This is a genomic window from Streptomyces sp. NPDC014870 (genome assembly GCF_043081505.1).
GTDB lineage: Bacteria > Actinomycetota > Actinomycetes > Streptomycetales > Streptomycetaceae > Streptomyces.
In genome coordinates this window covers 293693-348110 of sequence record NZ_JBIBWQ010000009.1, presented here as the reverse complement: position 1 = coordinate 348110, position 54418 = coordinate 293693, and the positions used below count along the sequence as shown (strand labels likewise).

Genomic DNA, 54418 nt, shown 5'->3' with positions numbered 1-54418 from the left:
CTCCGAGGTCCTGCCCGCCCTCGGCGAGACCGGGATCCGGCAGTCGACCCTCGACGAGGAGATCGCCCGGCACGAGGTGCGGGCCGTCGACGGCGAGGCGGCGGCCCGGGTCAAGCACGACGTGCGGATGGCGGAGGTGCTGCGGCGGGCGCTGTACGCGCGCGTGGCCCTGCCCGACGGGGAGCTGGCCCTCGCCGACGGCCCGCTGCGGCTACGGCTCCCGACCGAGGTGCTCGCCGGGATCGTCGCGGCCGTACGGGAGGAGGCGCCGCCCTACGCCACCGGCCGCGAACGCGTCCGGGCCAGGGTCGTCCGCGAGCTCCAGATCCGCGCCGAACGGCGGGCAGGACCCCTGGGCGGCGCCTGGGCGCGCCGGGTCGAACGGGCCCGCCCGGTCTCGGCGTTCGTGGACGCGTGCTGGCCGCGCACGACCCCCGAGGAGGTGCTCGCCGGCGTCCTGACCGACCCGCGCGACCCGCTGCTCACGGCCGGGGAGAGCGCGGCGGTCCGGTGGGCGAAGCCGCCCCGCTCCTTCCGCTCGGCCCGCTGGAGCGCGGCCGACCTCGTGCTGCTCGACGAGGTGGCCGGGCTGATCGAACGCCCCGAGTCCTACGGCCATGTCGTCGTGGACGAGGCCCAGGACCTGTCGCCCATGCAGTGCCGGGCCATCTCCCGCCGCGCGGACTTCGGCGCCCTGACCGTGCTCGGCGACCTGGCGCAGGGCACCACCCCGTGGGCGGCGCGGGACTGGCGCGAGCACCTGGCCCACCTGGGAAAGCCGGACGCGGAGATCGTGCCGCTGACCACCGGCTACCGGGTCCCGGCGGCGATCGTCGACCTCGCCAACCGGCTGCTGCCGGAACTGGGCCTGGGCCCGGACGTGCCGGCGGGGGTCTCGCTGCGCCGGGACGGGGAGGTGCGGCTCCGCCGGGTCGCGGACGTGGTGACCGGGGTCGTGGAGGCGGTCGAGGGGGCGCTGGCGCGGGAGGGTTCGGTGGGGGTGATCGCGGTGGACGAGCACGTCGGACCGCTGAGGGCGGCGCTGGAAGCGGGCGGGTTCGTCGGCGCAGAGGGCGCGGACGAGGGTGCCGGGGGCGGCGCAGGAGAGCGGCTGGCCGTGCTGCCCGCGCGGATGGCCAAGGGCCTGGAGTACGACCATGTCGTCGTCGCCGAGCCCGCCGCGATCGTGGCGGCCGAACCGCGCGGCCTGCACCGGCTGTACGTCGTCCTGACCCGGGCCGTCTCGCGCCTCGACGTCGTCCACGGCGAGCCGCTGCCGGACTGCCTGGCGTCCTGACGGCACTTCAGGCACAGCCGTGGGCGGTGCTTTTGGGTCGATGGGACCCCGCGCGAACCGCAAGATCATCAAGGTGCAGAATGACCCGTATGTCGATAACGAACACCCCACGAACGGCAACGATCGACGACGCACCGCTGATCGGTCGCACCCTCACCCGCGCCTTCGACGACGACCCGATGATGCGCTGGTTCTTCCCCGACGACGCCTCCCGCGAGGCCTCGCTCGGCCGCTACTTCACCACGCTCTTCACCCGGCAGTACGTCCGTCACGCGGTGTGCGAGCGCACCGGCGCGGCGGCCTCCTTCTGGGTGCCGCCGGAGGCGGCGGCCAAGGCCGTCCCTGACGCGGAGACCATCCAGGAACTCACCGGCATCCTGGGCGACCGGGCGCCGGTCTTCGGCGCCGCCGTCGAGGAGGCCGGGAAGCACACGCCCCAGGAGCCGCACTGGTACCTCGCGCTGATCGGCGCCGACCCGGCCGCCCAGGGCCAGGGGCACGGAGCCGCCCTGCTCCGCTCGGGCCTGGCCAAGGCCGACGCGGCGGGGATGCCCGCCTACCTGGAGTCCTCCAAGCCCGACAACCTGTCCTTCTACCGGCACTTCGGCTTCACCGTGCGCCAGGAGCTGCGGCTTCCCGGGGGCGGTCCTACGCTGTGGGCGATGTGGCGCGAGCCGAGCCAGGACGCTTCGTAGCGCCCGCTCCTCCTCCCCAGGCCTTCTGAAGCGCCGTCAGGAGGCCCCGTACGGCGGGCAGGGCGCGCGAGGACTCCCGTACCGCCGCGTGGATCGAGCGGACCGGCTCCGGGCCCCGGAGCCGGCGGACCACCACATGCGGATGGCGACTGCCCAGGCCCATCAGCGGCACCAGGCTGATCCCGAGCCCGGCCGCGACGAAGCCCTGGGCGGTCGCGTACTCCTCGCACTCCACCGCGATGTCCGGAGTGAACCCGGCCGCCGCGCACGCCTCCAGGACGGCGTCGAGGCAGGGTCCCGGGCGTTCGCTGCCCACCCACGGCTCGTCGGCGAGGTCGGCCAGGTCGATCACGCGGCGGTCGGCGAACCGGTGACCCTTGGGGAGCACGGCGCGGTACGGGTCGTCGGCGAGATGGACCAGGCGGAGCCCGTCCTCGGTGCCCGCGCCCCGGGGCCGTACGACCAGGGTGACGTCCGCCTCCGGGTCGGTCCTGGCGCCTTCGGCGATCCTCAGGTCGACCCGTACGCCCGGGTGTTCGCGGCGGAACCGGGCGAGGGCGGGGGCGACGAGTTCGGCGCCCGCCGTGGGGAAGTACCGCACCGCCACCTGGCCGGTGCGCCCGGCCCGCAGATCGGCGAGGGCGGTCTCGGCCTCGGCGACCTGGCGGCCGATCAGGTCCGCGTGCTCGGTGAGCAGCACCCCGGCGGCGGTGGGCCGGACGCCCCGGCCGTGGCGTTCGAGCAGCGCGATGCCGGCCTCCTTCTCCAGGGCGCCGATCTGCTGGCTCACGGCGGAGGGGGTGTAGCCGAGGTTCGCGGCGGCGGCGGTGACGGAGCCGCTGGTGACGACGGCCCGGAGCACCTGCATGCGTCTCACATCGAGCATGTAGCACAGCTTAACGTTGGATACACGATTCTTCGCTTGTCCTGTCGAGTCATGGCGGGGACCGTGGAGCCCATGACATCGGCGACGCGTACGGGCGAACGGATGGGCGTACGTATGGGCGTACGTATGGGTGTGCTGGCCCTGCTCTGGGGCTCGGCCTTCCTCTGGATCGAGCTGGCTCTCGCCCACGGCCTCACCCCGGGGTGGATCACCTTCGTCCGGTGCCTGCTCGGGGCGGGCGTACTGCTCGCGCTCGCGTACGCGGCCGGGCAGCGGCTGCCGCGGGACCGGCGCACCTGGGGGCGGTTGGCCGTCGCGGCCTTCTTCTGCAACGCCCTGCCGTTCCTGCTCTTCGGCATCGGGCAGCAGACCGTCGACAGCGGTGTGGCGGGCGTCCTGAACGCCACCACCCCGCTCTGGTCTCTGCTCATCGGCGTGGCGCTCGGCACGGAGCGGCCGATGTCCGCCGCCCGGCTCGCCGGTCTGGTCCTCGGCTTCGCGGGCATCCTGCTGATCTTCGCCCCATGGAGCGGGGACTCGGGGCTGCTGAGCGGGGGAGCGCTCGCGCTGCTCGGCGCCTCCGCCAGTTACGCGGTGGCCTTCGCGTACATGGCCCGCAAGCTGGCCTGCGGGGGCACCGCACCGATGGCGCTGTCGGCGGCGCAGCTGCTCGTGGCGACGGCCCTGAGCGTGCCGGCGCCCCTGGCCGGGGGCGCGGTGGAGGTCTCGTGGGCGGGGGTCGGGGCGGTCGTCGTCCTCGGGGTCTTCGCGACCGGGCTGACCTTCCACCTCAACTACCGGATGATCGCCGAGGAGGGCCCGACGAGCGCCGCGACGGTCGGCTATCTGCTGCCGGTGGTGTCGGTGGCGCTCGGGGCCCTCGTGCTCGACGAGCCGTTGACGGTACGGGTGGTGGCGGGGATGGCGGTCGTGCTCGCGGGGGTGGCCCTTACACGACGGGGGCCGCGACCCGGCCCTCGGACGCCTGCCGGACGCCCTTCGGCTGCCGCAGGACGGTGAGGGCGACGGCGAAGGCGGCGACGAGGAGACCGGCGCCGACGCCGAAGGCCAGGTGGTAGCCGCCGGTCAGGGCCTCGGCGGCGGGTCGGCCCGTCGCGGTGAGGGTCTCGGTGCGGGCGGCGGCCAGCGTGGAGAGGACCGCGATGCCGAGGGCCATGCCGATCTGCTGGGTGGTGTTGAAGAGCCCCGACGCGAGGCCGGCGTCCTCCTCCTTCGCGCCGGACATGCCCAGCGAGGTGAGGGCGGGCAGCGCCAGGCCGAACCCCGCGGCCAGCAGCATCACGGGCAGCAGATCGGTGACGTACGAGGCGTTCACCGGCACCCGGGTGAGCAGGCCGAGCATGACCACGAGCAGCCCGAGCCCGGTCAGCAGCACGGCACGTTCGCCGAAGCGCGCGTTCAGGCGGGCCGAGACGCCCAGGGACACCGCGCCGATGATCGCGGCGGCCGGCAGCATCGCGAGACCGGTCTCGGCGGCGCCGTATCCGAGGACCTTCTGCAGGTGGAGGGCGACGAGCACCTGGAAGGAGAAGAGCGCGGCGACCATCAGCATCTGGACGAGGTTGGCGCCCGAGACGCGGCGCGAGCGGAGGATCCGCAGCGGCATGAGCGGGTCGGCCGCCCGGGCCTGGCGCAGGACGAAGCCGGCGAGGAGGGCGAGCGAGAGGGCGCCGAGGCCGAGGGTGTGGGCGGAACCGGCGCCGTACTCCTCGATCGTGACGACCGCGTAGATGCCGGTCATCAGGCCGGCCGTGATGAGAGGCGCGCCGAGCAGGTCGACGCCGCCGCGTCCCCGGCTGTCGCGCGGCAGGGCGCGGAGGGCGACGAGGAGCGTCGCCGCGCCGATGGGGAGGTTGATGAAGAAGATCCAGTTCCAGGCGAGCGCGTCGGTCAGGATCCCGCCGAGGACCTGGCCGATGGAGGCGCCGGCGGCCCCGGTGAAGCTGAACACGGCGATGGCGCGGGCGCGTTCGCGGGGTTCGGTGAAGAGCGTGACGAGGATGCCGAGGCTCACGGCGGACGCCATCGCGCTGCCGACGCCCTGGAGGAAGCGGGCGGCGATCAGGACCGCGGGGGAGGCGGCGACACCGGCGAGCAGGGAGGCCGCGGTGAACACCCCCGTACCCGCGAGGAACATCCGTCTCCTGCCGATGAGGTCGCCGACGCGTCCGGAGAGCAGGAGCAGCGCGCCGAAGGCGATGAGGTAGGCGTTCACCACCCAGCTGAGGCCCGCCGGGGTGAAGCCGAGGTCGCTCTGGATCGCGGGCATGGCGACGGTGACGATGCTCCCGTCGAGGACGGTCATCAGCATCCCGGTGGCGAGGACACCGAGGGCGAGGGAGCGGGCGCGGGAGCCGGGGCGGGTGGTGGGGGCAGCGGTGTTCATGGGGTCTCTCCTGTGCGAAAGAGGCAACAGAAAAGACCGTAGCAGATAGTTCCGTTGCAGACTATCCTTTACGGATCGAGGACGCCGGCGGGTGGGGAGCCAGGGGTCGGGGTGGTCCGTGATCAGCCCTTCTGGCGGGCCCGCCGGGCCGGTCGCGCGCTCTCCACCGGGGTCTCCAGATGGCCCGTGACCAGGCGGTTCAGTGCGCTCAGCAGCACCTCGCGCTCCTTGTCGGGCAGCGAGGCGAGGGCGCTCTCGTGCACCCCGTCGACGATCTTCTGGCTCTTCGTCGCGACCTTCGCCCCCTCCTCGGTGACCGCGATGATCCGGGCCCGTCGGTCGGTGCTCGACGGCCGCCGCTCGGCCAGCCCGGCCGCCTCCAGCGCGTCGACGGTGACCACCATCGTGGTCTTGTCCATGTCCCCGATCTCGGCCAGCTGCGCCTGGGTGCGCTCCTGTTCCAGGGCGTGGACGAGGACGCAGTGCATGCGGGGGGTGAGCCCGATCTCCCCGAGCGCGGCGCTCATCCGCGTCCGGAGGACGTGGCTGGTGTGGTCCAGGAGGAAGGAGAGGTCCGGTTCCGTGCGGGCGGGTGCCATGGCTGTCATGTCAGCCAGGGTAGGTGAAGTCGATCCGTCGTGGATTATCAGGAAGCGGACGGGATGGCGTGCGATCCACGGGCCCGAGCACGTGGCGGGCTGGCGCCGGGTGACCGAGGCGGTCGCGGGCGCGGGCGGGCGGATGTTCCTGCAACTCCAGCACGGCGGCCGGATCGGGCACCCGGACAACAGCGGGCTCACCCCGATCGCTCCCTCGCCGGTCCCGCTCCCCGACCCCATCCACACCCCGAGCGGCTTCCAGGACCCGGTCGTGCCACGTGAGATGACCCTCGACGAGATCCGCTCCACCGTCGCCGACTTCGCCGCCGCCGCCCGCAACGCCGTCGCGGCCGGTTTCGCGGGCGTCGAGGTCCACTCGGCCAACGGATACCTCCTGCACCAGTTCCTGGCGAAGGGCACCAATCACCGTACGGACGCGTACGGCGGTGCGGTGACCGGACGGATCCGGTTCACCCTGGAGGTGGTCCGGGCGGTCGTCGCGGCGATCGCCCGGAGCGGGTCGGGGTGCGGATCTCCCCCGGGCTGACCGTCAACGGCATCGAGGAGGGCGACACCGACGCGCTCTACCCGGCGCTCGTCGGAGAGTTGGCGGAACTCGGCCTCGCCTACCTGCACATCGTGCACGCCGACCCCGACAGCCCGCTCTTCCGGAGGATCCGCGCCGACTGGCCCGGCACGCTCCTCGCCAACCCGGTCCTCTCCCGCGAGGCGGTCGCCGAGGGCGGCCGCGCGGAGGCCGAGGCGCTGCTCGCGGCCGGTGCCGACCTGATCGCCCTCGGGCGGCCGTTCCTCGCCAACCCGGACCTGGTCGCCAGGCTCCGTACGGGCGCCGCGCTGAATCCCGTACGGGACCGGTACCTGATGTACGCGGGTGGCGAGACCGGCTACACGGACTACCCCGCGCTCACGCTCGCCGGACGGTAGCCGCGGACTGCGCGCCGAGCGGCGGCGCCTACCGCCCCGTAGCCGCGGACCCCGGCCCGAGTCCCGAGTCCCGAGCCCCCGCCCCGGCCTCAGCCCCGGCCCCGGCCTCCGCCCCCGCCCCGGCCCAGGAGTTCGGTGATCCGGAGGAACCCGTCGCCGCCGTGGCCCTCCGCGATGGCGCGCCGGGCGAGACCCTCGGCCGCGCGCATCACACCCGCGTCGATGCCGTGCGCCTCGGAGGCGTGGACGATGTGGGTCATGGACGAGGCCGAGGAGGTGAGCGGGTTGTCGGCGCCCGAATAGATCTCGTCGTCCACGTCCGCGCCGCCGCTTTCGAAGATCGGCGGCAGGATCGCGCCGATGCCCCGCGCGAACGGCGCCAGCTCCCGCGCGGTGATCCCCTCCGCCTTGGCGACCGCGAGGGCGTGGGCGTACCCCGCCATGGCGGTCCAGAAGATGTCGAGCAGCGCGATGTCGTACGCGGCCGCCCGGCCGGGCTCCTCGCCGAGATGGGTGTGGGTGCCACCGAGGGCGTCCAGTACGGGACGGTGCTCGTCGTACAGCTCCACCGGACCGCTGTGGAGGAACACCGCGTCAGGGGTGCCGATGGTGGTGGTCGGGGTCATGATCGCGCCGTCCAGGTATCCGATGCCGTGCTCGGCCGCCCATGCGGCGGTGGAGCGGGCCCGGTCCGGGGTGTCGGCGGTCAGGTTGACGACCGTCCGCCCCTTGAGCGCGCCGGTGACCGCCTCGCGGCGCAGCACGGCGTCCACCGCGTCGTAGTTCACGACGCAGACGACGGTCAGCGCGCTCGCCGCGACCGCCTCCTCCGCCGAGCCGGCGCCGATCGCGCCCCGCGCGACCAACTCCCCGTCCCGGCCCGGCGTCCGGTTCCAGACGGTGGTGCGCACTCCGGCGTCGAGGAACGCGCCCGCGAGGGCCCGGCCCATCGGCCCGAGGCCGAGTACGGTGACGGTGGACTGTTCGGTGGATGAGGGCATGGTTCAACTCCCGTACGTACAGTGATGATCAGTGAACAAAGGGGGGCGAGGGTGACGCGCGGTCGGGCCCAGGACACGGAGGTCTGCGGGGTGACCGCGGCGATCGCGGTCATCGACGGCAAGTGGAAGACGACACTGCTCTGGCAGCTGGAGTCGGGCCCGCGCCGCCCGGGCGAGCTGCGCCGCCTCCTGCCCGGCCTCAGCGAGAAGGTGCTGACTCAGGCGCTCCGTGAGATGGAGACCGACGGGCTGGTGGACCGGCGGGTGTACGACACGCTGCCGCTGAAGACCGAGTACTCGCTGACGGAATTCGGAGCGCAGCTGGCGACGGCCCTCGCGCCCCTCTCCGAGTGGGGACACCGCCGGTTGGAGATGCTGGAGGAACAGCTCGGGGAGTCCTCCCGGTCCGCCGAGATCCGCTCGGCCGCCGCCTCCTGAGGTATGCGCACCGCTGCCTCCTCCCTCTCGTCCCTCTCGCCGGCTCCTCCAGCTTGGCCGCCGCGCGGATCGCCGCCAAGTACCCACAAAAAAGTGGCTACATGGGGAGTGGAGGGAGGGTCTGCGCACGCTCAGGCTCCAGCTCAGGACCCCGGAAACGACAAAAGGCAAGGGGTACGAACCCCTTGCCACTCTCAAGATATAGCGCACCGGGGGCCTTGCGGCAAGGCCCCGGGTGTGGTGCAGAATCGTCGACCTGAGCCGGAAGCTTCCGAATTGCCCGCTTTGTCGATGTTCTCTGGGGGACCCATGCCCGACGTTACCCATGCCCACGACGTTCATGACGTGATCGTGGTCGGTGGTGGACCGACCGGACTGATGCTCGCCGCCGAGCTGCGGCTTCAGGGCGTGCGCGTGGTCGTCCTCGAGCGGGACGCGGAGCCGACCAAGGTGGTCCGCGCGCTCGGTCTGCACGCGCGCAGTGTCGAGGTGATGGACCAGCGCGGGCTGCTGGAAAGGTTCCTCCCGCTCGGCAAGCAGTACCCGGTCGGTGGCGGGTTCTTCGCCGGCATCACCAAGCCCGCGCCGCGCCTGGACACCGCCCACCCGTACGTCCTCGGCATTCCGCAGCCCGTCGTCGACCGGCTCCTGGCCGAGCGCGCCGTCGAACTGGGCGCGGACATCCGGCGCGGTGCCCTGCTGGTGGCGCTGAGCCAGGACGAGGACGGGGTGACCGCCGAACTGGCCGACGGCACCCGGGTGCGCGCGCGTTACCTCGTAGGCTGCGACGGGGGCCGGAGTGCCGTACGCAAGTTGATCGGCGTCGCGTTCCCGGGCGAGCCCAGCCAGATCGAGACGCTGCTCGGCGAGATGGAGCTGACCGCCGACCCGGACGAGGTGGCGGCCGTGATGGCCGAGGTCCGCCAGACCCAGAAGCGGTTCGGCGTCGGGCCTCTGGGGGAGGGCCTCTACCGCGTCATCGTGCCGGCCGAGGGGGTGCGGGAGGACCGTACGGTCCCGCCGACCTTCGAGGAGTTCAAGGAGCGGCTGCGGGCGGTGGCCGGCACCGACTTCGGGGTGCACTCGCCGCGCTGGCTCTCCCGCTTCGGCGACGCGACCCGGCAGGCCGAGCGGTACCGGGTCGGCCGCGTCTTCCTCGCGGGCGACGCGGCGCACATCCACCCGCCGACCGGCGGTCAGGGCCTCAACCTCGGGGTCCAGGACGCGTTCAACCTCGGCTGGAAGCTGGCGGCCGCGATCAACGGCTGGGCGCCGGAGGGCCTTCTCGACAGCTACGAGGCCGAACGGCACCCGGTCGCCGCCGACGTGCTGGACAACACCCGCGCGCAGATGGAGCTGATGCGCGTGGAGCCGGGCCCGCAGTCGGTGCGCCGGCTGCTCGCGGAGCTGATGGACATCGAGGAGGTCAACCGGCGCCTGATCGAGAAGATCACCGCCCTCGGCGTCCGCTACGACTTCGGCGAGGGCCACGAACTGCTCGGCAGCCGCCTGCGCGACCTGCGGCTGAAGCACGGCCGCCTCTACGAACTCACCCGCACCGGCCGAGGCCTCCTGCTCGACCAGACCGGCACCCTCACGGCGACGGGCTGGACGGACCGCGTCGACCACGTCGTCGACATCAGCGAGGAACTGACCGCCCCCGCGGTCCTCCTCCGCCCGGACGGCCACATCGCCTGGGCAGGCACCGACCAGACGGACCTCCGAACGGCCCTGACCCGCTGGTTCGGCCCCGAAGCGGCCTGAGCGCGCATCCGCTGTCGGCGGCATGGGGTGTGCAGGGGATGCGCAGGGGGGTGCGAACGGAGTGCGTATGGGCTGCGACACTATTGCAAGCGCCTGCTTGCAATAGTTAGCGCGGGGTGGCATCTTCGCAGCATGGCATCGCTCAACGTCGGCAATCTTGGCGAGTATCTCCGTGAGCAGCGGCGCACCGCGCAGCTGTCGCTGCGGCAGCTCGCGGAGGCCGCCGGGGTGTCCAATCCCTATCTCAGCCAGATCGAACGCGGGCTGCGCAAGCCGAGCGCCGAGGTGCTGCAGCAGGTCGCCAAGGCGCTGCGGATCTCGGCCGAGACGCTCTACGTGCGGGCCGGGATCCTCGACGAGAAGGAGCGGGAGGAGCTGGAGACGCGCGCCGTCATCCTGGCCGATCCCTCGATCAACGAGCGGCAGAAGCAGGTGCTGCTCCAGATCTACGACTCCTTCCGCAAGGAGAACGCCGCCGAGCAGGCGGTCGCCGACCAGGCGGCTCCAGGGGACGACGCCGCTTTCGATGCCGAACCGACCGCGAGCTAGTACGTGACATTCCGGAGGACCACCACCATGGCCATCATCGAAGAACTGCGTACCCCCCTCTACTTCGCCGCCGGCACCGCCGACCTCGCCGTCCAGCAGGCCAAGAAGGTTCCCGGCCTGATCGAGCAGATCGCCGCCGAGGCGCCCGCGCGGATCGACGCCGTGCGCAACACCGACCCCAAGGCCGTGCAGGAGAAGGTGACCGACCGGGCCAAGGAGGCCCAGGCCACCGTCCAGTCGAAGCTCGCCGAGGTCGTCGGCAACCTCGACACCGACCTGAAGAAGCTCGGCGAGAGCGCCCAGGACCTGGCCCTGCGGGGTGTCGGCGTGGCCGCCGAGTACGCGGTCAAGGCGCGCGAGAAGTACGAGGAGGTCGCCGCGCACGGCGAGGAGGCCGTGAAGGCGTGGCGCGGTGAGGTGGCCGAGGAGATCACCGAGATCGCCGTCGTGGTCGAGCCCGAGCCGGAGACCAAGGCCGAGGTTCCGGCCCAGGACGCCCCCGCGGCCGAGGAGCCCGCCGCTAAGAAGGCCCCCGCGCGGAAGACCTCCGTCCGCAAGCCGGCCGCCAAGAAGACCGCCGGCGCCACGGAGAAGTGACCCGGGGCACCGAACAGGGTGCCCGGAGCGTTGTAACGGGTACCTTGACCGTGCAAGGGCCCATCCACTGACGAGGCGGTTCAGACATGTTGCGCGAAGGATTCGACCTGGGGATCACGCTGGTGGTCGGGCTGTTCTTCCTCGTCTTCGCCGTTGTCGCCTTCGTCTTCGCCGCCATGGCGCGCGAGGACGCGTACCGCGCGGCGGACAAGCAGACCAAGAAGTTCTGGCTGATCATCCTCGGGATCAACCTGGTCCTGAACCTGGTCCTGGACATGCTCTTCCTGCAGATCGCCGGCGTCATCGCCGCGATCGTCTTCATGGTCGACGTCCGGCCCGCCCTCAAGCAGGTCTCCGGCGGAGGCGGCGGGCGCCGCGGCGGGTCCAGCAGCGACGGGCCGTACGGGCCGTACAACGGCGGCCGGTAGGACCGACTGAGCCAAGAGGAAGGGCCCGGGGCCACAGCCCCGGGCCCTTTCCCGTGCCGGGGCGCGGGCCCCTCTTCTTCCGTGCCAGGACCGCCGCGTCAGCCCCGGGCCCTTTCCAGCGCCAGGACCGCCACGTCGTCCGTCAGCTCGCCGCCGTTCAGCGACCGCACCTCCGTGACGGCCGCTTCGAGCAGGTCCTCGCCCCGCAGGCCCTCCGACAGCTGCCGGTTGATCATCTCGACCATCCCGTCCTGCCCGAGCCGAGGCGAGCCCGGGCCCGCCGAGCGGCCCTCGATCAGGCCGTCCGTGTACATCAGCAGGCTCCACGCCGCGCCCAGCTCCACCTGGCGGCGCGGCCAGCGGGCGCGCGGCAGCAGGCCGAGCGCCGGGCCGCCGTCCTCGTACGGCAGCAGCCGTGCCGGGCGGCCCTTGCGGGCGATCAGCGGCGCGGGGTGGCCGGCCAGGCAGAGGCCCGCCCGGCGGCCGTCCGGCGCGATGTCGACCGTGCAGAGCGTCGCGAAGATCTCCTCGCTCTCCCGCTCGTGCTCCAGGACCCGCTGGAGCGTCGAGAGCAGCTCGTCCCCGCACAGTCCCGCGAAGGTCAGCGCCCGCCAGGCGATGCGCAGCTCCACGCCGAGCGCGGCCTCGTCCGGGCCGTGCCCGCAGACGTCGCCGATCATCGCGTGGACCGTGCCGTCGGGGGTGCGGACGGTGTCGTAGAAGTCCCCGCCGAGCAGGGCGCGGGAGCGGCCGGGCCGGTAGCGGGCGGCGAAGCGCAGGTCGGAGCCCTCCAGGAGCGGGGTGGGCAGCAGCCCGCGCTCCAGGCGGGCGTTCTCCTGGGCCCGCAGCCGCGACTCGGTCAGCTTCACCTGCACCGCGTCGGCGCGCTTGCGCTCGACCGCGTACCGGATCGCCCGGCTCAGCAGCCGGCCGTCGAGCTCCTCGCGGAAGAGGTGGTCCTGGGCCCCGACCCGTACCGCCTCCGCCGCCAGCTCCGCGTCGGCCGAGGCCGCGAGGGCGAGGACGGCGTGGCGCGGGGCGAGCCGCAGGATGTGGCGCAGCGGCGCGAGCGGGTCGTCACCGGCCGCGCGGGGGCCGGGCAGGGCCAGGTCCACCAGGACGCAGTGCACGTCGTCGGTGAGCAGCCGCTCGGCCTCGGTCAGGTTGCGGGCGGTACGGATCCGGACGCGGGTCCCGTCCCGGTCGTCGAGCATCTCGGGCACGGCGAGGGCACCCGCCGGGTCGTCCTCGACGACCAGCAGGGTGAGGTCGGCGCCGGTGCCTGTGGCAGCGGTGACAAGAGCGCCGGGCGCCGCTGCAGAGACGATTCTCTGGCGCGGTACGGGTACGGGCATCGGTCGCGGTTTCCTTCCCTCCCCCCGAGGGCGCGGCGGGGCGACGAACGACGTCCCGCCAGACGGGGACCATAGCGGTAGCGCGCGGGGGAGCGGAATGCCGATCAGAGTATGAGCACCGAAGAGCCATTGGCATATGCCGCGCATGGGGAGGTTGTTGCCCTCGGAGCCATGACGAACATCACGCCGGGGTGGTGTGCGGAAGTGAACGGGGTCACTCCGGGCGGACCACGCCCAGGATCTCCATCGAGCCCGCGCCCGCGAGCGTGACGTCCCGGCCCGGGCGCGGCGCGTGCACGATCGCGCCGTTCCCGACGTACATGCCGATGTGGCTGGCGTCCTTGTAGTAGACGATCAGGTCGCCGGGCCGCATGTCCTTGATGTCCACCTTGGGCAGCAGCCGCCACTGCTCCTGCGAGGTGCGCGGAATGTTCCGGCCCGCCGAACCCCAGGCCCGCTGGGTGAGCCCCGAGCAGTCGTACGAGTCAGGGCCCTCGGCTCCCCAGATGTACGGCTTGCCGATCTGCGCCGTCGCGAACTCCACCGCCCGCTTGCCCTGCGGCGTCGCCGTGGCGGTCAGGCCCTTGAGGACGCCGGTGTTCACCCAGGCGGTCTGCTGGCGGTACTGCTCCTGCTCCTCCAGGCGCCGCAGCCGCTCCAGCTCCTCGGCCGCCAGCTGGGACTCCAGCTTCTTCGCCGCGGCTATCTTGTCGTTGATGTCCTTCTTGGCCGTCGCCTGCTTGACGCGGTTGGCCTCCAGCTTGGTCCAGTTGGTGCCCGCGTCCTTGGCGTAGACGGTCAACTGGGCCTGGGTCCTGGTCATTTCCGCGAGCAGGTCCTTCGTGGCCTTCTGGCCCGCCTTGAACCGTCCCGCGTTGTCCAGGAAGAGCTGCGGGTCGTCGGTGAGGACGAACTGCGCGCCGTCCGGCAGACCGCCGTTGCGGTACTGCGCGCGGGCCGCGGCGCCCGCCTGGGCCTTGAGCGCGTCGATCTTCTCGTTGCCGGCCACGATCATCTGGGCCAGCCGCACGATCTCGGCGGACTGCTCCTTGGTCTGCTCCTCCGCGAGGTTGTACGCGTCGGTCGCGGCGGCGGCCTGCCGGTAGAGGCCCTCGATCTCCTTGCGTACCTCTTCGAGGGTCTTCTTCGGCGCGGCGGGCGCCCCGGGCGGCAGCGGGTCGGCCGAGGCCTGGAGCGTCAGCGCGGGTGAGGCGAGCATCGTCAGGGCGCAGACCACGGTGATCGCGGCGCTGACGCGGCGGCGTCGGTTCACAAGCTCCCCCTCAGTGCGGCCCGCACCCGTGTCCGGCAGCCGGTATCTGATTTACCGTCAGTAACTTGGTGGCGACCTTGGCGATAGTGCCATGCGTGACGTCAAAGCAACAGGGGATACCGGCCCCTGTCGGGTCACTCTCCCTCAGACGGGACGGGTGGGGAGGGAGTTGCGTTCCCGATCGAGCCGGAATTCACCGGCAATTGGCGCATCGGCAAGCGGGCGCGCCCGCCGGATCCCCGCTACCCGCTACCCGCTACCCGCGCGGCGCCAGCGCCTCCCAGCGGACCGTCACCTCGCCCTGCCGCCACCGCTGGTACCCGTCCGTCAGGGGCCAGTCCGCCGCCAGCGTCCGTACGGCCCGGATCCAGCGCTGCCGCGCGCCCAGCGAGGCGTACGGGGCGGCCGCCGCCCACGCCCGGTCGAAGCCGCGCAGGAACGCGTGGACCGGCTCGCCCGGCACGTTGCGGTGGATCAGCGCCTTGGGCAGCCGTTCCGCGAGGTCGGAGGGCCGGTCGAGCGAGCCGAGCCGGGTCGCGAAGGTGACCGTCCGCGGTCCTGACCGGTCGAGGGCCACCCACACATGACGGCGCCCGATCTCGTCGCAGGTCCCCTCGACGAGCAGTCCGCCCGGGCCGAGCCGCGCGCACAGCCGCGCCCACACGGCGGCGACCTCGTTCTCGTCGTACTGGCGCAGCACGTTCGCGGCCCGGATCAGCGCGACCTCGCCCGGCACCGGGACCTCGAAGCCGCCGTGCAGGAAGGTGAGGCCCGCGCGCTCGTACGGCTTGGCGGCGGCGACCCGGGCCGGCTCGATCTCGATGCCGACGACCTCGGTGCGCGGGTCCGCTGTCCGCAGCCGGGCCAAGAGCTCCACGGCGGTCCAGGGGGCGGCGCCGTACCCCAGGTCGACGGCGACGGGCGGCTCGGCGGAGCGGCGCAGGGCGGGGCCGTGCGTGGCGGCGATCCAGCGGTCCATACGGCGCAGCCGGTTCGGGTTGGTGGTCCCGCGGGTGGCCGTGCCGACGGGTCGGGACACGGCGGGGAGGTTGGTGCGCGGGGCCATGGAACGAGGGTACGGGCCGGTGCCGGACGGTGGTGCCACGCCGTCCGGGACGGCAATGAATTGGCAAAGAGGAAATGGATGGGGCGATTCCGGCGTTGTCGCCCGTGGAAGGTGCCGCGCGCGCCACCTTCGCCGTGCCCGCAACGCCCGACCCGCGCAATCCCGACCCGCGCGAATGCACCACCCGCGCAGTGCCCGACCAGCGCAATGCACCACCCGCGCAACGCCCGCAAGCCCCCGACCCAGCGGAAGGACCGTCGACGTGAGCCAGTACGTGTCCCGGCTCGCCGGCTCCCTGGCGACGCCGCCCCGGCTCCGGCTCCCCGGACGCCACCGGAGCCCCCGCCGGGTGGCCATGCTCAGCGTCCACACCTCGCCCCTCCACCAACCGGGCACCGGCGACGCCGGCGGTATGAACGTGTACATCGTGGAGCTGGCCAAGCGGCTCGCCGCGATCAACATCGAGGTCGAGATCTTCACCCGGGCCACCACCGGCGGCCTCGCCCCGGTCGTCGAACTCGCGCCGGGCGTTCTCGTACGGCATGTGGACGCGGGCCCGTACGAGGGGCTCGCCAAGGAGGAGCTGCCGGCCCAGCTGTGCGCCTTCACGCACGGCGTGATGCAGGCCTGGGCGGGGCACCGGCCCGGCCACTACGACCTGGTCCACTCCCACTACTGGCTCTCCGGCCACGTCGGCTGGCTCGCCGCCGAGCGCTGGGGCGTCCCGCTGGTGCACGCCATGCACACCATGGCGAAGGTCAAGAACGCGGCGCTCGCCGAGGGCGACACGCCCGAGCCCGCGGCCCGGGTGATCGGTGAGACGCAGATCGTCGACGCCGCCGACCGGCTGATCGCCAACACCTCCGAGGAGGCCGACGAACTGGTCCGCTTCTACGACGCGGACCCCGGGAAGGTCGCCGTCGTCCACCCCGGCGTGAACCTGGACCACTTCCGCCCGGCGGACGGCCGGGTCGCCGCCCGGGCCCGCCTCGGGCTGCCCGCCGACGCCTTCATCCCGGTCTTCGCGGGCCGGATCCAGCCGCTGAAGGCCCCCGACATCCTGCTGCGGGCCGCGGCCAGGCTCCTGGAGCGCGACCCGTCGCTGCGCTCGCGCATGGTCGTGCCGATCGTCGGCGGGCCGAGCGGCAGCGGCCTCGCCAAGCCCGAAGGGCTGCAGAAGCTCGCCGCCCGGCTCGGCATCTCCGACGTCGTGCGCTTCCACCCGCCGGTCGGCCAGGACCGCCTCGCGGACTGGTTCCGCGCTGCGTCGGTGCTGGTCATGCCCTCGTACAGCGAGTCCTTCGGCCTGGTCGCCATCGAGGCGCAGGCGGCCGGCACCCCGGTCGTCGCGGCGGCCGTGGGCGGCCTCCCGGTGGCCGTACGGGACGACGTCACCGGCTTCCTGGTCCAGGGCCACGACCCGGCCGACTACGCCCGCGCGCTCGGCCGCTTCGTCGACGACCCGGCGCTGACCGGGCGGATGGGCGCCGCGGCGGCCCGGCACGCGGAGTCCTTCGGCTGGGACACGGCCGCCTCGGGCACGGCGGACGTGTACACGGCGGCGATGCACGATCACCGCCGTCGCGTACGCTCGCTGCATGGCTGAGCGAGCTGAGCGGGCTGAGGGCGTACGGCGGGTCGTCGAGGACACCTTCAAGGACGCCGAACTGGAGTGGGAGTCGCCCGAGCCGGGCTCGTACGTCGTCAAACTCCCCGGCACGCGCAAGCTCTTCACGACGCTCTCCCTCCGCGTGGGCCGGCACTCCCTCTCGCTGAACGCCTTCGTCATCCGCCACCCCGACGAGAACGAGCCGGCCGTCCACCGCTGGCTCCTGGAGCGCAACCTCAAGCTGTACGGCGTGAGCTACGCGGTCGACGGCCTCGGCGACATCTATCTCACCGGCAAGCTGCCGCTGGCCGCCGTCACCCCGGAGGAGCTGGACCGGCTGCTGGGCTCGGTCCTCGAAGCGGCGGACGGCTCCTTCAACACGCTTCTGGAGCTGGGTTTCGCGAGCGCGATCCGGCGTGAGTACGAGTGGCGGGTCTCGCGCGGCGAGTCGACCCGGAATCTCGACGCGTTCACCCACCTGACCCAGAAGCCCGCGAACCGGCCTTCTTGAGAAGACTGCCGGTCGATACGTGCGCGATCGGTCACTCGTTCGTGGGAGTGTGAGGAATCCGAACAGAGTAGCGAGACATGCGGCGCTACGCTCGCATCATGACGACAACGACGGCCGCTGACGGTGCCGGGCACGCCCGGTTCACGTACCGGCTTCGTGTGTCGTCCACCGCTCTTGCCGTTCTGTTGGGCGAGTGGGACCGGTGCCGCTGGATCTGGAACGAGTGCGTTGCACGGTCGAGGAAGGCTCACCGGGAAGGTGAGACGTGCGGCCCCGCTCGTCTCGACAAGATGCTGACCGAAGCCCGTGCCCGGTTCGCGTGGCTTCGCGAGGGCAGCAGCGTGCCGCAGCAACAGGTGGTCCGCGATTTCGCCAGGGCCCGTACGAAAGCGCTCAAGGACGTGAAGGACCAGCTACCGGGCAAGCGCCGGGCCGGTATGCCGAGGCACAAGAAGAAGGCTCTGGCCGGCCTGACGCTCAACTACACCCGGCGCGGCTTTCGTCTCAAGGACGGGAAGCTGCATCTCGTGGGTGGGGTCGCCCTGACGGTAGTCTGGTCGCGGGATCTTCCGGCCGAACCGACGAGCGTGCGCCTCTACCGTGACAGCCTCGGTCACTGGTACGCCTCGTTCGTCGTCGCGATCGAAGCCCAACCGCTCCCGGCGACTGACACCGTGCTCGGTGTCGACTGGGGCGTGAAGGAGACGGCGACTACCACCAGCGACGCCCACGACCTCCCCCACGCCGAACACGGCAAGAAGGCCGCTGCCAAACTCGCCGGGTACCAGCGGATGATGGCCCGCAAGGCCGCCGACGCGGCGATCTCCGCTACCAAGCACGAACTGATCAACATGGCGCGCAAGCACGGTCGTGACCTGCGGCTCGTGCACCCCGCGCACACCACCATGGACTGCGGACTTTGCGGAGCAAGAACCAAGCACGCACTCCCGCTGTCGGAACGCACCTACACCTGCACCGCATGCGGAGCCGTCTCCCCCAGAGACAAGAACTCCGCACGCGTAATGCTCGTCCGGGCTGGTCTCAACCCGGCTACCGTTGATTGCGGAAGACCTGACGGACCGTCGGTCCGCCTGGCTGCATGAGGTAGGAATCCCCCTCAGCCACGAGGGGGAGGAGTCAACTTCCAGTGCGCGTACGGCGGGCGGCCGGCGGCGGTCGGCGCCGGCGGGGACGCAGCTCCACGGCATCAACGTGGAGGGGCTCTCCAGCTACAACGTCTGGTCGCGCGGGGTGATGGAGATGGGCACCTTCGACACGCACCGGGGCATGCCGTTCGCCAACGTACGGACGGAGATCACGGTCGACAACAACGGCCGGCACGGCGGCGACGCCTCGGCGGGCCCGCTGTACGGCGCCCGGTTCACGCACTGGAACGTGACGGTGACCAACGGCCGGGCGGGCCTGGTCAAGATCGACACGATCGCGCCGTACAGCGCGACGGTGGGGATCAGCGAGGTCACGGAGTTCGACCAGATCGACGTACCGGACTTCGCGGGCGAGCTCCACGCGCGCGTGGAGGCGTACGGGACTCCGGGGACCGTCCGCCCCCGGAACCTGTACGAGGCGCAGCGGGACCTCAGGCGCTGACGGAGGGGGAGACGGTACTGGTCTTCACTTCGGCCAGAGCGTCGACCGGACTGCCGGCGGTGTTGCCGGCCGGACCGTCGGCAGTGTGGTCGGCCGGACTGTCTGCCGGACTGTCGGCCGCGACCGGTGCGTCATCCTCGTCGAGGACCTTGCGGAGCCGGGTCATGTACCCGATCGCGGCGAGGGTTCCGATGACGCCCGTACCCATCCAGAGGAAGTCCGGTCCCGGCCCGTCGACGACCCATCCGGCGAGGATCGGGGCGAGGAAGCCGGACAGCGCCCAGGACATGCCCATGACGCCCTGGTAGCGGCCGCGGGCGTGTTCGGGGGCGAGCTTGGCGGTGGCGGCGGCGTTCGTCGGGACGTGGACCATCTCGCCGATGGTCCACACGACGACGGTCACGGCGAAGACGAGCGGGGTGCCGGCCAGGGCGGTGGCGCCCGTACCGACGGCGAAGAGCAGCGAGGAGACGGTGAGCAGCATCGCCGGGGAGCGCTTGTCGGTCACCTTGTTGACGAGGAGCTGGAAGCCGACGATCACGACGCCGTTGACGGCGATGACGGCGCCGTACGCCGAGGGTTCGAGCCCGTTGGCCGCCATGGAGAGCGGCAGGCCGACCCAGGGGGCGGTGAAGACGAGACAGATGAGGAGGTTGAGGAGGACGAGGGTGCGGAACGGGGCGTCGCGCAGGACGTCGAGGACGCTGACGCGGTCCTTCTCGACGATCTCGCCGGCCGGGTTCCGGCGGGCCTCGGGGCGGGTCTCCGGGAGGCGCAGGAAGACGATCAGGGCGCACAGGGTGACCGCGACGGCCTCGACGACGAAGAGGGTGCGGTAGCCGAGGAACATCGCGGCGCCACCGCCGAAGGCGGCGACGGCGAAACCGAGGTTGAGGGCCCAGTAGTTGAGGGCGAAGGCCCGGCGGCGGTCGGGCTCGGGGACCATGTCGGTGATGGTCGCCTGGATGGACGGCCGGACGGCCTGCATGGAGACGCCCATGAGCAGGACGACGGCAGCGACGCCCCAGGCGGTGGTGACCAGGGCGAGGCCGGCGGCGCAGGTGGCCGTCACCAGGTGCATGGTGACCATCGTGGGCCGGCGGCCCCACTTGTCGGTGAGGGTGCCGCCGAGCGGGGAACCGGCGACGCCGCCGAGGCCGTGCAGGGCGACGACGAGCCCGGCGAACCAGGCGGAGTGGCCGAGCTCCTGCGTCAGGTACAGCGACAGGAAGGTCAGGACGAAGGCGCCGGTCCGGTTGACGAGGGTGGAGAGCCAGAGCCACCAGAAGCCCTGGGGGAGACCCGAGACGGTGGCACGGGCTGATCGTCTGAGCGAGTCGAAGGACATGTGTGGCGGGCTCCCCGTGCCTGTAAGTGTCGCTGTGCAGACACGTAACTTACGAGCCGGGCCTTCCCGGACGCCACTGAATTGACGGCGATCGTCAACCGTCCACGGACTGTGCACCGTGCGCGAGGCGCCCCCGCCGTCGTTTAGGCTCGGACGCATGGCCGACGCACCGTACAAGCTGATCCTCCTCCGCCACGGCGAGAGCGAGTGGAACGCGAAGAACCTGTTCACCGGCTGGGTGGACGTCAACCTCACCGAGAAGGGCGAGAAGGAGGCGGTCCGCGGCGGTGAGCTGCTCAAGGACGCCGGCCTGCTGCCCGACGTACTGCACACCTCCCTCCAGAAGCGCGCCATCCGCACGGCGCAGCTGGCGCTGGAGTCCGCCGACCGCCACTGGATCCCGGTCCACCGCTCCTGGCGTCTGAACGAGCGCCACTACGGTGCGCTCCAGGGCAAGGACAAGGCGCAGACGCTCGCGGAGTTCGGCGAGGAGCAGTTCATGCTCTGGCGCCGCTCGTACGACACCCCGCCGCCGGCGCTCGAGGACGGCACCGAGTTCTCCCAGTCGGACGACGCGCGCTACGCGACGATCCCGCCGGAGCTCCGCCCCCGCACGGAGTGCCTGAAGGACGTCGTCGACCGCATGCTCCCGTACTGGTACGACGGCATCGTCCCGGACCTCCTGGACGGCCACACCGTCCTGGTCGCGGCCCACGGCAACAGCCTCCGCGCCCTGGTCAAGCACCTGGACGGCATCTCGGACGAGGCCATCGCGGGCCTGAACATCCCGACGGGCATCCCGCTGGTCTACGAACTGGACGAGAACTTCAAGCCCCTGAACCCGGGCGGCACGTACCTCGACCCGGAGGCGGCGGCCGCGGCGATCGAGGCGGTCAAGAACCAGGGCAAGAAGTAACTCGAAGGCCCCGATGGAGCCCCCTACCTGCGGTTTCTCCGCGGGCAGGGGGCTTCTTCGCATTCCGGGGCCGCCTGTGGGTCGTCAGGGGGGGGCGGGGCCGCGAGCGGCATCGCCGTGGCTGATGAGCGTGTCGTCAGGTCACCGCCCCCAGAGTCGCTCCACAGGCCCCCTGCACGCTGAGACTCGGGGGCCTCATGAGTGGTGCGGGGGTCCGATGACCTTCTGTCCGATCTGTTCGGCGAGCCACTCCGCGAAGCGCTCCTCGTAGCCATCGCCGTTGCGGCGCCGCACGTGGACGAGCACCAGGTGCGTATCGGCGGCGGCTTCGAGCTCGCGAGAGTCGCAGTTCAGCAGGAGCGTGACCTCGGCGTGGTTGCTCTCGCCATGCAGGTCACGTTCGGGCGCCTTGGGCCACGACAGTGAGGACCAGTGGATCTCAGCCGGGTGGGGGCCTATCACCGCAGCGAAATGATCCTCGATGCTCCCCAGGGGCTGGTCGATCATCGAGACGGTCAGCGGAAGATACGCCTGCGTGTCAGCCAGGTTGTCGGGAAGCTCCCGCCCGGGAGCGTAACGGGTCAGGTCCGGGATGCCGGGTGGCGGAACGACGGGCGCGGCCCTGTTCCAGGACGTGAACCACGACTCCGGCAAAGCGTCGCGCAGCCGACTCACCTCGGCCACGGTAGGCACCACGGCCTCCACCGACACCTCGGAGTAGGGCTGGACACCGAAGGCCACCATCCGGCGAGCCAGACGCAGGGCCAGATCACGGTCGGGTGTCCGAATGACGGGGAAAGCAACGCCGGTCGACATGGGAAGACTCTGCCACCACCTCGAACGGGGAGGCCTTCCCTTTTCCACCGCAGGACCGGCAAGATCCAGAGGAAGCTGGTTAGTTCGAGCACCGCACAAGTGCGGCTGATCAATTGAGGCTTCACCCGGCCTCCGCGCCAACTACGGTACGGATCACCCACACTGGAGGTCATATGGCTGACTACGCCTCTCATGCGCACAAGGCTCAGGAGCTGCTCGAAACCGTCGAGCGGGAGTCAAAGGGCCGTCTCAGCCATGAGACCCGTGTGCGGATGGCTCAGGTCGAAGCGCTTCTGGCGCTCGCTGCCGCGACGGACCGACAGGAGACACCTGCTACACCTCGGTGACAGCGGCCCGATCCTCCATACAGCAGGGGCACCGCACCTCAGCAGGAGCCCGTGCCGTCGCGCCCCCTCCCTCCTGCAGAGGTGGCCACAGCCTTGTGCGCCCCAGTGCTCCTGCGGAGAGGTGTCATGCGCCCACATGCGCCTTCCGTAGAGCCAGGAGCACTCGACACACTCGGCTGGTCCGTCCGTCTGACGACGCCAGGGGGAGCATTGGCTCGAACGCAGTCCAAGTGCGGAGCGCTCACGCAGAAGGGGACTCGGTGTCAGCGCCTCGCCATGATCGGAGCGTCCAGGTGCGACCGTCACCGTGGTGAGTGGTCCTCCTACGAGGTTGAGAAGCGCAGGGTGAAGAAGAAGCGGAAGTAGTCGGCCGCTGGGCCGTCTCTGGGCCGCGGGAAGACGAAAGAGCCCCCTATCTGCGGTCTCTCCGCGGGCAGGGGGCTTCTTCACGCTCCTGGGCCGAGGAGTGAAAGGGAGTCACCGGCCCTTCACGCGTCCGGTCGGGCGTCGAGTTCGGCCAGCAGGCCGCGGACGTGCTGCTCGATGGCGTCGCGGATGGGGCGGACGGCGTCCACGCCCTGGCCGGCGGGGTCGTCGAGCTGCCAGTCGAGGTAGCGCTTGCCGGGGAAGTAGGGGCACGCGTCGCCGCAGCCCATGGTGATGACCACGTCGGAGGCCTGGACGGCTTCGGTGGTGAGGACCTTGGGCGTCTCGGCGGAGATGTCGATGCCGACCTCGGACATGGCGGCGACGACGGACGGGTTCACCGTGTCGGCGGGCGCGGAGCCGGCCGAGCGCACCTCGACCCGGTCGCCGCCGAGGTGGGTGAGGAAGGCGGCGGCCATCTGGGACCGGCCCGCGTTGTGGACGCAGACGAAGAGGACGGACGGGGGCGCGGGAGTGCTCACGGCGGGACTTCCTGTGCGGGACGGCGGGCTTCAGCGGGTGTGCGGGGGCCTTCGGTGGGGGTGTTCAGGGGGCTTCAGAGGGTGTGCAGGGGGGCTTCAGTGGCGGGCGGTTGCGAGTTCGGGCCCGTCTGCCGCCGCGGGTACCGCATCGAGCGGGGCTGCGGAACGGCCGAAGAGGGCGACCGCCAGGGCGACGCCGACGCCGGCACCGAGGAGCTGGGCGGCGACGAAGGGCGGTACGGAGGCCGGGGCGATGCCCGCGAAGGTGTCGGAGAGGGCTCGCGCGACGGTCACGGCCGGGTTGGCGAAGCTGGTGGACGAGGTGAACCAGTAGGCCGCCCCGATGTAGGACGCCACCAGGACCGGGCCGAGCCGCTGCTGGGCGGTGCGGCCGAGCCCGAGGACCAGGAGGACCAGGCCGGTGGTGGCGACGATCTCGCCGAGCCACAGATGACCGTCGGAACGGTCGCGGGTGGAGAGCCGGACGAGCGGTTCGGCGAACATCGCGTTCGCCAGTACGGCCCCACCGGTGCCACCGACGATCTGCGCGGGCACGTAGGCCGCCACGGCCCGTGGTTCCAGGCCGTCGGTGCCGTGGCGTCCGGTCCACCACACGGCCAGCGTCACGGCCGGATTGAAGTGGGCCCCGGATACCGGGCCGAGCAGGGCGATCAGCATGCCGAGCCCGAAGACCGTGGCCAGTGAGTTGGCCAGCAGCTGGAGGGCGACGTCCTCGGTCAGCTCGGTGGCCTGGATGCCGGAGCCGACCACGATCGCGACGAGGGCGGCGGTGCCGATCAGCTCGGCCAGCGCCCGACGCCCCAGGGAAGGCATCACCTGACCACTGCGGCCGGGACGGCGTCGGCCGGCGACTGCAGCAGGGAGGAGAGCCGGGCGAGGGCGGCCGGCAGCACCCAGTAGTAGACCCAGGTACCGCGCCGTTCGGAGCCCACCAGTCCCGCTTCCCTGAGCACCTTGAGGTGGTGCGAGATCGTGGGCTGAGAGACGTCGAACGGGCCGATGAGTTCACACACGCAGGCCTCGCCGCCCTCGTGCGAGGCGATCAGCGAGAGCAGGCGCAGCCGGATCGGGTCCGACAGGGCCTTGAACATCCTGGCCAGGTCGACGGCATCCGATTCGCCCAGCGGCTCACGGACCATCGGCGAGCAGCACGCCACCTGGTCGTCCTGCCCGATCACAGGCAACTCCGATTTCGACATGCATCTATGTTGACATCCATCTAATCAAGAGGCAACCTCGATCTCATCAGCCTGCATCGACAGATGTCGAAACACCGTCGCATCGTGAAGCTCAGGGAGAGGAGACCGTCATGTCCCGTATCCAGCTCGCCCTCCGCGTCGCCGACCTCGAAGGCTCCGTCGCGTTCTACTCGAAGCTGTTCGGCGTCGAGCCGGCGAAACGTCGCCCCGGGTACGCCAACTTCGCCGTCACCCAGCCGCCCGTCAAGCTCGTCCTCATCGAGGGCGACGCGGGCCAGGACACCCGGCTCGACCACCTGGGCGTCGAGGTCGAGAGCACCGAAGAGGTCGCCGCCGCCACCGCCCGCCTGAGGGACGCCGGTCTGGCCACGTTCGAGGAGACAGGCACGTCCTGCTGCTACGCCCTCCAGGACAAGGTCTGGGTCACCGGACCCGGCAGGGAGCCCTGGGAGGTCTACGTCGTGAAGGCCGACGCGGACACCCTCGCCAAGACCGCCAACGCCGCCAAGACCGCCAAGGCCACGCCCGACGCCACGCCCGACGCCTGCTCGTGCGGCATCTGCTCGTGCGGCACCTGAGCGACTCCGTCCTGCCGGGAGCGGGCCTTTCCGGCCTTTCTGCCGAAAGGCCGTCCGAAAAGCCGTTGTTGTGGCCACGGGACTCGCATAAGGTCCCCTACGTGATCACCGGATCGGCGACTCTTCGCCACACACGGACGGGCAAGCCGGTAGAAGGCTGATCCCGCGGCGGGGGTGCGTACGCCGCCCCCTGCGTTCGGCACGTGGACCTCCCTGGACCTCTGTGGGCATCGCGCCCCTTCAGTCCAGTCGTTCCCACCCAGCCGAACCCACAGCGAGGTCTTCCACCCATGGCAGTCAGCTTCAACCACACCATCATCGCGTCCAAGGACAGCGCCGAGTCCGCCCGCTTCTTCCGCGAGCTGCTCGAACTCCCCGAGGCCCCGTCCTGGGGACCGTTCGTCAATGTCCAGCTCGCCGACGGCGTCCTGCTCCAGTTCGCCACGCCGCCCGGCGAGATCGAGATCCAGATGCAGCACTACGCGTTCCTCATCGACGACGAGCTCTTCGACCGCGCGTACCAGCGGCTCTGCGACGCTTCCGTCGAGCACTGGGCCGATCCGCAGATGCGGCTCCCGGGCGAGATCAACCACGGGCACGGCGGCCGAGGGGTGTACTTCAAGGACCCCGCCGGTCACGCCATCGAGCTGATCACCCGCCCGTATATCTAGGGCGGTGACGGCGGTGGCGCCGATAGCCTCCGGCCATGGCTGACGACACCGCACTCCGGCTGGAGAAGATCACCCCTGACAACATCGACGCCGCGCTCGCCCTGCGCGTCCATCCCCACCAGGAGAAGAACGTCGCCTCCGTCGCGCATTCGCTCGCGGAGGCGTACGCCTTCGGCGCGACCGCCTGGCCCCGGCTCATCCTCGACGGCGACGAGGTCGTCGGCTTCCTGATGGCCTTCCTGGACATCCAGTGGGCCCCGGAGAAGAACCCCGACGACCGCCGCAGCGGACTCTGGCGACTCAACATCGCCGCCGACCGGCAGGGCAAGGGGTACGGGCGGTTCGCCGTCGAAGCCGTACGCCAGGAGATACGGCGGCGCGGCGGCGACGAGCCGTCCATGTACGTGACCTGGGAGCCCGGCGAGAACGGGCCCGAGGGGTTCTACCTCGGGCTCGGCTTCCGTGCGACGGGGGAGACCAGCGGCCGGCAGACCGTCGGCGCCCTCGACCTCTGACACCACACGCGCGCGGCCCCGCCCGGGAGGATCCGGGCGGGGCCGCGCGCGTGTGGTGTCAGGACGTCACGAACGTCAGGACGTCACGAACGTCAGGAACGTCGGGACGTCACAAACGTCAGGACGTCAGGAACGGGCGACCTCAGCCGCAGCCCCCGCACTGGCACGGCCCGCCGGACTGGCAGCCGCAGCCGCAGCCCGCTCCGCACGAGCAGCCGCTGAGGCCGAGAACGGGCAGGAACACCGCGTCGCGCGGAATCGCCTGCTGGGTGTCGGTGGTGGCGGTGGTGGCGGTCTCAGCCATGGGGTCCCCTCCTCGGAGGCGTACGTCGCCTCTCCCCATTGCATGCCCACCCTCCCGGGCGCATCAACGGCGCACAGGAGTGCGAACGCCACCCCGCCCGGTCGCCCCTCCGGGGCTACGCGCCCTCGACCGGGGCGTCCGCCTGCTGCAGCTCGTCCGCGTGCTCGCCCGTCACCAGGTACACGACGCGCTTCGCCACCGACACCGCGTGGTCGGCGAACCGCTCGTAGTAGCGGCCGAGCAGCGTCACGTCGACGGCCGTCTCGATGCCGTGCTTCCAGCGGTCGTCCATCAGGTGCTGGAAGAGCGTGCGGTGCAGCAGGTCCATCTCGTCGTCGTCCTGCTCCAGCTGGAGCGCCAGGTCGACGTCCTTCGTGATGATGACCTCGGCCGCCTTCGCCATCAGGCGCTGCGCCAGCTGCCCCATCTCCAGGATCGTCGCGTGCAGGTCGCGCGGGACCGCCGTCTCCGGGAAGCGCAGCCGCGCCAGCTTCGCCACGTGCTGCGCCAGGTCGCCGGAGCGCTCCAGGTCGGCGCTCATGCGCAGCGAGGTCACCACGATCCGCAGGTCCGTGGCCACCGGCTGCTGGCGGGCCAGCAGGGCTATGGCCCGGGCCTCCAGGTCGTGCTGGAGGTCGTCGACCTTCTGGTCCGCGGCGATCACGGTCTCCGCGAGCTTCAGGTCGGCGTCGAGCATGGCCGTCGTGGCGCGCCCGATCGCGGACCCGACAAGGCGGGCCATCTCGACCAGGCCTTCGCCGATCGAGTCAAGTTCCTCGTGGTACGCGTCCCGCATCGATGTCCCTCTCTCACTGATGTCCAGGGTCCCGGTCGGGCTTGGACCCCCACGCTCCCACGTTCGGGCCCCTACGCGTCCGCAGCCTCCACCCGAAGTGAATGAACCTTTTCGCCCCGGTGAACTCTGGGCGACCCGGGCCACCCCTCCGCTCGGTCCAAATGAACCGGCACAGTCCCCACGGTGAACTCTGGGCGACGACTGTTCGAGCAGCCACTCGGACGGCTGGGAGAGAGTCTCTCGTGCCGCATAACCTTGAGGACATGGACGTGAACGCGGCGGTGGCCGCATTGGCCGCGATCGCCGGGGTGTGCACCGGCGTGATCGCCATGCTGGCGTTCCGCTGGAGCGAGCGCGACCAGGCGCGGCCCACCCGGACCTCCCTGCACACCGACGCCGTGCTCCCGCCCGGCGTCGACACCGTGCTCTCCGTGCTCCGATCCTCCGCGGTCGTGCTCGACGAGAGCGACTCCGTGGTCAAGGCCAGCTCGGCGGCGTACGCCCTCGGCCTGGTCCGCGGAGGGAAGCTGGCCGTGGAGCCGATGCTCAACATGGCCCGCGACACCCGCCGCGACGGGGAGATACGACAGGTCGAGCTCGACCTGCCCCGGCGCGGCACCGGACGCGGCGAGGCCCTCGCGGTCTCCGCCCGGGTGGCCCCGCTCGGCTCGCGCCTGGTGCTGCTCCTGGTCGAGGACCTCACCGAGGCCCGCCGTATCGAAGCGGTACGGCGCGACTTCGTCGCCAACGTGAGTCATGAGCTCAAGACTCCCGTAGGGGCGCTCTCCCTGCTCTCCGAGGCCGTCATGGACGCCTCGGACGACCCCGAGGCGGTCACCCGCTTCGCCGGCCGGATGCAGATCGAGGCGACCCGGCTGACCAACCTCGTACAGGAACTCATCGACCTCTCGCGCGTGCAGAACGACGACCCGCTGGAGGACTCCGAGCCGGTACGGGTGGACGAACTGGTCGCCGAGGCGATCGACCGCTCCCGGCACACGGCCTCCACCAAGCAGATCACCATGGCCTCCGGAGGCACCGCCGACCTGCACGTCTGGGGCAGCCGCGGCCAGCTGGCCGCCGCCCTCGGCAACCTCGTCGAGAACGCCGTCAACTACTCCCCGGCCCGTACGCGCGTGGGTATCGCGGCCCGCCGCGTGGCCGCCCCCGGCGGCGACCTGATCGAGATAGCGGTGACCGACCAGGGCATCGGCATCTCCGAGAAGGACCGCGAGCGGGTCTTCGAGCGCTTCTACCGTGTCGACCCGGCCCGCTCCCGTGCCACGGGAGGTACGGGACTCGGCCTCGCCATCGTCAAGCACGTGGCCGCCTCGCACGGCGGAGAGGTCACGGTCTGGAGCACCGAAGGCCAGGGCTCCACCTTCACCCTGCGGCTGCCCGAGGCGGGCGCCGTACGGGACCGCCGCTCCTCCGCCTCCACCTCCCCCACCCCCGATCTCATGACCGAACCGCTCCCTGCCCCGGAGGTCCTTCCGTGACCCGAGTGCTTGTCGTCGAGGATGAGGAATCCTTCAGCGACGCCCTGTCGTACATGCTCCGCAAGGAAGGCTTCGAGGTCGCGGTCGCCGCGACCGGGCCCGACGGCCTCGACGAGTTCGAGCGCAACGGGGCGGACCTCGTCCTCCTCGACCTGATGCTGCCGGGCCTGCCCGGCACCGAGGTGTGCCGCCAGCTGCGCGGCCGCTCGAACGTCCCGGTCATCATGGTGACCGCCAAGGACAGCGAGATCGACAAGGTCGTCGGGCTGGAAATAGGAGCCGACGACTACGTGACCAAGCCCTTCTCCTCGCGGGAGCTCGTCGCCCGCATCCGCGCGGTCCTGCGCCGTCGCGGTGAGCCGGAGGAGGTCACCCCCGCCGCCCTGGAGGCCGGCCCGGTCCGCATGGACGTGGACCGCCACGTCGTCACGGTCGCCGGCGGCAAGGTCGACCTTCCGCTGAAGGAGTTCGACCTCCTGGAGATGCTGCTGCGCAACGCGGGCCGCGTCCTGACCCGTATGCAGCTGATCGACCGCGTCTGGGGCGCGGACTACGTGGGCGACACCAAGACCCTCGACGTCCACGTCAAGCGCCTGCGCGCCAAGATCGAACCGGACCCGGGCGCCCCGCGCTACCTGGTGACGGTCCGCGGCCTCGGCTACAAGTTCGAGCCGTAAACCGCGAGCGTCATCCGTACGCACGGAGAAGGGGCGCCCCGCCGGAGTGATCCGGTGGGGCGCCCCTTTCCCTTACGGGTGCGTCAGTGGCCGGCCGCGTGGCTGGCCTCGCCCGACGGGGTCGCGGAGCCCGAGGGGGTCGCGGTGCCCGACGGGGTCGCGGTCGCGCCGGGCTTCGCGCCGTGGCCCGCCTCGCCGGTCGGCGTCGCGGTGGCCGAACCGGTCGGCTTGGCGGCCGGCGGCTGCGGGATCACGGTCGGGCCGTACTCCTTGAAGTAGCTGGTCGCCGGGACGACGAAGGCCTCCAGGGAGACGTCGCCGGTCTTGCTCAGCTTGAAGACGAGCTCCTGCGCGTTGCCGTCCTTCACGGCCTCGTGGCCGTTCTCGATCGTGGCGGAGGCGTTGTCCTTGCCGCCGATGACGACAGAGCCGCCCGCGGGGATGGTGATCGGGCCGGTGCCCTCGGCGGCCTTGAGCTTCACCGGCGCGGCGGAGTCGCCCAGGGTGATCGAGTCGAGCGTCTGCGGCGCGGTGCCGTTGTTGAACACCGTCGCGGAGACGACGGCGGGGCCCGCCGCGCCGACGGTCGGCTGGGTGATCACGAGAGCGTTCTGGATCTGGACGTCATCCACCGTGACGGCCGCGTTGTCCGGCCGGACGCCGAGGGTCTGCGCGTTGTTGCCGGCGCCACAGGCGGACAGCGAGGCGATCGAGATCACGATGGCGGTGGCGGCGAGGGCGCCGCGTCGAAGGCTGCGGCTCACGGCGGCGGCATCTCCTAGGACGTACGGACAGGCTAAGGACGAGTCGGCTGGAGTGGAGCTCAGGACCAACCGGCCAAGGACGAGCTAAAGGTGCGTCAGCGGCCTTAGGTTACCGAGCCACCCTCTCCGTCCCGCACCCGACCCGCCCCTTCACGCCCCACCCCGCCCCGGTGGCCCCCCGACACGGATCCCGAACCCGGCCCGAGCCCCGTTCCGGCGCGGATCCCGAACCCGGCCAGAGCGGCCCCGAGGCCGTCCCCAGCGCGCCCCGCCCGACCCCGCACCCCCACCGCACCGGACCCCGCACCCGCACCGCGCCTCCCACTCACCCAAGCCGTGTCCCGATCACGTCGCATTGACGCTCCGTTCACATAACCGACTTGATCAATTCGGCGATCGTCCGCGTATTCCACCGCCCGCCCCACGGAAAAACTCGCTTCACACCTGTGGGTGATCAATTCGGGATTCGGTCCGAGATGCATCCGCACGGGTGGCCGATCCTCGAACGGAGTAGGTGAGGTTGTGTACTCTGAACCAGACAAAACGGGGCATCGCACCCCCTCTGGGACCCCTCGGGTCGGCGTGACGCCCGTGTTTCTCTCCGTCCGCGCAGCCGCTCCGACCTGCGAATACCGCCTTCCGGAAGCCCTCCGCAGCACGTTCGCGTCGCTGTTGTCAAGCCCCGAGATATGCCCTGACCTGCGAAAACGCCATTCAGAAGAAGCCGTATCCGTGTTACCCTGGATAGCCACGGAAGGGGTACCTGTCACATGACGTTCAAGGTTGGCGACACCGTGGTCTATCCCCATCACGGGGCCGCGCTGATCGAGGCCATCGAAACTCGCCAGATCAAAGGCGTGGACAAGACCTACTTGGTGCTCAAGGTCGCCCAGGGCGACCTGACGGTTCGTGTGCCGGCGGACAATGCGGAGTTCGTCGGTGTTCGCGATGTAGTCGGTCAGGATGGACTGGACCGGGTCTTCGAGGTGCTGCGCGCACCGTACGCCGAGGAGCCCACGAACTGGTCCCGACGCTACAAGGCAAACCTCGAGAAGCTCGCCTCCGGCGATGTCATCAAGGTCGCCGAAGTGGTCCGCGACCTCTGGCGCCGGGAGCGCGAGCGCGGACTCTCCGCAGGTGAGAAGCGCATGCTCGCCAAGGCTCGGCAGATCCTGGTGAGCGAGCTGGCGCTCGCGGAGAACACGAACGAGGACAAGGCCGAGGCTCTCCTCGACGAGGTCCTCGCGTCCTGAATGAAGCGATGCCGCGGTGCCCGCTGGCGTGCTGTGTCCCACACAGCTCTGCCGCCGGGCGCTGCGGCATGTTTCGTCTCATGTGTCCCGTGCGTCCGTCCCGAATGTCTCGTGCGCCGCGACGGCGAAGCCGACGGCGAGGTCCGGGTGACCCGCGACGTGACGACCGTCTCGTGACGCGTCCGTCCACGAAACGCCCGCACGCGCCGGCGAACGCCCGCACGCGGCGCTCTCAGCCCGCTCGTCCCAAGCCCCCTCGCGTCCCACGCGTCCCACGGATCCTGTGCCACGCGCCACGCCCCGACCGTCGTCACGGAAAGGGCCCGGTCAAGGCGGAGCGCCGGCACTCCCCCCAGCCTTCGGCCGGGGGCACCCCCAGGGCCATACCCATGTCCCCCGAGGAAACAAACCTGCCGGAGTGCAACCGATGACTGACGAAACGCGTCCCACACGGACCGCCGTGGTGATCCCCGCGGCGGGCCGGGGCGTACGCCTCGGCCCGGGCGCCCCCAAGGCGCTCCGCGCGCTGAACGGCACCCCCATGCTCATCCACGCCGTCCGGGCGATGGCCGCCTCCCGCGCCGTCTCCCTCGTCGTCGTGGTCGCTCCCTCCGACGGCGCCGCCGAGGTCAAGAACCTCCTCGACGACCACGCGCTGCCCGAGCGCACCGACTACCTCGTGGTCCCCGGCGGCGACACCCGCCAGGAGTCGGTACGCCTCGGCCTCGCCGCGCTCCCCGAGGGCGTCACCACCGTCCTCGTCCACGACGCGGCCCGCCCGCTCGTGCCGGTCGACACCGTCGACTCGGTCATCGAGGCCGTCCGCGACGGGGCCGTCGCCGTCGTCCCCGCCCTGCCGGTGTCCGACACCGTCAAGGAGGTCGAGCCCGCGGCGGCCAAGGGCGACCCCGAGAGCGTCGTCGCCACCCCCGAGCGCTCCCGGCTGCGCGCCGTCCAGACCCCGCAGGGCTTCGACTACGACACCCTCGTCAACGCGCACGCGACCGTCGCCCTCACGGGTGACGGCGCCACCGACGACGCCGGCATGGTCGAGCGGCTCGGCGCGCCCGTCGTGGTCGTCCCCGGCCACGAGGAGGCGTTCAAGGTGACCCGTCCCCTCGACCTCGTACTGGCCGAGGCCGTACTCGCCCGCCGGAGGGCCAACGATGGCTTCTAGCAACCTGCCGCTGGTCGGCATCGGCACCGACGTCCACGCCTTCGAGCAGGGCCGCGAGCTGTGGTGCGCCGGACTCCTGTGGGACGGCCCCGAGAACGACGGGTACGGACTCGCCGGGCACTCCGACGGTGACGTCGCCGCCCACGCCGCCTGCGACGCGCTCTTCTCCGCCGCCGGCATCGGCGACCTCGGCGCCCACTTCGGCACCTCGCGCCCCGAGTGGTCCGGCGCCTCCGGCGTCACCCTCCTCGCGGAGGCCGCCCGGATCGTGCGCGCCGAGGGGTACGAGATCGGCAACGTCGCCGTCCAGGTCATCGGCGTCCGCCCCAAGGTCGGCAAGCGCCGCGACGAGGCGCAGAAGGCGCTGAGCGCGGCGGTCGGCGCACCCGTCTCCGTCTCCGGCACGACGACGGACGGCCTCGGCCTCACCGGCCGCGCGGAGGGCCTCGCCGCCATCGCGACGGCCCTGGTGATCCGTACGGCCTGAGCGCCCGGGTCGCCCGCCCGCCTCGCCGGAGTTCGCGCGGTGCCGTGCCGAAAAACTCGCCCCGCGACCGGCAATCGGTCGCGGGGCACTACCACACGCCCACTACCCTGGAGTGGTGACTATTCGCCTGTACGACACCAGCGCCCGGCAGATCCGTGACTTCACCCCGCTCACACCGGGCACCGTCTCGATCTACCTCTGTGGTGCCACCGTGCAGGCCGCCCCGCACATCGGGCACATCCGGTCGGGGCTGAACTTCGACATCATGCGCCGCTGGTTCGAGTACCGCGGCTACGACGTCACGTTCATCCGGAACGTCACCGACATCGACGACAAGATCATCGCCAAGGGCGCCGACCAGGGCCGCCCCTGGTGGTCCATCGGCTACGAGAACGAGCGCGCCTTCAACTCCGGCTACGACGCCCTCGGTTGCCTGCCGCCCACCTACGAGCCGCGCGCCACCGGCCATGTCACCGAGATGGTCGAGATGATGCGCGGGCTCATCGAGCGCGGCCACGCCTACGAGGCCGACGGCAGCGTCTACTTCGACGTCCGCTCGTTCCCCGGCTACCTCCAGCTCTCCAACCAGGACATCGACGACCTCCGCCAGCCCGACGAGGGCGTCGGGGGCAAGCGGGACCCGCGCGACTTCGCCATGTGGAAGGCGACCAAGCCCGGCGAGCCCGACTGGGAGACCCCCTGGGGCCGCGGCCGGCCCGGCTGGCACCTGGAGTGCTCGGCGATGGCCCACAAGTACCTGGGCTCCGCCTTCGACATCCACGGCGGCGGCCTCGACCTGATCTTCCCGCACCACGAGAACGAGATCGCCCAGGCCAAGGCCTTCGGCGACGACTTCGCCTCGTACTGGGTGCACAACGCCTGGGTCACCATGAGCGGCGAGAAGATGTCGAAGTCGCTCGGCAACTCGGTGCTCGTCTCCGAGATGGTGAAGAACTGGCGCCCCATCGTCCTGCGCTACTACCTGGGCACCCCGCACTACCGCTCGATGATCGAGTACAGCGAGGAGTCGCTGCGCGAGGCCGAGGCCGCGTTCGGGCGCATCGAGGGCTTCGTCCAGCGCGTCACCGAGAAGGCCGGCAAGACCGTGCCGCCCGCCCCTGAGGTACCGCCGGCCTTCGCCGACGCCATGGACGACGACCTGGGCGTCCCGCAGGCGCTCGCGATCATCCACACCACCGTCCGCCAGGGCAACAGCGCGCTCGCCGCCGACGACAAGGACGAGGCCATCGCCCGCCTCGCCGAGGTCCGGGCCATGCTCGGCGTCCTCGGTCTCGACCCGCTCGACCCGCACTGGGCCGAGGAGTCGGACCGGGGCGAGGAGCTGCACGGTGTCGTCGACACGCTCGTGCGCATGGTGCTCCAGCAGCGCGAGTCCGCCCGCGAACGCAAGGACTGGGCCACCGCGGACGCGATCCGCGACCAGCTCGGCCAGTCCGGCCTCGCCATCGAGGACAGCCCCGAAGGCCCCCGCTGGACGCTGGGCAGCCGCTGATGATGTGCCGCTCCGGCAGCCGGGCGGCACACTTCACTTACAAACCTATGCACGCAACACCGAGGATTAGGTAGTCATGGCCGGGAACAGCCAGCGCAGGAACCGCCGCACGTCCAACAAGAAGGGCGCGACGGTCGGCAGCGGTGGCCAGCGGCGCAAGGGCCTGGAGGGCAAGGGCCCCACGCCGAAGGCCGAGGACCGCAAGGGCCACAAGGCGTTCCGCGTCTCCAACGCCATCGCCCGACAGGCCGCCAAGCGCCGCCCGGCGCCGCGCCGCGGCGGCCCCAAGGGCACGTCCGAGATGGTCGTAGGCCGTAACCCGGTCTTCGAGGCGCTGCGCGACGGCGTGCCCGCGACCACGCTCTACGTCCAGCAGTTCATCGACAACGACGAGCGCGTCCGCGAGGTCCTGAAGCTCGCCGGCGACCGGGGCAACATCAACCTGATGGAGGCCCCGCGCCAGGAGCTGGACCGGATGACGAACGGCCTGAACCACCAGGGCGTCGTCCTCCAGGTCCCGCCGTACGAGTACGCGCACCCCGAGGACCTCACGGCGGCCGCCTACGACAACCACGAGGACCCGCTGATCGTCGCCCTCGACGGCGTCACCGACCCCCGCAACCTCGGCGCGATCGTCCGCTCCGTCTCCGCCTTCGGCGGTCACGGCGTGGTCGTCCCCGAGCGCCGCGCGGCCGGGATGACCGCGGGCGCCTGGAAGTCCTCGGCCGGCACCGCCGCCCGTACGCCGGTCTCCCGCGTCACCAACCTCACCCGCGCGCTGGAGGGCTTCCAGAAGGAGGGCCTCACGGTCGTCGGCCTCGCCGCCGACGGCGAGCACACGGTCGAGGACCTGGAGGCGCTCGACGGCCCGGTCGTCATCGTCATCGGCAGCGAGGGCAAGGGCCTGGGCCGCCTCGTCGGCGAGACCTGCGACTACCGCGTCCGCATCTCGATGCCCGGTGGCGCCGAGTCGCTGAACGCCGGTGTCGCCGCGGGCATCGTCCTCTACGAGGTCGCCCGCCGCCGCGCGAACAACTGACCTCGCCGCGCTCCACGCGCACCACGCGAAAGGGCCCATCTCGCCGCTGAGCTGGGCCCTTTCGCGTACCCCTGGACAGATGGCGTGATCTTGACGGGTCTCGGACATTCCGAGCACGTCAAGGCAGTGTCCAAACCCCGCGTCACTCGGTTAGATGAGTGTGGACACCAGAACGCCCCGGCCGGGGTTCGACGATCAGCCCGCGCTGAGCATGCTCAAGGTGGATTCCGATCCCGCGCAGGTCATCGTGAACCACGCCAGCTTCCGTGTGCGGCTCGCGCCGGCCCAGCAGCCGAAGTTCGCCGCCGCTTCTCGCGGTCCGGCCCTCGCCGGAGCGGTGGCGGGAGCGGCGGGAGCGGCCGCCGGCCGCCGCCGCCCCGTCGTGTGGACCGGAAAGTCGACCCCCGGAGCCACCGGACTGCTCCAGGCCGTGCGGGAGTCCTCGGTCTCCACCCTGGAACCGCCCGGACACCTCGACGCGGGCATCACCCAGGCCATCCCGCGCATCGACGACACCATGGAAACCCCTGTCGTCCCCGTCGGCGCGCCGCCCCTGCTGCCCCCGATGCGGCGCGCCGAAGGCGCCTTCGACCAGCCGTACGAAGCTCCGTACGAGCTGTCGCGCGAGGGCTCGTACGACGACGCAGACGTGGACGGGGACGACTACCGCGGTCGCTCCTCGCAGCGCCACGGCGCCGACGCGGTCCGGCACGCCTACTACCCCGGGCGCCGGATGAACCTCGGCGTCGTCCTCCTCCCGCTCCGCGTCTTCCTCGGCTTCATCTCCATCTACGCGGGCATGGGCAAGCTCTGCGACCCCGTCTACTTCGACGGCGGCGAGCGCGGCTCCATGGTCAAGTGGCTCAACTCGCTGAACCCCTGGGCCCTCGCGGAACCGCTGAGGGACTTCGCCCTCCAGCACCCGGTCGGCGCCGGACTGACCGTCGCCTTCCTCCAGGTCGTCGTCGGCGTCCTCACGGTCCTCGGTCTCTGGCAGCGGGTCGCCGCCGTCATCGGCGCCCTGCTCTCCGCGGCCCTGCTCCTGACGGTCAGCTGGAAGACCGTCCCGGTCTACGACTCCGCCGACATCATCTTCCTCGCCGCCTGGTCCCCGCTGATCATCGCCGGCGCGCCCGTCTACTCCATCGACGGCCGGCTCGCCGGCGAGGCCTGGCGCACCCTCGGCCCGCGCTCGGAGCTGTGGGAGCTGCGCCGCCGGGTCCTGCGCCGCGGCGCGCTCGTCACCTCCGTCGTCGTCGGCCTCACCCTGCTCACCGGCTCGGTGCTCGGCGGCGCCGTGCGGTCGGCCGAGATGGTCACCGTGCCCGGCCCGAACGACGACCCGATCAACCACCTGCCCGGCCGGACGCTCCCGCAGGAGCCCGGCGAGCGCACCCCGTCCCAGTCCACCTCCACGCGGCCCAAGCCGTCGGCGACCCAGGGCGCGAGCGGGGACAGCGAGAAGGACGACAAGGCAGAGCCGAGCGAGTCCGCCCGGGAGACCGGCCGCGCGGAGGGCAGCAGGCCGACCGCGACGCAGGGCACCGGCACCCGTACGCCGACCCGGTCGAGGCCCGCCGCCCCGCCGTCGACCAGCTCGGGACCGACGAGCTCCGGCGGTTCCAGTGGCGGCAGCGGCGGCAGCAGCGGCGGCCCGGGCACGAGCGAGCCGACCAGCGGCTCGTCGTCGGGCGGCGGGAACAGGAACCCGATCGGCGGCCTGCTGGGCTAGAAGCCGGAGCAGGGATACGGAAAGGGCGGCACCGGCTCATCGGCCGGTGCCGCCCTTTCGCGTACGTGCTGGGCGCAACGTGGCTTGCTGCTCCGCGGGACGGGTCAGGAGGCTCCCTGGGAGGCCAGCTCCTTCGCGGCCTCGGTCAGGTCCTTGGCGGTGTCGATGGCCCGCCAGTACGCCCCCTGGGGCAGCGGGAAGCCGGCCAGGCGGCGCTCCCGGGCCAGCCGGGGGAAGGTGGTGCGCTCGTGGTCGCCCCGGTCGGGGAGCAGCTCGGTGAACGCGGCGGAGAAGACGTACACGCCCGCGTTGATGAGGAACGGCGACGGCGGCGCCTCGATGAAGTCGGTGATGTGCCCGAAGGTGTCGGTCTCGACGGCGCCCCAGGGGATGCGGGGGCGGGCCAGGGCAAGGGTTGCGGTGGCGTCGCGTTCGGCGTGGAAGGCGGCCATCTCACGCAGGGAGAAGCGGGTCCAGATGTCGCCGTTGGTGGCGTACCAGGACTGCGCGGGCTCGGGCAGGTGCGCGGCGGCGTACTTGAGGCCGCCGCCACGGCCGAGCGGCTCGGGTTCGACGACGGTCTTCACGCGCAGCGGAAGATCGGCGGAGGCGAGCCAGTCCTGGAGCACCTCGGCGAGATGGCCGCAGGACACGACGGCGTCGGTCACGCCCTCGGCGGCGAGCCAGGACAGCTGATGGCCGATGATCGGGGTCCCGGTGCCGGGGATCTCGACCATCGGCTTGGGGCGGTCGTCGGTGTACGGGCGCAGGCGCGAGCCCTGGCCGCCCGCCAGGACCACGGCCTGCGTCGGGAAGGTATCCATACCGCGAACGATATGCGCACCCGCTGAGGCAGCCGTTCAGTGTGGCGGCGGCGTCAGCTCGCGTACATGACGCCGGTCGCGAACGAGGTGTCGCAGACCGGGCGGGAGAAGGACTGGGCGCGCGTGGGGCCGTAGTGGCGGACGGCGGCCTTGCCGAGGGCGCGGGCGATGGACATGCAGTGCTTGGCGAGCGAGGGGCTGTTCTCGACCTCGCGCTGGAGGTGCGTCAACGCGGTGCCGGGGTCCTTCTCCTGAAGCTCTGCGAGGAGACGGTCGCGCAGAATATCCTGCGGGGCACGGGACTTGGCGGGGACGGAGACGTCCTCCGAGGATGCGGTGAGCATCTGGGTGTCGGAGCCCTTGCCGGCCCACGGGACGGCGGAGACCGCGAGCGTCCCGGAGAGCACCAGGACGACGGGCAGGACGAGGGCGAGAGAGCGGCCGATACGGCGGGCAGTGTGCGTCACGCAGGCGAGCGTAGCGGCCAGTGAAGATATGGCGACATTTAGTCACTCTCGCGGGGGATGGTTCGAGGCGGCTTTTCGATTCGTGTGTTGACGCGACTGTCCGAATTGTCAGTCCTGCCGGGGTATTTGTCGACATGGCTGGCGGGCTGGCTCGCGGGCGGACAGCCGAACGGCCCCGCATCCGCAAGGGATACGAGGCCGTTCGCTTCATGCCTGGCGGCAGACGGATCAGAGCCGCTCGCCGGTGGAGGTCGAGAAGACGTGCAGCTCGTCGGGGCGCGGCACGACGTGGAGCGTGGAGCCCTTCTCCGGGACGGCGCGGCCGCCGACGCGGACGACCAGGTCCTTGTCCTCGCTGCCGACGCGGGCGGTGCCGTAGACGTAACCGTCGGCGCCGAGTTCCTCGACGACGTTCACGGAGACGGCCAGGCCCTCCTTGCCGGTGGCACCCAGGACGTCGAAGTGCTCGGGGCGGATGCCGACCGTGACGGTCGTGTCGCCCTTGGCGGAGGCGGCGGAGAGTGCGTCACGGGAGACCGGGACGACGCTGTTGCCGAACTTCACGCCACCGTCGGTGATCGGGACCTCGACCAGGTTCATGGCGGGGGAGCCGATGAAGCCGGCCACGAAGAGGTTCGCGGGACGGTCGTACATGTTGCGGGGCGAGTCGACCTGCTGGAGCAGACCGTCCTTGAGGACGGCGACGCGGTCGCCCATCGTGAGGGCCTCGACCTGGTCGTGCGTGACGTACACGGTCGTGATGCCGAGCCGGCGCTGCAGGCTCGCGATCTGCGTACGGGTGGAGACACGGAGCTTGGCGTCGAGGTTCGACAGCGGCTCGTCCATGAGGAAGACCTGGGGCTCGCGCACGATGGCACGCCCCATCGCGACACGCTGACGCTGACCGCCGGAGAGCGCCTTGGGCTTGCGGTCCAGGTACGGGGTGAGGTCGAGGATCTTGGCGGCCTCTTCGACCTTGGCGCGGATCTCGCTCTTGTTGACCCCGGCGATCTTGAGGGCGAAGCCCATGTTGTCGGCGACGGTCATGTGCGGGTAGAGCGCGTAGTTCTGGAACACCATGGCGATGTCCCGGTCCTTCGGCGGCAGGTGCGTGACGTCGCGGTCACCGATGCGGATGGAGCCGCCGTTGACGTCCTCGAGCCCGGCGAGCATGCGCAGGGAGGTGGACTTGCCGCAGCCGGAGGGCCCGACGAGGACGAGGAACTCGCCGTCCTCGATCTCGATCTCGAGCTGGTCGACGGCGGGCTTGTCGGAACCCGGGTAGAGCCGGGTCGCCTTGTCGAACGTGACAGAAGCCATGGTGATGTGTCCCTTCACCGGCAGGAACGTGCCGGACGATCCGAGTAAAGGAAGGATTGAGGTCTAGTCCACCGGAGTGAACTGAGGGCGACGGTACCTTGGCGGTGTCCGATCTGTCAGTAGTCGGATGGGGAGAGATTTCAGCGGGGGCTCGGCCCTCGGGCCAAGCAACGCACTTTTGACCTGCGATTCGCGAGTGACAGAGCACCTGCCTTTTGGCCCTGCCACTTGCGTGACGCTTCCTGCTTCAACACCCATCGCCGAACCAGTACGGCCCTGAGGGCCCTACCGAGCCGGTCTTGCGCGGACTCCACAGGCATTCCGGCCGACGGCCCGTCGGTCCGTTCCGCGCTTCCTGGCTACGCGGCCAGCACAGCCTCGGGCAGCTCGGACGCCCGGATCACGCAAGGCGCCGGTCGGCCCGGTGGGAGCGCAGCGGCCACCAGCCAGTACAGCCGCATGCCCTCGTCCCGTAGGTTCACGGCCGCGTTCACATCGCGTGCGTGCACGGTGCCGCACTCGGCGCATGCCCACTCCCGGACCGACACGTCCAGACGAGGCCCCTTGGTGTGACACTCCGAGCAACGCCGGGTCGAGGGAAAGAACCGATCCACGATCACCAGCGTCCGCCCGTACCACTCGCACTTGTAGCGGAGCTGCCGGAGCAGCTCGCCCCAGGCCGCGTCGCGGATCGTTTGATTCAGCTTCGCCTTCCGCCGCCGCCCCTTCCCGACGGCGGGGCGCAACAGATTGGCGATGGGCAGGTCCTCCACCACGAGCACTTGGTTCTCGCGCACGAGGTGGGTGGTGAACTGATCCAGGAGATCCCTGCGGACATCGCCGATGGTGGCGTACAGACGCGCGATGCGCTCCCTGGCCTTCCCCCGGTTCTTCGAGCCTCGCTTCTTGCGGTGCAGCTCCCGTTGCCGACGGGCCAACTCTTCCCCGTACTTCTTCAGCAACCGGGGGTGATCGAGCACCGAGCCGTCGTCCAACGTGACCAGTGCTGCCAGCCCCAGATCGAGCCCTACAGCCTTGGGCGCAGACTCGCCGGGACGGAATACGGGAGGAAGAGGCTCGATCCGCTCTTCGACCAACACCGACAGGAAGAACCGGCCGGAGCGATCACGCGTCACGTTCAGGCGTACGGGAAGCTGTCCCGCGGGCAGCGGACGAGACCATCGCACGTCTAGACGAGCCGACTGCTTCGCCAGCGTCAGGGACCCCGTACCAGGCCGCTCCGGATCCTCCACCCACCGGAATCCCGTCCGGACGTACGTCGCCGAATCACGCGAGCGCCCCTTCATCTTTCGCTTCGGATACTTCGCCGACTTCCTGAAGAAGCGCGAGAACGCTCCGTCCAGCTGCCGCAACGCCTGCTGCAACACCGTCGACGACACGTCCCGCAACCACTCCCTCCCCTCGGCCCGCTTCCACCCCGTCAGAGCCCGGCACGTCTCCGCGAAGCCGACGGAAACACGGTGCTGCTCCCAGGCGCTCGACCTGAGCGCCAGCCCCTCGTTGTAGACCCACCGGCACGCGCCGAAGGTCCGGATCAACTGCTCCGCCTGGTCGGGGGACGGATAGAAGCGGTAGCGGTAGACCCGCTGCTGCGTGCCTTCCGGCTTGGCTCGCTGTTGCATCGCCCCAGAAGCACGACCGTGCCTTTCATGCGGGTCTGCGATACCTAGCGCCTCGCGCTTGACGCGCTTGGCCTCAGCACCGACGACCCGTACGGGCACCTCCTCCGACGGCCCGGCCATCGCCCCTCCCCGTCCTGCTGTCCGATAGTCGGAACGGCACTTCAGTACGGTCAACGAACGTGTGGGCGGGTGGTTACGGCGATCGAGAAGTTCTTGGCTGGTCGTTCGTGGTGCTGTGTAGAGTGAGGGAGCTTCGCGCGTGTGGAACGCGTGCGCGCCGCCTTAGCTCAATTGGCAGAGCGGGGTCCTTGTAAGACTCAGGTCGTCGGTTCGATTCCGACAGGCGGCTCCACCAATCTCGTGTCCCGGACCAATCTGGTCCGGGACACTTGTGTTTTACGGGGGCATATCCGGCTGGGGTGTTCTGGGGAGGGGTGCGGCGGATGAGTCGGCGTTCCAGTGGGCTGATCGGTGTGTGGGCCGAGGCACAGCGTGTGGCGCAGCGGGAGCGGGAGGGGCAGCTGCAGGCGGTGCTGCGGCAGCAGCGGGACGCGGAACGTGCTCAGCGGTCCTACGAGCGGGACGTCGCGCGGATGCAGCGGGAGCAGAGGGCGGCGTATCGGCAGCACCGTGACGCGGACGCGTTGCGGCGGACGCGTGAGTTGGACGAGCGGGTCGCGTTGTTGTCGGGACTGCTGGTGAGGGGCTGTGGGGCGCCGGCGTTCAGTGTGGAGTCGATGCGGCGGTCGGAGGAGATCGAGCCGTTCGCGCCGGGTCCGCTCGGGCAGCCGGTGGCGATGCCGGATCAGCGGCAGTACCAGCCGCAGAGTGCCTGGACGGCGTCAGGCCGGGCGCAGGCGGAGCATGAGGCTCGGGCGAGGTTCGAGCGGGACTGGTACTCCGCCCAGGGGGCGGAGACGCAGCGGCAGCAGCAGTTGGCCGCGTATCGGGCGCAGTACGACGAGTGGGCTGCGGGGCGGCTGGCGGAGGTCCGCGCGCACAACAGCGGGATCGCCGGCATGGTGGAGTCGTTGCGGGCGGGTGATCCGGAGACGGTGGTCGAGTTCTTCTCGGCGGTGTTGTATGCGTCGACGGCGTGGCCGGAAGGGTTTCCGCGGCGGGTGTCGGCGGCGTACGACCGTGGGGCTCGGGGGCTGGTCCTTGACTGGGATCTTCCGGGGTACGGCGTGGTGCCGGAGGCCAAGGGGGTCAAGTACCTGCCGAGTACGGACCAGGAGAAGGAGGTCCCGCGGCCGGTGACGCAGCGGCGGGCGTTGTATCGGGACGTGTTGGCGCAGAGTGTGCTGCTGGCGGTGCGGGAGTTGTTCGCCGCGGACCGGTTCGGCGTTCTGGGCGGGGTGGCGCTGAACGGTTTCGTGGATGGTGTTGATCCGGCGACGGGGCTGGCCGCGCGGGTGTGTCTGGCTTCCGTGATGGTGGAGCGGTCGGTCTTCGACGGGCTGAACCTGGAGTTGGTCAGTGCGGTGGACTGTCTGACGGGGGCGCTGTCGGGGCGGTTGTCCGCGAAGCCGGACGAGCGGGTGGCGGTGTCGCCTCTGTTGGTGCCGGAGCAGGTGGGAACGGACGTCGTGTTGCAGGGGGAGGGTGAGGAGCCGGATCTTCTGGCGATGGATCCGATCGCGTTCGAGGGGTTGGTGGCCGATCTGTTCCGGGCGCGGGGGCTGCAGGCGGTGACGACGCGGCGGTCGAACGACGGTGGAGTGGATGTGGAGGCGTTGGATCCGGATCCGATCAGTGGTGGGTCGATCATCGTGCAGGCGAAGCGGTACCGGAACACGGTGCCGCCGAGCGCGGTGCGTGATCTGTACGGCACGGTGCAGGGGGCGGGTGCCAACAAGGGGGTGTTGGTGACGACGTCAGGGTTCGGGCCGGGCTCGTACACGTTCGCCAACGGCAAGCCGCTGACGCTGATCTCGGGTGCGGAGCTGGTGAATCTGCTGCATCAGCACGGTCTGCGCGGCCGCCTCGGAACGGGTGCGGTGGAGACTCCGACCATGGTGTGTGACGCACCGGCTCCGCCTGGTGCGGATGAGGACGTCAATGTGCTGGGGATGGTGTGGTCGGGGTCGGTCGCGCTGGACGTGTGTGCGTTGGTGTGCGAGGGCGGCAGGGTGTTGGGGGAGGAGCACTTCGTGTTCTTCAACAATGATTCGACACCTGATGGCGCGGTGCGGATGGTGCCCGCGCTCTGGGGCGACAAGGCCGCTGTTCAGGTGGGGTTCGATGCGCTGCCTGTGCGGGCCGACCGGTTGGTGCTGGTGGCGGCTGTCGATCCTGAGGTGAATCCGGACGCGGATCTCGCGGGGTTCGTGGATGCGGGGATCCGGCTGCGGGACGGCTCGGGCGCCGAGTTGGACCGGCTCGATGTGTCGGAGGGGCGGGCGGGGGAGACCGCGCTGGTGCTGGGGTCGTTCCGGCGGCGGGCGAGTGGCGACTGGGATTTCGTGCTGGGAGGCAAGGGCTACCGCGGGGGGCTGGCGGAGCTGGTGGGCGACTTCGGTATCGAGGTCGAGTAGGGGGTTGGGCAGGGAAGGTCCCGGACCTCGTGTGGTCGGGACCTCCGCTCTGCCCTGTACTTTCCGGTGGTCGTCAGCGGCCTGCGATTTTGTTGGCCAGGGTGGCGATGCGGGAGGTGGTGGCCGTGTGGGTGGTGGATTCGGTGTGGTCGGCGTGGCGGTAGGCCGCGTACATGGTCTGGACGCCCAGCCAGCGGAGGGGTTCCGGTTCCCATTTGCGGACCTTGTGGTTGACCCAGGGGAGGGCCGTCAGGTCGGTGGGGCCCTGCTGGCCCGAGTCCTGTTGGATGAGGTCGCGCAGGGTGCGGGCCGCCAGGTTGGTGGTGGCTACGCCCGAGCCGACGTAGCCGCCTGCCCAGCCCAGGCCCGTCGAGCGGTCGAGGGTGACCGTCGCGCACCAGTCGCGGGGGACGCCCAGGACGCCGGACCAGGCGTGGTCGATTCCGATGCCGGTCAGCGACGGGAAGAAGCTGGTCAGGATGGTGCGCAGGGCTTCGATCGTCTCGGGTTGGGTGCGGCCGTCGTTGTCCGTGCGTGAGGCGTAGCGGTACGGGACGCCTCTGCCGCCGAGCGCGATGCGGCCGTCGGCGGTGCGCTGGGCGTACATGTACGCGTGCGCCATGTCGCCCAGGGTTTCGCCGCCCTGCCAGCCGACCTCCGCCCACTGGGCGTCGGTGAGGGGCTCCGTGGCGATCATCGACGAGTTCATCGGCAGCCAGGTGCGGCGCTGGCCCGTGAGGGAGGCCGTGAAGCCCTCCGTGCAGCGCAGGACGTAGGGGGCGCGGACCGTGCCGTACGGGGTGATCGCGTGCTTCGGCTTGATCTCGGTGACCGGGGTCGACTCGTGGATCGTCACACCGAGGGCCTCGACCGCCGCCGCGAGGCCCTTGACCAGCTTCACCGGGTTGAGGCGGGCGCCGTGCGGGGTCCAGGACGAGCCGACCACGCCGGAGACCCGGATCCGGTCGGCGGTCTCGCGGGCGCCGTACAGCTCCCGCTCCTTCTCGCCGAAGGCGATCTCCACCGCGTGGAAGGCCTTGAGGCGGGCCAGCTGCGCGGGGGAGTTCGCGACCTCCAGGACGCCGCCGCGGTGGATGTCGGCGTCGATGCCTTCCGTCGCGCAGGTCTCGATGACCTCCGTGACCGTGTCGTTCATGGCCTGCTGCAGGCGGACCGCCGCCTCGTGGCCGTGCAGCCTGGCGTAGCGGTCGCGGCCCGCGATGCCGTTGTAGAGCCAGCCGCCGTTGCGGCCGGAGGCGCCGTAGCCGCAGAACTTGGCTTCGAGGACGGTGATGTTGAGGAAGGGGACGGCCTTCTTCAGGTAGTACGCGGTCCACAGGCCGGTGTAGCCGCCGCCGACGATGCAGACGTCCGCCGTGGCGTCCCCGGGCAGGGGCTCGCGCGGGGCGGGGGTGCCGTCCTGGGCGTACCAGAACGAGATGCCGCCGTTGACGGTGTTGCCGCTGTTCCTGCTGCTCCTGCTGGCCATGGGCGGGAGGGTACTGGATGGGCCGGGGGCCTTCGACCCTCGGATACGGGTCTTTCGGCGGGGCGGTCCGGGTGGGGGCGGCCCTTAGGTTCGAGGGTGCGGATTCGCTGCGGATTCCGTTGTCTTTCCGCTGTGCCGAAAGGACCCTTTCATGCCCCTGCGCAGGACTGTTCGCGTGGCGGTGGCGCTGGCCGCCGCCGGGGCCGTCGCGTGGGCGGGGTGTTCGGCCTCGTCCTCGGCGGCGGTCGGCTCGGTCTACGAGCCCGCTGCCGTGCCAGGAGCCGGGCTTACGACCGTTGTGGAGGGGCCGAAGATCGTCGTCGGCGACGCGAGGGCCCCGCACACGGCGACCGTGTTCGTGGACCCGCGCTGCAGCTACTGCGCCAAGTTCGGGGAGGGCGGCGCCGTGCCGCTCACCCAGGCCGCGGCCGACGGGAAGGTGCGGATCGAGTACGTCGTCGCGTCCTTCCTCGACGCGCGCACGGGCGGTACGGACTCGGCGCGCGCGGCGAACGCGATGCGGGCGGCTGCGGAGGCCGGGAAGTTCGCGGAGTTCCAGGCGGCGCTGTTCGCGGGCGGCGGGGCGGAGGACCCCCTGAAGGTCGCGGACCGGGTGGAGGGGCTGCGGGGCGCGGAGTTCGACCGGGCGGTGCGGGAGGACGCGTACCACGACTGGGTGGTCTCGGCGGAGAAGGCGTTCGAGGACTCGGGTGTCGGCGGGACGCCGACGGTGTTCGTCGACGGGCAGCAGGTGGGGGTGGGCGACGCGTTGTACGACCAGGACGCGTTCGCGCGGGTGCTGCGTGACGCGGGGTTGTGAGGGCTGCCCGAGGTGTGAGGTCGGTTTTTACTCGGGTGTGGCTCGGAGCACGCGTGTGTAGCGTCGTCGTGTGATCGAGATTCCGGCGGAACTGGCGGCATCGCAGGCGAAGTACAACGGGGAGGCGGGCCGGGCTTTCGTCGCGGCGCTGCCGGGGCGGGCACGGGAGTTCCTGGACCGGTGGGGGCTGCGGGTGACCGGGCCGTCGATGTACGGGGTGGCCTCGCTGGTGCTGCCGGTGGTGCGGAGCGCGGACGGTACGCGCGCGGCGCTGAAGATGCAGCTCCTCGACGAGGAGAGCGCGGGCGAGGCGGTGGCGCTGCGGGTCTGGGACGGCGCCGGGGCCGTGCGGCTGCTCGCGGAGGACGCGGAGACCGGCACGATGCTGCTCGAGCGGCTGGACGAGGGCCGGCACCTGTCGGTGCTCGGTGCCACGGACGCCCGGCAGGCGGTGCGGATCCTCGGGGAGCTGCTGGCCCGGCTGTCGGCCGTGCCGGCGCCGGAGGGGCTGCGGGGGCTCGGGGAGATCGCCGCGCGGATGGTGGCGGACACCCCGGACGCGGCGGCCCGGCTGGGTGCCGAGGACGCGGCGCTGCTGCGGGACTGCGCGGCGGCGGTACGGGAGGTCATGGGCGAGCCGGGTGACCGGCTGCTCCACTGGGACCTGCACTACGACAACATCCTGGCGGCGGAGCGCGAGCCGTGGCTGGCGATCGACCCGAAGCCGCTGGTCGGCGACCCGGGGTTCGACCTGCTCCCTGCGCTGACGGACCTGTGGGGCATGGACGGGGACGGGAGCGGTGGCGGGGGTGAGCCTGGGAGTGCCGATCCTGTGGTCGTGACGCGGTGGCGGTTCGACCTGCTCACGGAGCGGCTCGGGCTCGACCGTGACCGGGCGCTGGCGTGGACGCTGGGCCGGGTGCTGCAGAACGGGCTGTGGGACGTGGAGGACGGTGAGCCGGCCCTCGACCCGGACCAGGCCGTCATCGCCCGGAGCCTGATGCGCGCGCGATGACGGGTGGCAACGGCCCTCCGGCGCGGTGCACGCTGGGGGCATGATTCGTACCGCCACACCTGCCGACGTGCCCGTGATCCACGCGATGGTCCGCGAACTCGCCGCGTACGAGAAGGCCTTGGACGAGGTCCGCGCGACGCCCGAGCAGCTCCACGAGGCGCTCTTCGGCCCCCGGCCGGCCGCCTACGCGCACATCGCGGAGTCCCCCGAGGGCGAACCGGTGGGCTTCGCCCTGTGGTTCCTGAACTTCTCGACCTGGCGTGGCGTCCACGGCATCTACCTGGAGGACCTGTACGTCCGCCCGACGAGCCGCGGCGGCGGCCATGGGAAGGCCCTGCTGGCCGAGTTGGCCCGGATCTGCGTCGAGCGCGGGTACCAGCGCCTGGAGTGGTCCGTCCTCGATTGGAACGAGCCCGCTGTGGAGTTCTACACGTCGCTCGGGGCGGTGTCGATGGACGAGTGGACCGTGAACCGGCTGACGGACGACGCACTGCGGCGGTTGGCTTCGACTCCAAGTGGCCTGTGAATGACCTGAGTTACGCGTCCTCGGCGGCTAACCTGGATCCATGCACCTCATTGATCCGGGCGCATAGGGGAGCCGGCCCCGGCGAAGAGGAAAGGGGCTCTCGCCGGGGCCGGCGCTCCCTCCTCGTACGAGGCGGTTCCCCTTGCCGTCTCGGCGGCGAGCGTCAGCTCGCCGTAAGCCCGGACGAGGAGGTTGCAAGATGGCCGCAAAGGATAGGGAGTCCTGGATCAAGGAACTGGCCTCTCGGTTCGCAGTCGCGCTGGCAGTCAAGGCGCTGTGGGCCGCGATCATGAGGCTGGCCCTCCGCGACGACGCCTGAGCAGTGCCCATCCGGCCGGCCCTCGGAACCCCTTGCCGAGGGCCGGCTGTTCTGTCTGCCGTACGTACGGGCTACGCCCGGCCTACGCCCGGCTACGGGATCAGTACCACCTTGCCGATCGTGCCCCGGGACTCCAGGGCCCGGTGGGCCTCGGTGGCGTTCCGGAGGGGGAAGGGCTGGACGGCCGGGCGGAGGGTGCCGCCGGTCGCGGCGGCGAGGGCGGCCAGTTCGAGGTTGCGCACGTCGCCGCCCGCCTTCTGGAGCATCACCGGGCCGAGGACGGACTCCGAGGTGATGCCCTTGGTCGCGAGCTCCTCCTCCGTGAAGGTGAGGGGTTCGCCGTCCGCGATGCCGCCGCTGGACCATCCGAAGACCAGGTGCAGGCCGCCCTTGCCGAGCAGGTCGACCGCCGCGCGGGCGGTGTCGCCGCCGACCGAGTCGAAGACGACCGTGGCGGTGCGCGAGCCCAGGAAGGCGCGGACCTGGTCCGGCCAGTCCGGGAGCTTGTAGTCGACGGCCAGGTCGGCGCCGTTCTCGGCGACGCGGGCCACCTTGTCCGGGCCGCCCGCGAGGCCGATGACGGTGGCGCCGGCGTTCTTCGCGTACTGGACGAGGAGGGTGCCGATGCCACCCGCCGCCGCCGGGACGACGGCGACCGACTCCGGGCCGAGCTCCGCGAACTGGAGGATTCCGAGCGTCGTACGGCCCGTGCCGATCATGGCGACGGCCTCCGCCTCGCCGACGTGGTCCGCGAGGGCGTGGAGCCTGCCCGCGTCCACGACCGCCTTCTCGGCGTAGCCGCCGGGCGCCATGCCCAGGTGGGCCACGACGCGCCGCCCCAGCCAGGACGCGTCCGTGCCTTCGCCGAGCGCGTCGACGGTGCCGGCGACCTCGCGGCCGGGGATCGTGGGCAGTTCGGCCGGGGCGGGGAAGGGGCCGGTGTGGCCCATGCGCAGGGCCGCGTCCAGGAGGTGGACGCCCGCCGCGGCGACCGCGATCCGAACCTGACCGGGGCCGGGGACCGGTTCCTCGACCTCCTCGTACGTGAGGTTCTCGGCCGGGCCGAAGGCGTGGAGGCGGATCGCGTGCATGGTGAACTCCCCGGTTGGTGGTCGGCACCTGTCCGTGCGTGGTGACGGATTCAGGCTCCTACCTCAAGCGGACTTGAGGTCAAGCCTCTTCGTCCGCAACGCCAGCGACACCGCCTCCACGGCACTCGTGAACGACACCTCCGACAGCACCCCGGGGGCCGCCACCTCGTCCCCCGCCAGGTACACCCCGTCGCCCCGGTCGATCGCCGGACGGTCGCGCCAGGTCGTACCCGGCCGGTCCACGGCGCCCGTACGCCCACCGGAGACGGCCTCGCGGCGCCAGACCTGGCGCTCGCGCCAGCCGGGGAAGCCGAGGTCCAGGAGGCGTTCGGCGTGGGCCACGCCGTCCGCCTTGGACGCCTCAGGGGCGATCGGGAGCTGTGCCTGGATCAGCTGCTCGCCCGCCGGGGCGAGGGACGGGTCCTGTGCGGTGAAGCGTTCTATCCAGCCGGGCGCGTCCAGGTCGGAGACGATGAACGGGTCTCCCTTGCGCGTGCGCAGGGCCAGGTCGAGCAGCACCGTGCGGCCGCTCTCCCCGCGCAGGGTCGCGTCGCCCAGCAGCGTCGACGCCGCCGCCAGCGAGGTCGCCACGACCACCGGTCCTTCGGCGAGCGGCAGTTCGGTGAGGCGGGACTTCGTCTCGACCCGTACGCCCAGCTTGCGGGCGCGCGCCGCCATCCGCTCCACGAGGCCGCCCCAGCCGCCCTTGAGGTACGTCGCCTCCGGCGGCAGCGCGGCGGCCCGGTGCAGCCGCTCCTGGACGAAGCGGGCCGAGAGCGCGCCCGGGTCGTGGTGGAAGAGCGCGACCCCGCTGTACGCGGCGGCCTGCCGGGCCGCCTCGGGGCCCGCCACCCGCGTGGCCCAGGTCAGGAAGTCGGTGTCGATTGGTGCCTGTTCGGCCGTCCTGAGTGTGTGGCGCAGGAAGCCGAGGGGCGGGGTGCGGCGCAGGGCGCCCGCCCGGTGGAAGCGGAAGCGGGCGGCTTCGAGCGGCGGCAGGGGCGCGAGCTGACCGAGGAGGCTGCGCCGCTTGAGCCAGGTCCAGTGCGGGCCGCGGCGGTAGAGCGCGTGCGGCCCCTCGTTGGTGCGGTACGGGCCCTCGGCGGTCCTCGCCCGTCCGCCGAGGGTGTGGTGCGCCTCGTGGAGGGTGACCTGCGCGCCGGCCTCGGCGGCCGTGATCGCCGCCGTCAGACCGGCGAATCCGCCGCCGATGATCGTGATGTTGCGCTGCGTGCTGAGCTGCGTGTTGCGCTGCATGTCCGCTCCTTCATGAGGCTGGTACGAACGGGACGGCGGCGGGGCTGCCGGATGTGACATCGGGGCGTTGTCAGTGGTGCACGTCACCATGGGCGTATGGGCACGACGGGCAGGACGAACGGCAGGAAGAAGATCGCGGCGGTGCGGCGGCCGGAGGTGCGGCTCCCGCCGCTGGAGGCGTACGAAGGGGGCGGGCTCCAGCCGGACGGGGACTACGACGGGGTGGAGTTCCGGGGGCTCGACCTGGCGGGGGAGACCGGGACCGGGTCACGGTTCATGGACTGTGCGCTGCGGGACTGCGCGCTGGACGAGACGCGGCTGCGCAGCGCGCGCTTCCTGGACTCCGTCCTGAGCGGGATCCGCGGTGTCGGTACGGACCTGGCGGGGGCGACGCTGCGGGACGTGGAGGTCGTGGACGCGCGGCTCGGCGGGACGCAGCTGCACGGGGCGGTCCTGGAGCGGGTCGTGGTGCGGGGAGGGAAGATCGACTATCTGAATCTGCGCATGGCGAAGCTGAAGGACGTCGTCTTCGAGGGCTGTGTGCTCGCCGAGCCCGATTTCGGGGGTGCGGTCCTGGAGCGGGTCGAGTTCCGGGACTGCGTGGTGAAGCGGGTGGACTTCAGCGGGGTCCGGATGACGGACGTCGACCTGCGGACGGTCGAGCGGATCGAGATCGCCCGGGGCGTGGACGCGCTGGCGGGGGCCGTGATCGGGACGGGCCAGCTGCTGGACTTCGCGCCGCTGTTCGCCGCGCAGTTGGGGGTGCGGGTGGAGGACTGACGGGCCGGCTGCCCGGTCGCCGGGCGCTTCCCGCCCGCTGCGCGCCGGCCCACTGCGCGGGGGCTACGGGACGCGGGGCTACGGGACGCGGGGGAAGCGGGCCTGGAGGTCCCAGATCACCGGGTTGTCGGCCAGGCCCTCGTGCATGTCGGTGAGGTCGGCGACCAGGTCGTGCAGGAAGTCGCGGGCCTCGCGGCGCAGCTCGCGGTGGCTGAAGGTGAGCGGGGGCTCGTCGCCCGGCATCCAGTCGGCCTCCACGTCCACCCAGCCGAAGCGGCGCTCGAAGAGCATCAGGTCCGAGGACTCGGTGAAGTCGAGTTCGGCGTACTGGGGCTTCGAGGAGCGGCTGCCGCGCGGGTCGCGGTCCAGCCGCTCGACGATGTCGCACAGCGCCCACGCGAAGTCGAGGACCGGCACCCATCCCCAGGCTGTGGACACCTCGCGGTCGGACTTGGGATCGGCGAGGTACACGTCTCCGCAGAACAGGTCGTGCCGGAGCGCGTGGACGTCCGCGCGCCGGTAGTCGGTCTGCGGGGGGTCGGGGAAGCGACGCGAGAGGGAGTAGCCGATGTCGAGCACGCAGACGATCGTCCCACGCCGAAACGAGCCCGCCCGCCGGGACGAGCCCGCCCACGCGACACGAGCCCGCCCGCCCGACCCGAGCGCTCCCGCCGGGGCGAGCCTCAGCCCCGCGAGCGGGCGTGGAGGGTGCGGGCGAGGCGGGGGCCCAGCCAGCGCTTCAGGCGGCGCAGGGGTTCCAGGCCGTCCGCCGCGCGGTCGATGCGGTAGTAGAGCTGCGGCGGGATGTGGGGGAGCAGCGGCGAGTGGCGCTGGCCGAGCAGCGCGAACATCTGGCCCGGGGGCAGTCGCATGTAGCGCGGCAGGTTCTCGTACCACCGCGCGCTGTAGCGGGCCGCGCTCTGTGCCGACAGCAGCTCGGCGCGCCGCCGCCTGCCGTAGCGGGTGAGCGCCGTGTCCAGGCCCCCGGGCCCGCCCGCGTCGCGCAGGGCGGCCGCGAGGGCGAGGGCGTCCTCCAGGGCCAGGGTCGTCCCGGCGCCGATCGAGTAGTGGGTGGTGTGGGCGGCGTCGCCCATGAGGACCAGGTTGCCGTGGTGCCAGGTGCGGGTCGTCAGGGTGCGGAAGTTCAGCCACTGGGCCGCGTCGTCGTCCTGCGCGCGGCCGATCAGCCGCTGCCCGTCCAGGAGGTCGTGGAACAGCTTCTCCAGCAGGTTCAGGCTGTCGGCCTCGCCCATCCGGTCGAGCCCGAGGCCGGTCCACGTCTCGGGGGAGCATTCCACCACGCATGTCGACTGCTCGCCGCTGAACCCGTAGGCGTAACACCAGATCCAGCCGTGCTCCGTCTCCTTGAAGGCGAAGCTGAAGGAGTCGAAGACCTTCGTCGTGCCGAGCCAGATGTAGTGGTTGCGGCCCGTGGCGATCTTGGTGCCGAAGTGCCCCGCGTACGCCTCGCGCAGCGCGCTGTTGACGCCGTCCGCCGCGACGACCAGGTCCGCGTCCGCCAGCTCCGGGGCGTCGGGGCCGGGGATCCCGTGCTCGAACTCGACCCGTACGCCCAGGGCCTCCGCGCGCTCCGCGAGGAGGGCGAGCATCCGGCGCCGGCCGATGCCGAAGCCCGCGTCGCCCCGGTGGACGGTCCGCTCGTCGCGGACGATGGCCATGCCGTCGGTCCAGGTGACCGAGGCCGCGTCGATCGCGTCGGCCGACTCCGGGTCGCCCGCCCGCAGCTTGTCGAGGAGCGCGGCCCAGTAGGTCACGCCCCAGCCGTACGTGGAGCCGGCCGGGTTCCGTTCGTAGACGGTGATCTCGTGGGACGGGTCCTGCCGCTTCATCAGGATCGAGAAGTACAGGCCGGCGGGCCCGCCGCCGACGCAGGCGATCTTCACGCGCGCTCCCACTCCGTGACACTCGGGGGACTGACACCCTGCTGTGGAACGGCTACGCAGGGTAGCAGTCTCAGGGGAGCAGTCGCTGTTCCTTCGCCACGGCGACGGCACCCGCACGTGTGTCCACGCCGAGCTTCGCGTAGATCCGCCCCAGGTGGGTCTTCACGGTCGCCTCGCTGATGAAGAGCGCGCGGGCGATCTCGCGGTTGCCGAGGCCGTGCGCGAGCTGGCCCAGGATGTCCCGCTCGCGGTCGGTGAGCGTCGGGCCCGCCGCGCCGCGCATCCGGTCCATGACCCGGCTGGCGACCGGCGGCGACAGGGTCGTCCGGCCCTGGGCGGCGGAGTGGATCGCGGCGAACAGCTCCTCCGGGCGCTCCGCCTTCAGCAGGTACCCGGTCGCGCCCGCCTCGATGGCACGGGTGACGTCGGCGTCCGTGTCGTACGTCGTGAGGACCAGGACGTGCACGCCGGAGCCGGCGCCCGCGATCCGGCGCGTCGCCTCCACGCCGTCGATCCCGGGGCCGAGCTGGAGGTCCATCAGGACGACGTCGGGGCGCAGCTTGGCGGCCATCGCGACCGCCTCCTCGCCGCTGCCCGCCTCGCCGACGACCTCGATGTCCTCGGCGCTGCCGAGCAGCGCGAGCAGCCCGGCGCGGACGACGGCGTGGTCGTCGCAGAGCAGGATCCGTACCGTCATGGACCGGCCTCCAGGGTCGTGGACAGGGGGATGGCGACGGAGAGCACCGTGCCCTCGCCGGGGGTGGACTCCACGGTCAGCGTGCCGCCGAGCTGCTGGGCCCGCACCCGCATCGCGGGCAGCCCGTGCCCGCGCACGCCGCCG

General features: G+C 71.4%; 54 protein-coding genes, 1 tRNA gene and 2 pseudogenes (2 of these 57 cut by a window edge). 31 read left to right on the top strand and 26 right to left on the bottom strand.

Annotated elements, in window-relative coordinates; genetic code table 11:
* Both ACF09C_RS26385 and ACF09C_RS26380 read left to right on the top strand, forming a co-directional pair.
* Positions 1-1297, top strand: the 3' portion of a protein-coding gene (locus tag ACF09C_RS26385) for a HelD family protein (RefSeq protein ID WP_392094869.1). Its footprint begins 758 nt before the window's first position; the window shows 1297 of its 2055 coding nt (coding positions 759-2055); its start codon lies off the left edge, out of view; it ends in the stop codon at positions 1295-1297.
* A gap of 80 nt (positions 1298-1377) precedes the next feature.
* The gene (locus ACF09C_RS26380) at positions 1378-1992 is read left to right on the top strand and encodes a GNAT family N-acetyltransferase (RefSeq protein WP_392094867.1); all 615 of its coding nucleotides are present in this window, start codon (positions 1378-1380) and stop codon (positions 1990-1992) included.
* Here the strand turns inward: ACF09C_RS26380 and ACF09C_RS26375 are convergent.
* Entirely contained in the window at positions 1946-2878 is a 933-nt protein-coding gene (locus tag ACF09C_RS26375; RefSeq protein ID WP_392094865.1) for a LysR family transcriptional regulator, read from the bottom strand. The two genes, ACF09C_RS26380 and ACF09C_RS26375, sit on opposite strands and share 47 nt — an antisense overlap.
* Before the next feature lie 72 nt (positions 2879-2950).
* Between ACF09C_RS26375 and ACF09C_RS26370 the strand changes: the two genes are divergently transcribed.
* A complete protein-coding gene (locus ACF09C_RS26370) occupies positions 2951-3898 on the top strand; it encodes a DMT family transporter (protein WP_392094863.1) in 948 nt (315 codons plus the stop codon).
* On the opposite strand, the gene ACF09C_RS26365 is transcribed toward ACF09C_RS26370, so the two are convergent.
* Positions 3828-5285, bottom strand: a complete 1458-nt coding sequence (locus ACF09C_RS26365) for an MFS transporter (protein ID WP_392094861.1) — start codon at positions 5283-5285, stop codon at positions 3828-3830. The two genes, ACF09C_RS26370 and ACF09C_RS26365, sit on opposite strands and share 71 nt — an antisense overlap.
* Before the next feature lie 122 nt (positions 5286-5407).
* On the bottom strand, positions 5408-5893 hold the full coding sequence (locus tag ACF09C_RS26360) for a MarR family winged helix-turn-helix transcriptional regulator (protein WP_392094859.1): 486 nt from the start codon (positions 5891-5893) through the stop codon (positions 5408-5410).
* 61 nt (positions 5894-5954) lie between these two features.
* Here ACF09C_RS26360 and ACF09C_RS26355 point away from each other — a divergent pair.
* Positions 5955-6829, top strand: a pseudogene (locus tag ACF09C_RS26355) (alkene reductase); the annotation flags it as partial.
* An 89-nt stretch (positions 6830-6918) separates the two neighbouring features.
* On the opposite strand, the gene ACF09C_RS26350 reads toward ACF09C_RS26355, so the two are convergent.
* The gene (locus ACF09C_RS26350) at positions 6919-7830 is read right to left on the bottom strand and encodes an NAD(P)-dependent oxidoreductase (RefSeq protein ID WP_392094858.1); all 912 of its coding nucleotides are present in this window, start codon (positions 7828-7830) and stop codon (positions 6919-6921) included.
* A 51-nt stretch (positions 7831-7881) separates the two neighbouring features.
* Between ACF09C_RS26350 and ACF09C_RS26345 the strand changes: the two genes are divergently transcribed.
* The 5 genes from ACF09C_RS26345 to ACF09C_RS26325 all read left to right on the top strand — a co-directional run bounded on the left by ACF09C_RS26345 (position 7882) and on the right by ACF09C_RS26325 (position 11606).
* Positions 7882-8268 carry a winged helix-turn-helix transcriptional regulator gene (locus ACF09C_RS26345; RefSeq protein ID WP_392094856.1) on the top strand — a complete coding sequence of 129 codons (387 nt, stop codon included), beginning with the start codon at positions 7882-7884 and terminating at the stop codon, positions 8266-8268.
* A gap of 309 nt (positions 8269-8577) precedes the next feature.
* The gene (rox, locus tag ACF09C_RS26340; protein ID WP_392094854.1) at positions 8578-10032 is read left to right on the top strand and encodes a rifampin monooxygenase; all 1455 of its coding nucleotides are present in this window, start codon (positions 8578-8580) and stop codon (positions 10030-10032) included.
* Between the two features lie 132 nt (positions 10033-10164).
* Complete coding sequence (locus tag ACF09C_RS26335) at positions 10165-10581, top strand: helix-turn-helix domain-containing protein (RefSeq protein WP_392094853.1); 417 nt, start codon at positions 10165-10167, stop codon at positions 10579-10581.
* A gap of 27 nt (positions 10582-10608) precedes the next feature.
* The gene (locus tag ACF09C_RS26330; protein ID WP_392094851.1) at positions 10609-11178 is read left to right on the top strand and encodes a hypothetical protein; all 570 of its coding nucleotides are present in this window, start codon (positions 10609-10611) and stop codon (positions 11176-11178) included.
* An 86-nt stretch (positions 11179-11264) separates the two neighbouring features.
* Positions 11265-11606 carry a DUF2516 family protein gene (locus ACF09C_RS26325; protein WP_392094849.1) on the top strand — a complete coding sequence of 114 codons (342 nt, stop codon included), beginning with the start codon at positions 11265-11267 and terminating at the stop codon, positions 11604-11606.
* A 98-nt stretch (positions 11607-11704) separates the two neighbouring features.
* Here the strand turns inward: ACF09C_RS26325 and ACF09C_RS26320 are convergent, their stop codons facing one another.
* The 3 genes from ACF09C_RS26320 to ACF09C_RS26310 form a co-directional block, all read right to left on the bottom strand.
* Positions 11705-12961 (bottom strand): PP2C family protein-serine/threonine phosphatase, encoded by a 1257-nt coding sequence (locus tag ACF09C_RS26320; protein ID WP_392094848.1) that lies wholly within the window; start codon positions 12959-12961, stop codon positions 11705-11707.
* Between the two features lie 214 nt (positions 12962-13175).
* Complete coding sequence (locus ACF09C_RS26315) at positions 13176-14234, bottom strand: C40 family peptidase (RefSeq protein ID WP_392094847.1); 1059 nt, start codon at positions 14232-14234, stop codon at positions 13176-13178.
* 256 nt (positions 14235-14490) lie between these two features.
* A complete protein-coding gene (locus ACF09C_RS26310) occupies positions 14491-15300 on the bottom strand; it encodes a class I SAM-dependent methyltransferase (protein ID WP_392094846.1) in 810 nt (269 codons plus the stop codon).
* Between the two features lie 262 nt (positions 15301-15562).
* Here ACF09C_RS26310 and mshA point away from each other — a divergent pair, with 262 nt between their 5' ends.
* The 4 genes and pseudogenes from mshA to ACF09C_RS26290 form a co-directional block, all read left to right on the top strand.
* Positions 15563-16906: a D-inositol-3-phosphate glycosyltransferase gene (mshA, locus tag ACF09C_RS26305; RefSeq protein WP_392094844.1), complete on the top strand. Its 1344-nt coding sequence runs from the start codon at positions 15563-15565 to the stop codon at positions 16904-16906.
* Positions 16899-17420 carry a YbjN domain-containing protein gene (locus ACF09C_RS26300; protein WP_392094842.1) on the top strand — a complete coding sequence of 174 codons (522 nt, stop codon included), beginning with the start codon at positions 16899-16901 and terminating at the stop codon, positions 17418-17420. The genes mshA and ACF09C_RS26300 overlap by 8 nt, the downstream gene beginning before the upstream one ends.
* A 98-nt stretch (positions 17421-17518) precedes the next feature.
* Complete coding sequence (locus ACF09C_RS26295; RefSeq protein ID WP_392094841.1) at positions 17519-18523, top strand: RNA-guided endonuclease InsQ/TnpB family protein; 1005 nt, start codon at positions 17519-17521, stop codon at positions 18521-18523.
* Between the two features lie 73 nt (positions 18524-18596).
* A pseudogene (locus ACF09C_RS26290) lies at positions 18597-19028 on the top strand (hypothetical protein); the annotation flags it as partial.
* On the opposite strand, the gene ACF09C_RS26285 reads toward ACF09C_RS26290, so the two are convergent.
* Positions 19018-20376 (bottom strand): MDR family MFS transporter, encoded by a 1359-nt coding sequence (locus ACF09C_RS26285; RefSeq protein WP_392094840.1) that lies wholly within the window; start codon positions 20374-20376, stop codon positions 19018-19020. The pseudogene ACF09C_RS26290 and the gene ACF09C_RS26285 overlap by 11 nt on opposite strands.
* Positions 20377-20533: 157 nt before the next feature.
* Between ACF09C_RS26285 and ACF09C_RS26280 the strand changes: the two genes are divergently transcribed.
* Positions 20534-21292: a phosphoglyceromutase gene (locus tag ACF09C_RS26280; protein WP_392094839.1), complete on the top strand. Its 759-nt coding sequence runs from the start codon at positions 20534-20536 to the stop codon at positions 21290-21292.
* Between the two features lie 195 nt (positions 21293-21487).
* Here ACF09C_RS26280 and ACF09C_RS26275 read toward each other — a convergent pair whose 3' ends face one another.
* The 4 genes from ACF09C_RS26275 to ACF09C_RS26260 all read right to left on the bottom strand — a co-directional run bounded on the left by ACF09C_RS26275 (position 21488) and on the right by ACF09C_RS26260 (position 24583).
* Positions 21488-22108: a hypothetical protein gene (locus ACF09C_RS26275; protein WP_392094838.1), complete on the bottom strand. Its 621-nt coding sequence runs from the start codon at positions 22106-22108 to the stop codon at positions 21488-21490.
* An 835-nt stretch (positions 22109-22943) separates the two neighbouring features.
* On the bottom strand, positions 22944-23363 hold the full coding sequence (locus ACF09C_RS26270; protein ID WP_392094837.1) for an arsenate reductase ArsC: 420 nt from the start codon (positions 23361-23363) through the stop codon (positions 22944-22946).
* 96 nt (positions 23364-23459) lie between these two features.
* Complete coding sequence (locus ACF09C_RS26265; protein WP_392094836.1) at positions 23460-24197, bottom strand: aquaporin; 738 nt, start codon at positions 24195-24197, stop codon at positions 23460-23462.
* Positions 24197-24583 (bottom strand): ArsR/SmtB family transcription factor, encoded by a 387-nt coding sequence (locus tag ACF09C_RS26260; RefSeq protein ID WP_392094834.1) that lies wholly within the window; start codon positions 24581-24583, stop codon positions 24197-24199. Before ACF09C_RS26260 ends, ACF09C_RS26265 begins: the two co-directional genes overlap by 1 nt.
* A gap of 110 nt (positions 24584-24693) precedes the next feature.
* On the opposite strand from ACF09C_RS26260, the gene ACF09C_RS26255 reads away from it, so the two are divergent.
* From ACF09C_RS26255 to ACF09C_RS26245, 3 genes are all read left to right on the top strand, one after another.
* A complete protein-coding gene (locus ACF09C_RS26255; RefSeq protein WP_392094832.1) occupies positions 24694-25161 on the top strand; it encodes an ArsI/CadI family heavy metal resistance metalloenzyme in 468 nt (155 codons plus the stop codon).
* 290 nt (positions 25162-25451) lie between these two features.
* On the top strand, positions 25452-25832 hold the full coding sequence (locus ACF09C_RS26250) for a VOC family protein (RefSeq protein WP_392094830.1): 381 nt from the start codon (positions 25452-25454) through the stop codon (positions 25830-25832).
* 35 nt (positions 25833-25867) lie between these two features.
* Positions 25868-26347, top strand: a complete 480-nt coding sequence (locus tag ACF09C_RS26245) for a GNAT family N-acetyltransferase (RefSeq protein ID WP_392094829.1) — start codon at positions 25868-25870, stop codon at positions 26345-26347.
* 142 nt (positions 26348-26489) lie between these two features.
* Here ACF09C_RS26245 and ACF09C_RS26240 read toward each other — a convergent pair whose 3' ends face one another.
* Together ACF09C_RS26240 and phoU are read right to left on the bottom strand one after the other, a co-directional pair.
* A complete protein-coding gene (locus ACF09C_RS26240) occupies positions 26490-26651 on the bottom strand; it encodes a hypothetical protein (protein ID WP_392094827.1) in 162 nt (53 codons plus the stop codon).
* Between the two features lie 115 nt (positions 26652-26766).
* Positions 26767-27447: a phosphate signaling complex protein PhoU gene (phoU, locus tag ACF09C_RS26235; protein ID WP_362423797.1), complete on the bottom strand. Its 681-nt coding sequence runs from the start codon at positions 27445-27447 to the stop codon at positions 26767-26769.
* A gap of 263 nt (positions 27448-27710) precedes the next feature.
* Between phoU and ACF09C_RS26230 the strand changes: the two genes are divergently transcribed.
* Positions 27711-28946: a sensor histidine kinase gene (locus ACF09C_RS26230; protein WP_392094825.1), complete on the top strand. Its 1236-nt coding sequence runs from the start codon at positions 27711-27713 to the stop codon at positions 28944-28946.
* Positions 28943-29623, top strand: a complete 681-nt coding sequence (locus ACF09C_RS26225; protein WP_015035162.1) for a response regulator transcription factor — start codon at positions 28943-28945, stop codon at positions 29621-29623. Before ACF09C_RS26230 ends, ACF09C_RS26225 begins: the two co-directional genes overlap by 4 nt.
* A gap of 83 nt (positions 29624-29706) precedes the next feature.
* Here the strand turns inward: ACF09C_RS26225 and ACF09C_RS26220 are convergent, their stop codons facing one another.
* A complete protein-coding gene (locus tag ACF09C_RS26220; protein WP_392094823.1) occupies positions 29707-30387 on the bottom strand; it encodes a DUF461 domain-containing protein in 681 nt (226 codons plus the stop codon).
* 770 nt (positions 30388-31157) lie between these two features.
* Here ACF09C_RS26220 and ACF09C_RS26215 point away from each other — a divergent pair.
* The 6 genes from ACF09C_RS26215 (at position 31158) to ACF09C_RS26190 (ending at position 37588) form a co-directional block, all read left to right on the top strand.
* On the top strand, positions 31158-31640 hold the full coding sequence (locus ACF09C_RS26215; protein ID WP_003953493.1) for a CarD family transcriptional regulator: 483 nt from the start codon (positions 31158-31160) through the stop codon (positions 31638-31640).
* Between the two features lie 427 nt (positions 31641-32067).
* The gene (gene ispD / locus ACF09C_RS26210; protein ID WP_392094822.1) at positions 32068-32817 is read left to right on the top strand and encodes a 2-C-methyl-D-erythritol 4-phosphate cytidylyltransferase; all 750 of its coding nucleotides are present in this window, start codon (positions 32068-32070) and stop codon (positions 32815-32817) included.
* Positions 32807-33304: a 2-C-methyl-D-erythritol 2,4-cyclodiphosphate synthase gene (ispF, locus tag ACF09C_RS26205; protein WP_392094820.1), complete on the top strand. Its 498-nt coding sequence runs from the start codon at positions 32807-32809 to the stop codon at positions 33302-33304. Before ispD ends, ispF begins: the two co-directional genes overlap by 11 nt.
* 115 nt (positions 33305-33419) lie before the next feature.
* Complete coding sequence (cysS, locus tag ACF09C_RS26200; protein ID WP_392094818.1) at positions 33420-34817, top strand: cysteine--tRNA ligase; 1398 nt, start codon at positions 33420-33422, stop codon at positions 34815-34817.
* 76 nt (positions 34818-34893) lie between these two features.
* Positions 34894-35856, top strand: coding sequence for a 23S rRNA (guanosine(2251)-2'-O)-methyltransferase RlmB (gene rlmB / locus ACF09C_RS26195; RefSeq protein ID WP_392094816.1), 963 nt, complete (start codon positions 34894-34896; stop codon positions 35854-35856).
* Positions 35857-36010: 154 nt separating this feature from the next.
* Entirely contained in the window at positions 36011-37588 is a 1578-nt protein-coding gene (locus ACF09C_RS26190; RefSeq protein WP_392094814.1) for a DoxX family membrane protein, read from the top strand.
* A gap of 104 nt (positions 37589-37692) precedes the next feature.
* On the opposite strand, the gene ACF09C_RS26185 is transcribed toward ACF09C_RS26190, so the two are convergent.
* The 4 genes from ACF09C_RS26185 to ACF09C_RS26170 all read right to left on the bottom strand — a co-directional run bounded on the left by ACF09C_RS26185 (position 37693) and on the right by ACF09C_RS26170 (position 41962).
* The gene (locus tag ACF09C_RS26185) at positions 37693-38412 is read right to left on the bottom strand and encodes an NDP-sugar synthase (RefSeq protein ID WP_392094812.1); all 720 of its coding nucleotides are present in this window, start codon (positions 38410-38412) and stop codon (positions 37693-37695) included.
* Between the two features lie 53 nt (positions 38413-38465).
* Positions 38466-38879: a hypothetical protein gene (locus ACF09C_RS26180; protein ID WP_392094810.1), complete on the bottom strand. Its 414-nt coding sequence runs from the start codon at positions 38877-38879 to the stop codon at positions 38466-38468.
* Positions 38880-39107: 228 nt separating this feature from the next.
* A complete protein-coding gene (locus ACF09C_RS26175; protein WP_392094809.1) occupies positions 39108-40199 on the bottom strand; it encodes an ABC transporter ATP-binding protein in 1092 nt (363 codons plus the stop codon).
* Positions 40200-40558: 359 nt separating this feature from the next.
* Positions 40559-41962: an RNA-guided endonuclease InsQ/TnpB family protein gene (locus ACF09C_RS26170; RefSeq protein WP_392094807.1), complete on the bottom strand. Its 1404-nt coding sequence runs from the start codon at positions 41960-41962 to the stop codon at positions 40559-40561.
* A gap of 156 nt (positions 41963-42118) precedes the next feature.
* Between ACF09C_RS26170 and ACF09C_RS26165 the strand changes: the two genes are divergently transcribed.
* Both ACF09C_RS26165 and ACF09C_RS26160 read left to right on the top strand, forming a co-directional pair.
* Positions 42119-42194 (top strand) — tRNA-Thr (locus ACF09C_RS26165).
* 91 nt (positions 42195-42285) lie between these two features.
* Entirely contained in the window at positions 42286-44379 is a 2094-nt protein-coding gene (locus ACF09C_RS26160) for a restriction endonuclease (protein WP_392094805.1), read from the top strand.
* Positions 44380-44452: 73 nt separating this feature from the next.
* On the opposite strand, the gene ACF09C_RS26155 is transcribed toward ACF09C_RS26160, so the two are convergent.
* Entirely contained in the window at positions 44453-45868 is a 1416-nt protein-coding gene (locus tag ACF09C_RS26155) for an NAD(P)/FAD-dependent oxidoreductase (RefSeq protein ID WP_392094803.1), read from the bottom strand.
* Between the two features lie 151 nt (positions 45869-46019).
* Between ACF09C_RS26155 and ACF09C_RS26150 the strand changes: the two genes are divergently transcribed.
* From ACF09C_RS26150 to ACF09C_RS26140, 3 genes are all read left to right on the top strand, one after another.
* Positions 46020-46688 carry a DsbA family protein gene (locus ACF09C_RS26150; RefSeq protein ID WP_392094802.1) on the top strand — a complete coding sequence of 223 codons (669 nt, stop codon included), beginning with the start codon at positions 46020-46022 and terminating at the stop codon, positions 46686-46688.
* A 70-nt stretch (positions 46689-46758) separates the two neighbouring features.
* A complete protein-coding gene (locus tag ACF09C_RS26145) occupies positions 46759-47703 on the top strand; it encodes an aminoglycoside phosphotransferase family protein (protein ID WP_392094800.1) in 945 nt (314 codons plus the stop codon).
* Between the two features lie 40 nt (positions 47704-47743).
* Positions 47744-48229 (top strand): GNAT family N-acetyltransferase, encoded by a 486-nt coding sequence (locus ACF09C_RS26140; RefSeq protein WP_392094798.1) that lies wholly within the window; start codon positions 47744-47746, stop codon positions 48227-48229.
* A 411-nt stretch (positions 48230-48640) separates the two neighbouring features.
* Here ACF09C_RS26140 and ACF09C_RS26135 read toward each other — a convergent pair whose 3' ends face one another.
* Positions 48641-49639, bottom strand: a complete 999-nt coding sequence (locus ACF09C_RS26135) for a zinc-binding dehydrogenase (RefSeq protein WP_392094796.1) — start codon at positions 49637-49639, stop codon at positions 48641-48643.
* A gap of 63 nt (positions 49640-49702) precedes the next feature.
* Positions 49703-50893, bottom strand: coding sequence for an FAD-dependent oxidoreductase (locus ACF09C_RS26130; protein WP_392094794.1), 1191 nt, complete (start codon positions 50891-50893; stop codon positions 49703-49705).
* A 96-nt stretch (positions 50894-50989) separates the two neighbouring features.
* Between ACF09C_RS26130 and ACF09C_RS26125 the strand changes: the two genes are divergently transcribed.
* Positions 50990-51673 (top strand): pentapeptide repeat-containing protein, encoded by a 684-nt coding sequence (locus ACF09C_RS26125; RefSeq protein WP_392094792.1) that lies wholly within the window; start codon positions 50990-50992, stop codon positions 51671-51673.
* Positions 51674-51751: 78 nt separating this feature from the next.
* On the opposite strand, the gene ACF09C_RS26120 is transcribed toward ACF09C_RS26125, so the two are convergent.
* The 4 genes from ACF09C_RS26120 to ACF09C_RS26105 all read right to left on the bottom strand — a co-directional run.
* Entirely contained in the window at positions 51752-52252 is a 501-nt protein-coding gene (locus tag ACF09C_RS26120) for a hypothetical protein (RefSeq protein ID WP_392094791.1), read from the bottom strand.
* 104 nt (positions 52253-52356) lie between these two features.
* Positions 52357-53577, bottom strand: coding sequence for an FAD-dependent monooxygenase (locus tag ACF09C_RS26115; protein WP_392094790.1), 1221 nt, complete (start codon positions 53575-53577; stop codon positions 52357-52359).
* Positions 53578-53647: 70 nt separating this feature from the next.
* Positions 53648-54274, bottom strand: a complete 627-nt coding sequence (locus tag ACF09C_RS26110) for a response regulator transcription factor (RefSeq protein ID WP_362420408.1) — start codon at positions 54272-54274, stop codon at positions 53648-53650.
* On the bottom strand, positions 54271-54418 hold the final stretch of the coding sequence (locus ACF09C_RS26105) for a sensor histidine kinase (protein ID WP_392094977.1). It continues 989 nt past the right edge of the window; 148 of the gene's 1137 nt are visible here — the last part of the coding sequence; the start codon falls outside the window, past its right edge — the gene reads right to left on this strand; it ends in the stop codon at positions 54271-54273. The genes ACF09C_RS26110 and ACF09C_RS26105 overlap by 4 nt, the downstream gene beginning before the upstream one ends.

What these genes read in the sequence shown, in the direction of transcription:
- ACF09C_RS26160 (WP_392094805.1), top strand. Translation starts at nt 42,286, where the DNA reads ATGAGTCGGCGTTCCAGTGGGCTGATCGGTGTGTGGGCCGAGGCACAG.
- ACF09C_RS26140 (WP_392094798.1), top strand. Translation starts at nt 47,744, where the DNA reads ATGATTCGTACCGCCACACCTGCCGACGTGCCCGTGATCCACGCGATG.
- ACF09C_RS26185 (WP_392094812.1), bottom strand. Translation starts at nt 38,412, where the DNA reads ATGGATACCTTCCCGACGCAGGCCGTGGTCCTGGCGGGCGGCCAGGGC.
- ACF09C_RS26350 (WP_392094858.1), bottom strand. Translation starts at nt 7,830, where the DNA reads ATGCCCTCATCCACCGAACAGTCCACCGTCACCGTACTCGGCCTCGGG.
- ACF09C_RS26215 (WP_003953493.1), top strand. Translation starts at nt 31,158, where the DNA reads ATGACGTTCAAGGTTGGCGACACCGTGGTCTATCCCCATCACGGGGCC.
- ispF (WP_392094820.1), top strand. Translation starts at nt 32,807, where the DNA reads ATGGCTTCTAGCAACCTGCCGCTGGTCGGCATCGGCACCGACGTCCAC.
- ACF09C_RS26130 (WP_392094794.1), bottom strand. Translation starts at nt 50,893, where the DNA reads ATGCAGCGCAACACGCAGCTCAGCACGCAGCGCAACATCACGATCATC.
- ACF09C_RS26265 (WP_392094836.1), bottom strand. Translation starts at nt 24,197, where the DNA reads ATGCCTTCCCTGGGGCGTCGGGCGCTGGCCGAGCTGATCGGCACCGCC.
- ACF09C_RS26280 (WP_392094839.1), top strand. Translation starts at nt 20,534, where the DNA reads ATGGCCGACGCACCGTACAAGCTGATCCTCCTCCGCCACGGCGAGAGC.
- ACF09C_RS26260 (WP_392094834.1), bottom strand. Translation starts at nt 24,583, where the DNA reads ATGTCGAAATCGGAGTTGCCTGTGATCGGGCAGGACGACCAGGTGGCG.
- ACF09C_RS26320 (WP_392094848.1), bottom strand. Translation starts at nt 12,961, where the DNA reads ATGCCCGTACCCGTACCGCGCCAGAGAATCGTCTCTGCAGCGGCGCCC.
- ACF09C_RS26375 (WP_392094865.1), bottom strand. Translation starts at nt 2,878, where the DNA reads ATGCTCGATGTGAGACGCATGCAGGTGCTCCGGGCCGTCGTCACCAGC.
- ACF09C_RS26360 (WP_392094859.1), bottom strand. Translation starts at nt 5,893, where the DNA reads ATGACAGCCATGGCACCCGCCCGCACGGAACCGGACCTCTCCTTCCTC.
- ACF09C_RS26245 (WP_392094829.1), top strand. Translation starts at nt 25,868, where the DNA reads ATGGCTGACGACACCGCACTCCGGCTGGAGAAGATCACCCCTGACAAC.
- phoU (WP_362423797.1), bottom strand. Translation starts at nt 27,447, where the DNA reads ATGCGGGACGCGTACCACGAGGAACTTGACTCGATCGGCGAAGGCCTG.
- ACF09C_RS26255 (WP_392094832.1), top strand. Translation starts at nt 24,694, where the DNA reads ATGTCCCGTATCCAGCTCGCCCTCCGCGTCGCCGACCTCGAAGGCTCC.
- ACF09C_RS26110 (WP_362420408.1), bottom strand. Translation starts at nt 54,274, where the DNA reads ATGACGGTACGGATCCTGCTCTGCGACGACCACGCCGTCGTCCGCGCC.
- ACF09C_RS26150 (WP_392094802.1), top strand. Translation starts at nt 46,020, where the DNA reads ATGCCCCTGCGCAGGACTGTTCGCGTGGCGGTGGCGCTGGCCGCCGCC.
- ACF09C_RS26190 (WP_392094814.1), top strand. Translation starts at nt 36,011, where the DNA reads ATGAGTGTGGACACCAGAACGCCCCGGCCGGGGTTCGACGATCAGCCC.
- ACF09C_RS26135 (WP_392094796.1), bottom strand. Translation starts at nt 49,639, where the DNA reads ATGCACGCGATCCGCCTCCACGCCTTCGGCCCGGCCGAGAACCTCACG.
- ispD (WP_392094822.1), top strand. Translation starts at nt 32,068, where the DNA reads ATGACTGACGAAACGCGTCCCACACGGACCGCCGTGGTGATCCCCGCG.
- ACF09C_RS26295 (WP_392094841.1), top strand. Translation starts at nt 17,519, where the DNA reads ATGACGACAACGACGGCCGCTGACGGTGCCGGGCACGCCCGGTTCACG.
- ACF09C_RS26310 (WP_392094846.1), bottom strand. Translation starts at nt 15,300, where the DNA reads ATGGCCCCGCGCACCAACCTCCCCGCCGTGTCCCGACCCGTCGGCACG.
- ACF09C_RS26365 (WP_392094861.1), bottom strand. Translation starts at nt 5,285, where the DNA reads ATGAACACCGCTGCCCCCACCACCCGCCCCGGCTCCCGCGCCCGCTCC.
- ACF09C_RS26325 (WP_392094849.1), top strand. Translation starts at nt 11,265, where the DNA reads ATGTTGCGCGAAGGATTCGACCTGGGGATCACGCTGGTGGTCGGGCTG.
- ACF09C_RS26250 (WP_392094830.1), top strand. Translation starts at nt 25,452, where the DNA reads ATGGCAGTCAGCTTCAACCACACCATCATCGCGTCCAAGGACAGCGCC.
- ACF09C_RS26170 (WP_392094807.1), bottom strand. Translation starts at nt 41,962, where the DNA reads ATGGCCGGGCCGTCGGAGGAGGTGCCCGTACGGGTCGTCGGTGCTGAG.
- ACF09C_RS26155 (WP_392094803.1), bottom strand. Translation starts at nt 45,868, where the DNA reads ATGGCCAGCAGGAGCAGCAGGAACAGCGGCAACACCGTCAACGGCGGC.
- ACF09C_RS26230 (WP_392094825.1), top strand. Translation starts at nt 27,711, where the DNA reads ATGGACGTGAACGCGGCGGTGGCCGCATTGGCCGCGATCGCCGGGGTG.
- ACF09C_RS26335 (WP_392094853.1), top strand. Translation starts at nt 10,165, where the DNA reads ATGGCATCGCTCAACGTCGGCAATCTTGGCGAGTATCTCCGTGAGCAG.
- ACF09C_RS26330 (WP_392094851.1), top strand. Translation starts at nt 10,609, where the DNA reads ATGGCCATCATCGAAGAACTGCGTACCCCCCTCTACTTCGCCGCCGGC.
- ACF09C_RS26175 (WP_392094809.1), bottom strand. Translation starts at nt 40,199, where the DNA reads ATGGCTTCTGTCACGTTCGACAAGGCGACCCGGCTCTACCCGGGTTCC.
- ACF09C_RS26285 (WP_392094840.1), bottom strand. Translation starts at nt 20,376, where the DNA reads ATGTCCTTCGACTCGCTCAGACGATCAGCCCGTGCCACCGTCTCGGGT.
- rox (WP_392094854.1), top strand. Translation starts at nt 8,578, where the DNA reads ATGCCCGACGTTACCCATGCCCACGACGTTCATGACGTGATCGTGGTC.
- ACF09C_RS26380 (WP_392094867.1), top strand. Translation starts at nt 1,378, where the DNA reads ATGACCCGTATGTCGATAACGAACACCCCACGAACGGCAACGATCGAC.
- rlmB (WP_392094816.1), top strand. Translation starts at nt 34,894, where the DNA reads ATGGCCGGGAACAGCCAGCGCAGGAACCGCCGCACGTCCAACAAGAAG.
- ACF09C_RS26240 (WP_392094827.1), bottom strand. Translation starts at nt 26,651, where the DNA reads ATGGCTGAGACCGCCACCACCGCCACCACCGACACCCAGCAGGCGATT.
- ACF09C_RS26370 (WP_392094863.1), top strand. Translation starts at nt 2,951, where the DNA reads ATGACATCGGCGACGCGTACGGGCGAACGGATGGGCGTACGTATGGGC.
- ACF09C_RS26300 (WP_392094842.1), top strand. Translation starts at nt 16,899, where the DNA reads ATGGCTGAGCGAGCTGAGCGGGCTGAGGGCGTACGGCGGGTCGTCGAG.
- ACF09C_RS26125 (WP_392094792.1), top strand. Translation starts at nt 50,990, where the DNA reads ATGGGCACGACGGGCAGGACGAACGGCAGGAAGAAGATCGCGGCGGTG.
- ACF09C_RS26275 (WP_392094838.1), bottom strand. Translation starts at nt 22,108, where the DNA reads ATGTCGACCGGCGTTGCTTTCCCCGTCATTCGGACACCCGACCGTGAT.